The organism is Streptomyces sp. NPDC005151, assembly GCF_053599875.1.
The window spans coordinates 1-57,671 of the sequence record NZ_JBSFYR010000007.1 but is presented as its reverse complement, the minus strand read 5'-3'; the positions used below and the strand labels follow the sequence as shown (position 1 = coordinate 57,671).

General features: G+C 70.0%; 44 protein-coding genes, 6 pseudogenes and 1 riboswitch (1 of these 51 running past the window's edge). Of the genes and pseudogenes, 28 read left to right on the top strand and 22 right to left on the bottom strand.

The genetic code is table 11. From position 1 onward, the window contains the following. A protein-coding gene (locus ACWD6R_RS06175) for an alpha/beta fold hydrolase (protein ID WP_451817636.1) crosses the window boundary here: on the top strand, positions 1-30 show its 3' portion. The gene continues 879 nt to the left of window position 1, outside the view; only the last 30 of its 909 coding nucleotides appear in the window; the start codon falls outside the window, past its left edge; its stop codon occupies positions 28-30. 71 nt (positions 31-101) lie between these two features. Here ACWD6R_RS06175 and ACWD6R_RS06170 read toward each other — a convergent pair whose 3' ends face one another. The 3 genes and pseudogenes from ACWD6R_RS06170 to ACWD6R_RS06160 form a co-directional block, all read right to left on the bottom strand. After that, a complete protein-coding gene (locus tag ACWD6R_RS06170) occupies positions 102-2,078 on the bottom strand; it encodes a helix-turn-helix domain-containing protein (protein ID WP_451817635.1) in 1,977 nt (658 codons plus the stop codon). Positions 2,079-2,107: 29 nt separating this feature from the next. Continuing rightward, on the bottom strand, positions 2,108-2,950 hold the full coding sequence (locus tag ACWD6R_RS06165; protein ID WP_451817634.1) for a 3-hydroxybutyrate dehydrogenase: 843 nt from the start codon (positions 2,948-2,950) through the stop codon (positions 2,108-2,110). A 155-nt stretch (positions 2,951-3,105) separates the two neighbouring features. Continuing rightward, positions 3,106-3,207: pseudogene (locus tag ACWD6R_RS06160) on the bottom strand (aldo/keto reductase); the annotation flags it as partial. 271 nt (positions 3,208-3,478) lie between these two features. Between ACWD6R_RS06160 and ACWD6R_RS06155 the strand changes: the two are divergent. Continuing rightward, complete coding sequence (locus ACWD6R_RS06155) at positions 3,479-4,030, top strand: hypothetical protein (RefSeq protein ID WP_451817633.1); 552 nt, start codon at positions 3,479-3,481, stop codon at positions 4,028-4,030. 123 nt (positions 4,031-4,153) lie between these two features. Here the strand turns inward: ACWD6R_RS06155 and ACWD6R_RS06150 are convergent, their stop codons facing one another. The 3 genes from ACWD6R_RS06150 to tnpA form a co-directional block, all read right to left on the bottom strand. Further along, on the bottom strand, positions 4,154-4,387 hold the full coding sequence (locus ACWD6R_RS06150) for a ferredoxin (RefSeq protein WP_451817632.1): 234 nt from the start codon (positions 4,385-4,387) through the stop codon (positions 4,154-4,156). Next, on the bottom strand, positions 4,387-5,847 hold the full coding sequence (locus tag ACWD6R_RS06145; protein ID WP_451817631.1) for an aldehyde dehydrogenase: 1,461 nt from the start codon (positions 5,845-5,847) through the stop codon (positions 4,387-4,389). The genes ACWD6R_RS06150 and ACWD6R_RS06145 overlap by 1 nt, the downstream gene beginning before the upstream one ends. 483 nt (positions 5,848-6,330) lie before the next feature. Further along, positions 6,331-6,759, bottom strand: coding sequence for an IS200/IS605 family transposase (gene tnpA, locus ACWD6R_RS06140; RefSeq protein ID WP_451817630.1), 429 nt, complete (start codon positions 6,757-6,759; stop codon positions 6,331-6,333). 53 nt (positions 6,760-6,812) lie between these two features. Here tnpA and ACWD6R_RS06135 point away from each other — a divergent pair, with 53 nt between their 5' ends. The 8 genes and pseudogenes from ACWD6R_RS06135 to ACWD6R_RS06100 form a co-directional block, all read left to right on the top strand. Further along, on the top strand, positions 6,813-8,012 hold the full coding sequence (locus ACWD6R_RS06135) for an RNA-guided endonuclease InsQ/TnpB family protein (RefSeq protein ID WP_451817629.1): 1,200 nt from the start codon (positions 6,813-6,815) through the stop codon (positions 8,010-8,012). Continuing rightward, complete coding sequence (locus tag ACWD6R_RS06130) at positions 8,009-9,046, top strand: MBL fold metallo-hydrolase (RefSeq protein ID WP_451817714.1); 1,038 nt, start codon at positions 8,009-8,011, stop codon at positions 9,044-9,046. The genes ACWD6R_RS06135 and ACWD6R_RS06130 overlap by 4 nt, the downstream gene beginning before the upstream one ends. A gap of 71 nt (positions 9,047-9,117) precedes the next feature. Next, a riboswitch (cobalamin riboswitch) is annotated at positions 9,118-9,190 on the top strand. A 129-nt stretch (positions 9,191-9,319) separates the two neighbouring features. Then, positions 9,320-10,588, top strand: coding sequence for a prenyltransferase/squalene oxidase repeat-containing protein (locus tag ACWD6R_RS06125; protein ID WP_451817628.1), 1,269 nt, complete (start codon positions 9,320-9,322; stop codon positions 10,586-10,588). Continuing rightward, positions 10,585-11,271, top strand: a complete 687-nt coding sequence (locus tag ACWD6R_RS06120) for an SCO2322 family protein (RefSeq protein WP_451817627.1) — start codon at positions 10,585-10,587, stop codon at positions 11,269-11,271. Before ACWD6R_RS06125 ends, ACWD6R_RS06120 begins: the two co-directional genes overlap by 4 nt. Then, positions 11,268-12,437: an energy-coupling factor transporter transmembrane component T gene (locus ACWD6R_RS06115; RefSeq protein WP_451817626.1), complete on the top strand. Its 1,170-nt coding sequence runs from the start codon at positions 11,268-11,270 to the stop codon at positions 12,435-12,437. Before ACWD6R_RS06120 ends, ACWD6R_RS06115 begins: the two co-directional genes overlap by 4 nt. Beyond that, positions 12,437-14,146, top strand: a complete 1,710-nt coding sequence (locus tag ACWD6R_RS06110) for an ABC transporter ATP-binding protein (protein WP_451817625.1) — start codon at positions 12,437-12,439, stop codon at positions 14,144-14,146. The genes ACWD6R_RS06115 and ACWD6R_RS06110 overlap by 1 nt, the downstream gene beginning before the upstream one ends. Next, on the top strand, positions 14,143-15,015 hold the full coding sequence (locus tag ACWD6R_RS06105) for an ECF transporter S component (RefSeq protein ID WP_451817624.1): 873 nt from the start codon (positions 14,143-14,145) through the stop codon (positions 15,013-15,015). The genes ACWD6R_RS06110 and ACWD6R_RS06105 overlap by 4 nt, the downstream gene beginning before the upstream one ends. Beyond that, positions 15,016-15,144: pseudogene (locus ACWD6R_RS06100) on the top strand (aggregation-promoting factor C-terminal-like domain-containing protein); the annotation flags it as partial. A gap of 234 nt (positions 15,145-15,378) precedes the next feature. On the opposite strand, the pseudogene ACWD6R_RS06095 reads toward ACWD6R_RS06100, so the two are convergent. After that, a pseudogene (locus ACWD6R_RS06095) lies at positions 15,379-15,739 on the bottom strand (alpha/beta hydrolase); the annotation flags it as partial. Between the two features lie 65 nt (positions 15,740-15,804). Beyond that, positions 15,805-16,983 (bottom strand): steroid 3-ketoacyl-CoA thiolase, encoded by a 1,179-nt coding sequence (locus tag ACWD6R_RS06090; RefSeq protein ID WP_451817623.1) that lies wholly within the window; start codon positions 16,981-16,983, stop codon positions 15,805-15,807. A 292-nt stretch (positions 16,984-17,275) separates the two neighbouring features. Here ACWD6R_RS06090 and ACWD6R_RS06085 point away from each other — a divergent pair, with 292 nt between their 5' ends. Both ACWD6R_RS06085 and ACWD6R_RS06080 read left to right on the top strand, forming a co-directional pair. Continuing rightward, the gene (locus tag ACWD6R_RS06085; protein WP_451817622.1) at positions 17,276-18,526 is read left to right on the top strand and encodes a cytochrome P450; all 1,251 of its coding nucleotides are present in this window, start codon (positions 17,276-17,278) and stop codon (positions 18,524-18,526) included. A gap of 128 nt (positions 18,527-18,654) precedes the next feature. After that, a complete protein-coding gene (locus ACWD6R_RS06080) occupies positions 18,655-19,623 on the top strand; it encodes an AEC family transporter (protein ID WP_451817621.1) in 969 nt (322 codons plus the stop codon). A gap of 269 nt (positions 19,624-19,892) precedes the next feature. Here ACWD6R_RS06080 and ACWD6R_RS06075 read toward each other — a convergent pair whose 3' ends face one another. Beyond that, positions 19,893-21,863, bottom strand: a complete 1,971-nt coding sequence (locus ACWD6R_RS06075) for a bifunctional glycosyltransferase 87/phosphatase PAP2 family protein (RefSeq protein WP_451817713.1) — start codon at positions 21,861-21,863, stop codon at positions 19,893-19,895. 376 nt (positions 21,864-22,239) lie between these two features. On the opposite strand from ACWD6R_RS06075, the gene ACWD6R_RS06070 reads away from it, so the two are divergent. Then, on the top strand, positions 22,240-22,716 hold the full coding sequence (locus ACWD6R_RS06070; protein ID WP_451817620.1) for a GNAT family N-acetyltransferase: 477 nt from the start codon (positions 22,240-22,242) through the stop codon (positions 22,714-22,716). A gap of 66 nt (positions 22,717-22,782) precedes the next feature. On the opposite strand, the gene ACWD6R_RS06065 is transcribed toward ACWD6R_RS06070, so the two are convergent. Continuing rightward, a complete protein-coding gene (locus tag ACWD6R_RS06065) occupies positions 22,783-24,825 on the bottom strand; it encodes an MFS transporter (RefSeq protein WP_451817619.1) in 2,043 nt (680 codons plus the stop codon). 117 nt (positions 24,826-24,942) lie between these two features. Here ACWD6R_RS06065 and ACWD6R_RS06060 point away from each other — a divergent pair, with 117 nt between their 5' ends. Both ACWD6R_RS06060 and ACWD6R_RS06055 read left to right on the top strand, forming a co-directional pair. Beyond that, positions 24,943-25,995, top strand: coding sequence for a peptidoglycan-binding domain-containing protein (locus ACWD6R_RS06060; protein WP_451817618.1), 1,053 nt, complete (start codon positions 24,943-24,945; stop codon positions 25,993-25,995). A 188-nt stretch (positions 25,996-26,183) separates the two neighbouring features. Then, positions 26,184-26,846 carry an HAD-IA family hydrolase gene (locus tag ACWD6R_RS06055; protein ID WP_451817617.1) on the top strand — a complete coding sequence of 221 codons (663 nt, stop codon included), beginning with the start codon at positions 26,184-26,186 and terminating at the stop codon, positions 26,844-26,846. A gap of 22 nt (positions 26,847-26,868) precedes the next feature. Here the strand turns inward: ACWD6R_RS06055 and ACWD6R_RS06050 are convergent, their stop codons facing one another. Then, positions 26,869-27,603 (bottom strand): ABC transporter permease, encoded by a 735-nt coding sequence (locus tag ACWD6R_RS06050; protein ID WP_451817616.1) that lies wholly within the window; start codon positions 27,601-27,603, stop codon positions 26,869-26,871. Between the two features lie 303 nt (positions 27,604-27,906). Between ACWD6R_RS06050 and ACWD6R_RS06045 the strand changes: the two genes are divergently transcribed. Beyond that, positions 27,907-28,551, top strand: coding sequence for an HNH endonuclease family protein (locus ACWD6R_RS06045; protein WP_451817615.1), 645 nt, complete (start codon positions 27,907-27,909; stop codon positions 28,549-28,551). A 6-nt stretch (positions 28,552-28,557) separates the two neighbouring features. On the opposite strand, the pseudogene ACWD6R_RS06040 reads toward ACWD6R_RS06045, so the two are convergent. Further along, positions 28,558-30,224 (bottom strand): annotated as a pseudogene (locus ACWD6R_RS06040) (IS200/IS605 family accessory protein TnpB-related protein). A 311-nt stretch (positions 30,225-30,535) separates the two neighbouring features. Between ACWD6R_RS06040 and ACWD6R_RS06035 the strand changes: the two are divergent. Together ACWD6R_RS06035 and ACWD6R_RS06030 are read left to right on the top strand one after the other, a co-directional pair. Beyond that, positions 30,536-32,224, top strand: a complete 1,689-nt coding sequence (locus ACWD6R_RS06035) for an alkaline phosphatase D family protein (RefSeq protein ID WP_451817614.1) — start codon at positions 30,536-30,538, stop codon at positions 32,222-32,224. Between the two features lie 174 nt (positions 32,225-32,398). Further along, positions 32,399-33,076, top strand: coding sequence for a DedA family protein (locus tag ACWD6R_RS06030; protein ID WP_451817613.1), 678 nt, complete (start codon positions 32,399-32,401; stop codon positions 33,074-33,076). Here ACWD6R_RS06030 and ACWD6R_RS06025 read toward each other — a convergent pair. The 6 genes from ACWD6R_RS06025 to ACWD6R_RS06000 all read right to left on the bottom strand — a co-directional run bounded on the left by ACWD6R_RS06025 (position 33,063) and on the right by ACWD6R_RS06000 (position 38,412). Continuing rightward, positions 33,063-33,290 (bottom strand): DUF2277 domain-containing protein, encoded by a 228-nt coding sequence (locus tag ACWD6R_RS06025; protein ID WP_266986097.1) that lies wholly within the window; start codon positions 33,288-33,290, stop codon positions 33,063-33,065. The two genes, ACWD6R_RS06030 and ACWD6R_RS06025, sit on opposite strands and share 14 nt — an antisense overlap. 47 nt (positions 33,291-33,337) lie before the next feature. Next, on the bottom strand, positions 33,338-34,687 hold the full coding sequence (locus ACWD6R_RS06020) for a DUF1254 domain-containing protein (protein WP_451817612.1): 1,350 nt from the start codon (positions 34,685-34,687) through the stop codon (positions 33,338-33,340). Positions 34,688-34,823: 136 nt separating this feature from the next. Beyond that, a complete protein-coding gene (locus tag ACWD6R_RS06015; RefSeq protein ID WP_451817611.1) occupies positions 34,824-35,258 on the bottom strand; it encodes a DUF7144 family membrane protein in 435 nt (144 codons plus the stop codon). 222 nt (positions 35,259-35,480) lie between these two features. Then, entirely contained in the window at positions 35,481-35,927 is a 447-nt protein-coding gene (locus tag ACWD6R_RS06010; RefSeq protein WP_451817610.1) for a hypothetical protein, read from the bottom strand. 432 nt (positions 35,928-36,359) lie between these two features. Continuing rightward, on the bottom strand, positions 36,360-36,803 hold the full coding sequence (locus ACWD6R_RS06005; protein ID WP_451817609.1) for a hypothetical protein: 444 nt from the start codon (positions 36,801-36,803) through the stop codon (positions 36,360-36,362). A 1,012-nt stretch (positions 36,804-37,815) separates the two neighbouring features. After that, positions 37,816-38,412 (bottom strand): hypothetical protein, encoded by a 597-nt coding sequence (locus tag ACWD6R_RS06000; protein ID WP_451817608.1) that lies wholly within the window; start codon positions 38,410-38,412, stop codon positions 37,816-37,818. Between the two features lie 206 nt (positions 38,413-38,618). On the opposite strand from ACWD6R_RS06000, the pseudogene ACWD6R_RS05995 reads away from it, so the two are divergent. From ACWD6R_RS05995 to ACWD6R_RS05975, 5 genes and pseudogenes are all read left to right on the top strand, one after another. Beyond that, a pseudogene (locus ACWD6R_RS05995) lies at positions 38,619-41,447 on the top strand (Tn3 family transposase); the annotation flags it as partial. A gap of 275 nt (positions 41,448-41,722) precedes the next feature. Next, a complete protein-coding gene (locus ACWD6R_RS05990; protein ID WP_451817607.1) occupies positions 41,723-42,853 on the top strand; it encodes a tyrosine-type recombinase/integrase in 1,131 nt (376 codons plus the stop codon). Then, complete coding sequence (locus ACWD6R_RS05985; RefSeq protein WP_451817606.1) at positions 42,850-45,291, top strand: tyrosine-type recombinase/integrase; 2,442 nt, start codon at positions 42,850-42,852, stop codon at positions 45,289-45,291. The genes ACWD6R_RS05990 and ACWD6R_RS05985 overlap by 4 nt, the downstream gene beginning before the upstream one ends. A 16-nt stretch (positions 45,292-45,307) precedes the next feature. Next, positions 45,308-45,793 carry a hypothetical protein gene (locus tag ACWD6R_RS05980; RefSeq protein WP_451817605.1) on the top strand — a complete coding sequence of 162 codons (486 nt, stop codon included), beginning with the start codon at positions 45,308-45,310 and terminating at the stop codon, positions 45,791-45,793. Between the two features lie 135 nt (positions 45,794-45,928). Further along, a pseudogene (locus ACWD6R_RS05975) lies at positions 45,929-46,168 on the top strand (Tn3 family transposase); the annotation flags it as partial. A 57-nt stretch (positions 46,169-46,225) separates the two neighbouring features. Here ACWD6R_RS05975 and ACWD6R_RS05970 read toward each other — a convergent pair. Both ACWD6R_RS05970 and ACWD6R_RS05965 read right to left on the bottom strand, forming a co-directional pair. After that, a complete protein-coding gene (locus ACWD6R_RS05970) occupies positions 46,226-47,023 on the bottom strand; it encodes a class I SAM-dependent methyltransferase (protein WP_451817604.1) in 798 nt (265 codons plus the stop codon). 73 nt (positions 47,024-47,096) lie between these two features. Beyond that, on the bottom strand, positions 47,097-48,071 hold the full coding sequence (locus tag ACWD6R_RS05965) for a tyrosine-type recombinase/integrase (protein ID WP_451817603.1): 975 nt from the start codon (positions 48,069-48,071) through the stop codon (positions 47,097-47,099). A gap of 102 nt (positions 48,072-48,173) precedes the next feature. Here ACWD6R_RS05965 and ACWD6R_RS05960 point away from each other — a divergent pair, with 102 nt between their 5' ends. Both ACWD6R_RS05960 and ACWD6R_RS05955 read left to right on the top strand, forming a co-directional pair. Continuing rightward, entirely contained in the window at positions 48,174-48,434 is a 261-nt protein-coding gene (locus tag ACWD6R_RS05960; RefSeq protein ID WP_451817602.1) for a hypothetical protein, read from the top strand. Positions 48,435-48,934: 500 nt separating this feature from the next. Next, positions 48,935-49,228 (top strand): hypothetical protein, encoded by a 294-nt coding sequence (locus ACWD6R_RS05955; RefSeq protein WP_451817601.1) that lies wholly within the window; start codon positions 48,935-48,937, stop codon positions 49,226-49,228. Positions 49,229-49,497: 269 nt separating this feature from the next. On the opposite strand, the gene ACWD6R_RS05950 is transcribed toward ACWD6R_RS05955, so the two are convergent. Continuing rightward, entirely contained in the window at positions 49,498-50,472 is a 975-nt protein-coding gene (locus ACWD6R_RS05950; protein ID WP_451817600.1) for a helix-turn-helix transcriptional regulator, read from the bottom strand. A gap of 79 nt (positions 50,473-50,551) precedes the next feature. On the opposite strand from ACWD6R_RS05950, the gene ACWD6R_RS05945 reads away from it, so the two are divergent. Both ACWD6R_RS05945 and ACWD6R_RS05940 read left to right on the top strand, forming a co-directional pair. Continuing rightward, entirely contained in the window at positions 50,552-51,286 is a 735-nt protein-coding gene (locus ACWD6R_RS05945) for an alpha/beta fold hydrolase (RefSeq protein WP_451817599.1), read from the top strand. After that, positions 51,196-52,389 (top strand): winged helix DNA-binding domain-containing protein, encoded by a 1,194-nt coding sequence (locus tag ACWD6R_RS05940; protein ID WP_451817598.1) that lies wholly within the window; start codon positions 51,196-51,198, stop codon positions 52,387-52,389. The genes ACWD6R_RS05945 and ACWD6R_RS05940 overlap by 91 nt, the downstream gene beginning before the upstream one ends. A 55-nt stretch (positions 52,390-52,444) precedes the next feature. Here the strand turns inward: ACWD6R_RS05940 and ACWD6R_RS05935 are convergent, their stop codons facing one another. Further along, positions 52,445-55,666: a Tn3 family transposase gene (locus tag ACWD6R_RS05935; protein ID WP_451817597.1), complete on the bottom strand. Its 3,222-nt coding sequence runs from the start codon at positions 55,664-55,666 to the stop codon at positions 52,445-52,447. Positions 55,667-56,782: 1,116 nt separating this feature from the next. Here ACWD6R_RS05935 and ACWD6R_RS05930 point away from each other — a divergent pair. Then, complete coding sequence (locus ACWD6R_RS05930) at positions 56,783-56,935, top strand: hypothetical protein (protein ID WP_451817596.1); 153 nt, start codon at positions 56,783-56,785, stop codon at positions 56,933-56,935. Positions 56,936-57,671: the final 736 nt, after the last annotated feature.

Here is a 57,671-nt window from a genome sequence, read left to right as displayed (position 1 = left end):
TCCGGCGCCTCCGGCCTGTCCGGCGCTTGAGGACATCTCTTCAGCCGTCCGGCGCTTGAGGACACGGACAGCGGAACCCGCCCCAAGCGGCCGGACGGCCACTACCGCTCCCGCCCACCCGTCAACGCATTCAACCGCAGAGCGAGTTGCAGCTCCAGCGCCCGCCCGGGCTCGTTCCAGTCCCGCCCCAGCAGCACCTGCACCCGGTCCAGCCGCTGCACCACCGTGTTGACGTGCACGTGGAGTTCGTCCTTGGCGCGGATGAGGCTGCCCCCGGACCCGAAATAGGCGCCGAGCGTCCGCACGAGATGGGTGCCGCGCTGCGCGTCGTACTCCAGCAAGGGCCCCAGCGTCGCCGAGACGAAGCCGTCGACGTCCTGGGCGTTGCCCAACACAACGCCCAGGAAACCGAGTTCCTCGACGCACGCGCCTTCCCCCGTACGCCCCAGGACCCGCATGGCGCGCAGGCAGCGGGCGGCCTCCCCGTATGCGGAGGCCAGCTCCCGGGCGCCGCGGGCCGGTCCGGTGGCGGCGACGGTGACGGGGGCCTGGATCAGCTGCCCGAGCTGTGCCGCCGCCGCGCGCGCCGCGTCACCGGCGGCCGGGCCGCGGTCACCGGTATCGATCAACAGCACCACGTTCCCGGCGTGTTCGGCGCTCACCCCGTGGATGTCACCGCCGAACAGATAGCGCATCGCGGCAGGGGCCAGCCGCTCCCGGGTGCCGCTCTCGGCCACCAGCAGCAGATGCGGGCGGTCGAGGTCGATGCCGAGGCGCCGGCCGCGTTCGGCGAGCCCGGCCGGGTCGCGGTCCGCGTCGGTGAGCAGGTCGCTGATCAGCTCCCCGCGGATCCGGTTCTCGGTCTCCGCGACCGTGCGCCGCAACAGCAGCAGGAGACCCGTGACCACCGAGGCACGCTCGAACAGCCGCCGGTCGGAGTCGTCGAGCGGTGCGCGGCGGTGCAGGACCAGGCCGGCCAAGAGTTCCTGCCCGGCGAGGACGGCGCAGATCACCCGCCCGTCGCGGTGCACGGCGCGGGCTCCCGTACGGGACTCCTCGGCGGTCTCGGCCAGCCACCCGGCGTCCATGCTGTCGGCGGCGAAGTCCGCACCGTCGGGCCGGACGGCCGCCAGGGGCCGCCCGCCGGGGTCGTGGATGGTGAGCGGGGAGTCCAGCAGCCCCGCGACCGCCGCGGCGACGTCCTTGACGTCGCGGCCGCGCAGCACCAGGTCGGTCAGCCGGTCGTGGGACTCCTCGGCCCGTCGCATGGCCGCCGAGTGGGCCCGTACGGCCGCGTTGGCCTCGGCCAGCTCGGCGTTCGTCTCGGCGAGTTCGTCCAGGGCGGACCGGGTGTCGGCGAGTGCGCGGGCGGTGTCGATGGCGATCGCGGCGTGTGCGGCGAGCGAGCAGAGCAGGGCGACCTCGTCGGGGCTGAAGACGCGGGGCGCGCGGTCGGCGGCGAAGAGGACGCCGATGACCTTTCCCGTACCGCCGCGGCTGGAGCCCAGGAGCAGGGGCACGCCCAGGATGGCGACGAGCCCCTCGTCGAGTACCCCGGCGTTGATGTTGCGGGTGTGGTGGAAGCGCTCGTCGGTGCGGTAGTCGGGGGTGGCGTACGGGCTCGCGGTCTGCGCGACCAGGCCGCCGAGCCCTTCGCCGAGTTCCAGCCGCAGCCGCTGGAAGAGGAGCGACACCGACCCGTCGGTCACCCGCATGTAGGTGTCCCCCGCCTCCTCGTCGGGGAGCGTGAGATACGCCGTGTCCGTGCCGAGCAGCATCCTGGCCCGCCGGACGATCGCCTTCAGTACGTCGTCCAAATCCCGGGAGGCGGCCAGATCGCCCGCGGTGTCGAAGAGCGCGGTGAGCTGGAGCTCGCGGCGCCGGTGCTGGCGCAGGGCGCCCCTGATCCGCAGGGCGGTGGCGGTGGCCGCCTCCACCTCGGCGAGTTCGCCCTCGGGGACACCGGCCGCCCGCGCCTGGGAGGAGACGGCTCCCAGCGCCTCGGCGGGGGCGTCCTCGGCCAGCAGGTCGAGGAGGAGGCGCAGGTGGGGCGCGGCGGAGGCGGACGGTTCAGACATGGGCGACCGGCGTTCGTAGGGGAAGGGGATCAGTTGGCGGTCCAGCCGCCGTCCATGGAGAGGGAGGTTCCGGTGATGTGCCGGGTACGCGGCCCGCAGAGCCACAGCACGGCCTCGGCGACCTCGTCGGGTTCGATCAGGCGCTTGATCGCGCTGCGTTCCAGCATGATCCGGCCCACGACCTCCTCCTCGGAGATGCCGTGCGCACGGGCCTGGTCCGCGATCTGGTTCTCGACCAGGGGCGTGCGTACGTACCCGGGGTTGACGCAGTTGCTCGTCACCCCGTGCTCCGCCGCTTCGAGCGCGACCACCTTGCTGAGTCCCTCCAGTGCGTGCTTGGCCGTCACATAGGCCGATTTGTAGGGGCTGGCCCGCAGACCGTGGACGGACGAGATGTTGACCACGCGCCCCCAGCCGCGTTCGTACATGCCCGGCAGGGTCCGGCGCAAGATGCGGAACGGGGCTTCCACCATGACCCGCTGGATCAGCGCGAAGCGGTCCGGCGGAAACGCGTGCACGGGGGCGACGTGCTGGAGCCCGGCGTTGTTGACCACGATGTCCGCGTCGGCGGGCAGCGTGTCGACCGCGTCGGGGACGGAGAGATCGAGGACCCACGCCGTCCCGCCGATCGCCCGGGCCAGATCCTCTGCGGCGTCGGCGGCCTTGTCCACCACGTGGACGTGGGCTCCCGCGGCGGCCAGGGCCTGTGCGCAGGCCCGCCCGATCCCGCTCGCCGCCCCCGTGACCAGGGCGGTGCGTCCGGCGAGGAGCCGGTCCGTGGGCGACGGCGAGGGACCGGCGGCGAACGGCGGGACGGTGGCCGGGGCGGCGTGCGGGGCGGGCCCGTGATCCGGGCTCTGAGGAGTCTCCATGGTCGTCACCGTAAGGAGGCCGGAGCCCGCGTCACACGGGGTCGGTGCACACACTGTCGTACGTCGGCATGGTGGCGGCGTACATGGTGCGGGCCCCCGCCGGGGGCCGCCGGCGGGCCGCGTCCAGGGCAATCGGGGCGCCGTGTCCGGGGCTGTCAGTGGGCCGCGTCGAGCGCCGCCCGCTGCTCGGTGGTCAGCTCCAGGTCCACCGCGGCCAGGCTCTCGTCGAGCTGCGCGACCGGGGAGGCGCCGACCAGCTTCTCGCTCTCCCCGCCCCGGGCCCCGACCAGTGCGGGAGCACGGCGGCGTACTTCCTGAACACCATCTTCGTCACACACACGCTGCGGGAGTCACCGGCGGGGTATTTCGTGGTCGCGGACAACGGGTGCGCGGCCTGAGAGTCTGTCTCTCTCCGGTCATCAGGCTCTGGGAGCACACCAGTTGGCCCTCACAGGCCATGTGATAGAACAGCAGACCCTGAGCGAGGTGGGGGAAGCAGTGACGGAGCGTAAAAGATCTCTTGTATGGGTGAGCGCGCTCCTGCTGGCGGCAACTGTGGTCACCGGCTGCGCGGTCAGGCCCGCCACCGACGTGAAGGCCGAGGCCTCGAAGCCCCCCGAGATTCACACTGACACCGAGCCGCTGGTCAAGCGCCTGCCGAAGCTCGGTCGGGTCGTCTCGGCCCACTGGCAGCAGAAGGCTCCCGGCGCGGACAGCCGAGCGCCCGGCCCCACGGACTACTACATCAGCGCCCTCATGAAGCTCGACCCCGGCTCGGTGGCCGTCCTGACGGCGTCCACGCAGATGCAGCCGGCGGTCGTCGGGGCCGAGCCCGAAGGCATCTCCATTCCCGCCGAACTCGCCGAGTTCGCACCGGCGGGGGCGCAGTGGGTCCACAGCAGAGTGCTCGACGAGAGCTTGGTGCGCGCCGACTCCGCACAGCTCTACTTCGACCCGGCCTCGGACACCGTCTACCTCTCCGCCGCCAACGTGCACCTGCCGAACGCCGTCACGGTCCACGTCGGCCCGGACGGCAACCAGGTGACCATCACGCCCACGCCGCCGGCACCCACGCCATGAACGACCTCCAGAGCCAGGCCACGCCTCTCTCCGGGGGCTTCCCGCGGAGACGCTGTCGCCCCGTTCTCAGCGTCGGACACGGACCGACTTCCGACCCGTCGCCGCCCCCGTCTGCTTCTCCGCCTACTCCTCCGGCGGGAAAACAGCCTCCCCCGAGCCGATCAGCATGATCGTGATCGCCTCGACCGGGCACCCCTCGGCCGCGGCGAGGATCGTCTCGCTGGCGTCGGTCTCCGGGGCCGACGGGTGGGACTGCCGGGCGGAGTCCAGCGTGAATCCGCCCGGCGCCTGGTTCACGCACATCCCGGAGCCGATGCAGACCCCGCGGTCGACCCCGACGGACCAGCGGTCCCCCATCACGCCCCCTCGTATCCGGCCGGCAGGTGGATCATCTTGTGCTCGAAGTACTCGGCGTACCCCTCGGGGCCGAACTCCCGTCCCAGGCCGGAGTTCTTGTAGCCGCCGAACGGCCCGAGCATGTCGAGACTGAACGTGTTCACGCTGTACGTGCCCGTCCTCACCCGGCGGGCGATGTCGATGCCGCGCTCGGTGTCGGCGGTCCAGACGCTGCCGCTGAGCCCGTAGTCGGAGTCGTTGGCGATCCGTACGGCCTCGTCCTCGTCGCTGTACGGCAGCAGGCAGATGACGGGGCCGAAGATCTCCTCGCGGGCGATGCGCATGGAGTTGTCAACGTCGCCGAAGAGAGTCGGCTCGACGTACCAGCCCCGCTCCTGGGACGCCGGACGGCCGCCGCCGGTAAGGATCTTGGCGCCCTCGTCCTGGCCGATCCGGATGTAGTCGAGGGAGCGCTGCTGCTGGCGCCGCGCGACCAGGGGACCGAGTTCGGTGGCGGGGTCGAGCGGGTCGCCGACCTTCAGCGCACCCGCCGCGGCGGCGAACGCCTCGGCCGACTCGTCGTAGCGGGAGCGCGGGACGAGGATGCGGGTCTGGGCGACGCACGCCTGGCCGTTGATCATCCAGGCGAACGGGACGATGCCCGCGACGGCCACGTCCAGGTCGGCGTCCGGGAGGATCACGGCGGCGGACTTGCCGCCCAGTTCCAGCGTGACGCGGGTGAGGTTGCGGGAGGCGACCTCCATCACCCGGCGCCCCGCGGCCACGGACCCGGTGAACGACACCTTGTCGACGCCGGGATGCCCGACCAGGTACTCGCTGACCTCGCGGTCGGCCGGCAGGATCGACAGCACCCCCTCCGGCAGTCCCGCCTCGGCGGCGATCTCGGCCAGGATGTAGGCGTCCAGGGGGGATTCGGGCGAGACCTTGAGCACGGCGGAGCAGCCGGCCAGCAGGGCGGGCGCGAGTTTGGCGGCGGCGGTGAACTGTGGGACGTTCCACGGCACGACGGCCGCGACCACCCCGACCGGCTCCCGGCGCACGAGCAGCGGCCCGAGCGCCCCGTCCCGGCGCTCCTCGTGCGAGAAACCGCGGGCGACGGTGATCGCCGCATCCCACACCATCATCGCGGCGAGGGCCTGCACCATGACGCTGGAGGTGTACGGGGTGCCGTTCTCCGAGCTGATGACCCGGGCGATCTCCTCGTACCGCGCGGCGAACGCGTCCTTGATCCGGGTGATCACCGCGATCCGCTCGTCCACGGTCATCCGCGGCCAGGGCCCCTCGTCGAACGCCCGGCGGGCGGCGGCGACGGCCCGGTCCACGTCCCCCTCGCAGGCATGCGGCACCCGGCCGATGACCTGTTCGGTGTGCGGGGAGACGACCTCGATGATGTCCCGGCCCAGCGGATCGACCAACTCCCCGCCGATGAACAGTTTTCCGTGTTCCACAAGCTCGGTCATGGCTGTTGCCTCCCGCGACCCGGCACGTACCGACTCCGCACCTGACTCCACACCTGACTTCGTGTCAGAACTGATACCAGTTCCAGTTCCAGGAGTCCACGCATCGGACATCCCCACGAGACCGGCAGATCCGAGAGGCACCGGCGCCCCGCCCTGGCGATCGCTCTGCGGCAGGGCCCGTGACACGTCTTTCCCTTCGATCCGCACGACCGGGGGAACTGCGGCCCTTCGCAGACCCGTTGACCTGAAGCCGATAGTCGTCCTGGGCTACTACTGGAACGAGTTCTCGTTACAGTGGGCGCAGCGCAGCCGCGGGCCGAGACGGGAGAAGGGAAGCCCCATGACACAGGTGACCGAGCACGGCGGCGGCGTGTGGTCCATCCCTCTCTTCGGAGGGAATCCCCGCCTTCAGGCGGGGAGGGAATCCGATCCTGAACCCTGCGGCGCGGAGCGCCGCAGGGTCGCTCCGGAATGCTGCCCTGCTCAGGCGGGGTGCTTCTGGTTGTCGATGTAGTCCTTGACCGCTTGGAGTGGTGCGCCGTCACTTGATCCGGCGTAGTAGGAGCCGGACCAGAAGCGTCCGTGCATGGTGGCCCGGTTCACGCGGTCGGTGAACTCGGCGCGCAGGTAGCGCGAGGAGACGCCCTTGAGACTGTTCACCAGGTTCGACAGGGCGACTTTCGGCGGATAGTGCACCAGCAGATGGACGTGGCCCTCTTCGCCGTTGAACTCGATCAGGTCCGCACCGAATTCGGTGCAGACGTTCCGCATGATCTCTTCGCAGCGCGTCAGCATGTCGTCGTTGAAGACGTTCCGCCGGTATTGAGTAACGAACACCAAGTGAGCGTGAAGATTGTAGATTACGTGACGGCCTCGTCGTACATCGGGATCTGGTTCCCAGCGCGGTGACATGAACCAAGAGTAATGTGGTTCTGTCGGCTCGGATCGAAGAGGGGGTGGGCCGGGTGATTCGTGCGTACAAGTTCCTCATGCGGCCCACCGTGGGCCAGCAGGTCGCGCTCGGTGAGATGCTGCGTGATCACTGCTCGCTCTACAACGGGGCGTTGCAGGAGCGCCGCGACGCCTGGCACCACACGTCGAAGACCGCCGTCCGGTACGGGCAACAGTCAGCGCAGCTCAAGGAGATCCGGGCGTTCGACCCGGAGCGTCAGGGCCGCTGGTCGTTCTCCTCCCAGCAGGCGACGCTGCGGCGTCTGGACAAGGCGTTCGCCGCGTTCTTCCGCCGGGTCAAGGCCGGTGAGAAGCCGGGCTATCCGCGTTTTCGCACAGTGGGCCGGTTCGACACGGTGGACTTCCCCAAGGACGGAGACGGCTGCCGCTGGGACTCCACCCCGCACGACCCCGTCACGCGCGTGCGCCTTCAAGGGGTCGGGCACGTCAAGGTGCACCAGCACCGGCCGGTGGCCGGCAGGGTCAAGACGGTCTCGGTCAAGCGCGAGGGCCGTAAGTGGTTCGTCGTGCTGACCGCCGAGCAGCCCCAGCCCGATCCGCTGCCCGCGACCGGCAGCGTGGTCGGTATCGACCTGGGCATAGCCAACTTCCTCGCGGACTCGGGCGGCGGGTTCGTCGAGAACCCGCGTCACGGGCGGAAGGCCGCGGGGAAGCTCGAAGGGGCTCAGCGGGCGCTGTCCCGGTGCAAGCGCGGCTCCAAGCGCCGACGCAAGGCCGTGGAGAAAGTCGCCGCCCTGCATCGCAAGGTCCGCCGCCAACGGCTCGACCACGCACACAAAACAGCGCTCGACCTCGTACGCGAACACGACTTCATCGCGCACGAAGACCTCAAGATCCGCAACATGAGTCGGGCCCCCGCACCGAAGCCCGACCCTGATCAGCCTGGCAGCTTCCTGCCCAACAGGGCCGCGGGCAAAGCCGGGCTGAACCGATCGATCAACGATGCCGGTTGGGGGGTGTTCCTGACGATCCTGAACGCCAAGGCTGAAAGCGCCGGACGGGAAGTGATGGCCGTGGACCCCCGCAACACCTCCCGGCGGTGCCCCGCATGCGGCCACACCGCCAAGGAGAACCGGCCCACCCAGGAGAAGTTCCACTGCACCGTGTGCGGCCACAACGCGCACGCCGACACAGTGGGAGCAATCAACGTTCTACGGGCCGGGCTGGTCCGTCGCGAAGCCCAACCGGCATAGCGAGAAGCCACCCCCCTTCAGGGGGTGGAGGAGTCACCAAGGTCCCGATCCCGGACAACCCGCTCGGCCACACCCTGGTACATGTCCTCGACACCGACCGCGGGCCGGTCCTCGTCGACACCGGCTGGGACGACCCCGACGCCTGGGACACCCTGGTCGCCGGAGTCGCCGCCGTCGGCGTGGACATCGCCGGCATCCACGGCGTGGTCATCACCCACCACCATCCCGACCACCACGGACTCTCCGGACAGGTCCGCGAGGCATCGGGGGCGTGGATCGCGATGCACGCCGCGGACACCGCGATCGTGCGCCGCACCCGTGAGTCCGAACCGGGCACCTGGCTGGCCTATCTCGCGGCGAAGCTCGCCGCGTCCGGCGCACCGGAGGAGCACCTCGCCCCACTGCGCGCCGCCCGCACGGGCGGCCGGATGCGCACGCTCCCCGGACTGCGCGCCGCCCTCCCGGACCGCGAGATCGTCCCCGGCGAGCTGCTCGACCTCGCGGGCCGGCGGCTCCGGGCGATCTGGACGCCGGGCCATACCCCCGGCCATGTCTGCCTGCACCTGGAGGAGGACCATCCGGCCGATCTGCCCGGCCGCGGCCGTCTCTTCTCCGGCGATCATCTGCTGCCCGGGATCAGCCCCCACATCGGGCTGTACGAGGACCCGGACGACGCGACGGTCACCGACCCCCTGGGCGACTACCTGGACTCGCTGGAGCACATCGGCCGGCTCGGGGTCGCCGAGGTGCTGCCCGCCCACCAGTACGCGTTCACGGACGCGACGGGGCGCGTACGGGAACTTCTCGACCATCACGAGGAGCGGCTGACCGGACTGCTCGCCCTGCTCGCCACCCCGTTGACACCGTGGCAACTGGCCGAGCGGATGGAGTGGAACCGGCCCTGGGAACAGATCCCGTACGGCTCGCGGAACATTGCCGTCTCCGAGGCGGAGGCTCATGTGCGCCGCCTGGTGAAGCTGGGGCGCGCGGAGGCGGTGCCGGGCAGCGGGCCGGTGACGTACGTCGCTGTGTGAGGCAGCCCTCCGCCCGGGGCGGGCGGGCTACGTCCCGGTAGAGTGTGCGAGTCGTCATCATGCCCGTTCAGGGGGAAGCCGGTGCAAATCCGGCACTGACCACGCAACCGTGAGCCGCTGACACAGCGGTGAGTCGGGCTGCCCTGTCCGCGGTCGTGACCGGCTCGCGTCACCGGAACCCCGGTGGCCGGCACCGTCGAGGAATACGGGGCCGGAGCCTGGTGCCTGAGTGTGCCTGTGCCCGGTTCCCCACCAGGAGAGGCTCAGCCCGCCATGACCGTACGCCGCAGCGCAGCAGCGCTCGCCGCCACCGCCACCGTGCTCTGTGCGGCCGCCGCCCCGGCCGCGGTCGCGGCGCCGTCCCCCTCCCCCACCCCGTCCGTCGCGCTGCCCTCCGGGCTGTACGGCACCAAGGACCCGACGTACGACGGGGTCTGGCGGCAGTCGCTGGCCTTCCTCGCCCAGCGCGTCGAGGGGGTCGTGCCCGCGACGAAGTCCGTGGACTGGCTGATCGCCCAGCAGTGCGCGAGCGGCGCCTACGCCTCGTACCGCGCCGATGTCTCCAAGCCGTGCGACGCCAAGACCATGCTGGACACCAATGCGACCGCCGCCGCGGTGCAGGCGCTGGTGGAGGTCGGCGGGCACGGCGACATCGTCAACAACGGCGTCCGCTGGCTGAAGTCCATCCAGAACGAGGACGGCGGCTGGGGCTACAACGCGGGCTCCCCCAGCGACGCCAACTCCACCTCGATGGTGATCGGCGCGCTGGCCCGGCAGGGCCAGCGGATCGGCGACATGACGAATCCGGGCGGCAAAACCCCGTACGACGCGCTGCTCGCGCTCGCGATCCCGTGCGGCGGCACGGACGGCGGCGCGTTCGCGTACCAGCCCGACAAGGCCGGGAAGCTCGCCGCGAATGCGGACGCCACCGCGGCCGCCGTGCTCGGCTCGATGGGCAAGGGGCTGGCCGCCGGGGACAACGCCGCGGTCGAGGGCAAGCCGCCGGCCTGCCGGAAGGGCGACGTCGTCAAGCCGGAGCAGGCCGCCCGGAACGGTGCCTTCTACCTCGCGGGCGCCCTCGCGAAGAACGCCAACCACCTGAACCTGCCGCCGATGCCGGGCGCCGACGACACCACCCCGCAGCCCGACTTCGGCAACACCGCGGACGCGGTCGTCGCCCTGGCCTCCGCGGGCCACAAGAACAAGGCGGCCGGTGCGGTCGGCTGGCTGCAGAAGAACTCCAGGAGCTGGGCCGAGGAGAGCGGCCCCGCCGCCTACGCCCAGCTGGTCCTGGCCGCTCACGCGACCGGCGCCGACGCCCGCGACTTCGGCGGCGTCGACCTGGTCCGGGAGCTGAACGCGAGCGGTCCCGCGCCCGCCGCCGTCATCACGCCCAGTGCGACCCCGGACGACTTCTCGGCCGAGGACGGCACCAGCGACGACGCCGGTCTCGGGGTGTGGTGGCTGGTCGGTATCGGTCTCGCCGCCGGTGCGGGCATCGGCTTCCTGATCAGCAGCCGCCGGAAGACCCAGCAGCCGTGAACCGAGCGGGGAATCGTGCGGGGAATGCGTTCGGCGGACGGGTGGCCGTCGCGCTGCTGCTGGTGCTCGGCGCCGCTCTGACCGTGCTCGGCGCGGGCACCGCCCATGCGGCCGGCTACCGCTACTGGTCGTTCTGGGAGGGCAAGGGGTCCGGCTGGGCCTACGCCACCCAGGGCCCGTCGCTCGTCCGGCCCGACGACGGGGCGGTGCAGGGCTTCCGGTTCTCCGTGAGCGAGGACTCCCGGGACTCGGCGAAGCCGCGCCGCACCCCCGACTTCGCGACGGTCTGCGCGGACACCCCCGCCAAGGACGGCACCAAGCGCGTCGCGCTCGTCATCGACCCCGGCTCGGCGGCGGACGCCCCGGCCGGGGAGACGCCGCCCGCACTGCGCACCGCCTGCGCGCAGATCGCCCCCGGGGCGAGCGCCGCCGAGGCGCTCGCCTCGGTGGCCAAGCCGCTGCGCTACAGCAGCGACGCCCTGCTCTGCGCGATCTCCGGCTACCCCGCCTCGGGCTGCGGCGAGCAGGTCTCCGGCAGCGGGCACACGGCGTCCGTCTCTCCCTCGTCCTCTCACCCCGGGAACGGGCGCAGCGGTCCGTCCACCGGGGTGCTCGTCGGCCTCGGTGCCGTCCTGCTGCTCGGCATCGCCGCCGTCCTGCAGGCCCGCCGCCGGCGCGGATGACCGCCTCCCCCGGCGCGGTCCGGCTCAGCCATGCACTGCGGGCGCCTGCGGCGACCCGCAGCAATGCCCTGCCCGCCGGGGCCTGGTGGCTGTGGGCGCTCGGGCTGGCCACCGCGGCGTCCCGGACCAGCAATCCGCTGCTGCTCGGGCTGCTGGTGGGCGTGGCCGGATATGTCGTGGCGGCGCGCCGTACGGACGCGCCGTGGGCGCGTTCGTACGGGGCGTTCATCAAGATCGGGCTGTTCGTCGTCGCCGTGCGGCTGCTGTTCTCCGTCTTCCTCGGCTCGCCGATCCCCGGTACGCACCTGGTGCTCACCCTTCCCGAAGTCCCGCTGCCGGACTGGGCGCAGGGCGTCAGGATCGGCGGCCGGGTCACCGCCGAGCAGCTGCTCTTCGCGCTGTACGACGGGGCGAAGCTGGCCACGCTGCTGATCTGCATCGGCGCGGCGAACTCGCTCGCCAACCCGGCCCGGCTGCTGAAGTCGCTGCCGGGTGCGCTGTACGAGGCGGGGGTCGCCGTCGTCGTCGCGATGACGTTCGCGCCGAACATGGTCGCCGATGTGGTGCGCCTGCGCACCGCACGCCGGCTGCGGGGCCGCCCGACCGGGGGCATCAGGGCCGTTCTGCAGATCGGACTGCCGGTGCTGGAGGGTGCGCTGGAGCGGTCGGTGGCGGTGGCGGCGTCGATGGACGCGCGCGGGTACGGGCGTACGGCGCAGGTCCCGCCCGCCGTCCGGCACACCACGAACGTCCTCACCCTCGGCGGTCTGCTGGGGGTCTGCGCCGGTACGTACGGACTGCTGGCCTCGCAGGGCGCGGTCTACGGGCTGCCGCTGCTGCTCGCCGGGCTCGTCGCCGCGACGGCCGGGCTGCGGCTCGGTGGCGCCCGCTCGGTCCGTACCCGCTACCGGCCTGACCGGTGGGGTGTGCGGGCCTGGCTGGTGGCGGGGTCGGGTGCGGTGGTCGCGGCGGCGATGATCCTGGCGGCCGGCGTCGACCCGGAGGCGCTGCACCCCGGGGTCGTACCCCTGGTCGCGCCGGAGTTCCCGCTGTGGCCCGCGGCGGCGGTGCTGATCGGGCTGCTGCCCGCGGTGGTGGCGCCCGCGCCTCCCCCGGTGGGTGGTCCGGCCGACGCTCCCGTCGCGCACTCCGAGAAGGGACAGTGATGATCCGGTTCGAGCAGGTCTCGGTGCAGTTCGAGGGCGCGGCGCACCCCACGCTGTCCGGCGTCGATCTGACGGTCCCGGAGGGCGAGTTGGTGCTGCTCGTCGGTCCGTCGGGGGTCGGCAAGTCGACGCTGCTGGGGGCCGTCTCCGGTCTCGTGCCGCACTTCACGGGCGGCACGCTGCGCGGCCGGGTCACGGTCGACGGCCGCGACACCCGGACCCACAAACCGCGTGAACTCGCCGATCTGGTCGGCACGGTGGGCCAGGACCCGCTCTCCCATTTCGTCACCGACACCGTCGAGGACGAGCTGGCGTACGGCATGGAGTCGCTGGGGCTCGCCCCCGATGTCATGCGGCGGCGGGTCGAGGAGACCCTCGATCTGCTGGGCCTCGCCGGGCTGCGCGACCGGCCGATCGCGACGCTCTCCGGCGGCCAGCAGCAGCGGGTCGCGATCGGCTCGGTGCTGACCCCGCACCCCAAGGTGCTGGTCCTGGACGAGCCGACGTCCGCCCTGGACCCGGCGGCGGCCGAGGAGGTCCTCGCGGTGCTCCAGCGGCTGGTGCACGACCTGGGCACGACGGTCCTGATGGCGGAGCACCGGCTGGAACGCGTGGTCCAGTACGCTGACCAGGTCGTCCTGCTGCCGTCGCCGGGCGCCGCACCCGTGACGGGTGCGCCCGCCGACGTCATGGCCGTGTCCCCGGTCCACCCGCCGGTGGTCGCGCTGGGACGGCTGGCGGACTGGGAACCGCTGCCGCTCTCCGTGCGCGATGCGCGACGCCGGGCGACCGGGCTGCGGGAACGGCTGGCGTCGGCCGAGCCGCCGTCGGCCGTCCCGTCGGCGACGCCTGCCGCCCCGGCACCGCTGCCCGCCGCCCCGGTACGACGTGGGCTGTTCGGACGCCGTCGCGCACCCGAGCCGGAGCCCGCTCCGGGACCCGCGGGGGAAGCAATTGTCCGGGCCGAGGGTCTGGGGGTGCGGCGCGGTCGCGTCGAGGCGCTGCGCCGGGTGACGCTCTCCGTCACGCCCGGCGAGACCGTCGCCCTGATGGGCCGCAACGGCGCGGGCAAGTCCACGCTGCTCGCCACCCTCGTCGGCACGGTCGAGCCCACGGCCGGCACGGTCCACGTGGGCGGCCGGGCCCCGCACCGTACGCCGCCGCGCGACATGGTGCGCCGGGTCGGACTCGTACCGCAGGAACCGCGCGATCTGCTCTACGCGGACACGGTCGCCGCCGAGTGCGCGGCGGCCGACACGGACGCGGGCGCCGCGGCGGGCAGCTGCCGGGCCCTGGTCTCCGAGCTGCTGCCGGACGTACCGGACGACACCCACCCGCGCGACCTCTCCGAGGGGCAGCGCCTCGCCCTGGCACTGGCGATCGTGCTGACTGCGCGCCCCCCGCTGCTGCTGCTCGACGAGCCGACGCGTGGCCTGGACTACGCGGCGAAGGCCCGCCTGATACGCGTGCTGCGCGGTCTGGCGGCCGAGGGCCATGCGATCGTCCTGGCCACCCACGATGTGGAGCTCGCCGCCGAGCTGGCCCACCGGGTGGTGATTCTCGCCGACGGGGAGATCGTCGCGGACGGGCCGACCCGGCAGGTCGTGGTCTCGTCCCCGGCGTTCGCACCGCAGACCGCGAAGATCCTCGCCCCGCAGGAGTGGCTGACCGTGCCGCAGGTACGCGCGGCGCTGGAGGCGGGCGCATGACGCCCCGGGAACGGGCCGTACGGGCGGCCGGAACACCGAGGGACCGGCGCACGGGCGACCGGCAGGCGCGGGCGGTGCGGCTCGGGCCGCGTGCGATCGCCGCGCTGCTCCTGATCAGCGCGATCGGTGTCGTCGCCATCGGCTGGCCGCTGCTGGCCGGCGCGGACTCCGGCCTCGCGCACTCCCAGGACGCGCCCTGGCTGTTCGCCGCGCTGCTTCCGCTGCTGGTCGGGGTGGTCGTCGCGACGATCGCGGACTCCGGCCTGGACGCGAAGGCGGTGGCGATGCTGGGTGTGCTCGCCGCGGTCGGCGCCGCGCTGCGACCGCTCGGCGCGGGGACGGCGGGGCTGGAGCCGATGTTCTTCCTGATGGTGCTGAGCGGCCGGGTGCTCGGCCCGGGCTTCGGGTTCGTGCTCGGCTCGGTGACGATGTTCGCGTCCGCGCTGCTCACCGGCGGGGTGGGCCCGTGGATGCCGTTCCAGATGCTGTCGATGGGCTGGTTCACCATGGGCGCCGGGCTGCTGCCGGGCCCGGACCGGCTGCGCGGGCGGGCCGAACTGCTGATGCTCGCGGCCTACGGGGGTGTGGCGGCGTTCGCGTACGGCACGGTGATGAACCTGTACGGCTGGACGATCGTGCCGGGCCTCGGCTCGGGCATCTCCTTCCATCCCGGTGACCCGCTGCCCGAGAACCTGGTCCGCTTCCTCGCGTACTGCCTGGCCACTTCGCTGGGCTGGGACCTGGGACGGGCCGTGCTGACCATGGCGCTGACCCTCGTCGTCGGCGGAACGTTGCTGAAGGCGCTGCGCCGGGCCACGCGGCGTGCGGCCTTCGAGGCCCAGGCCACATTCGAGGTCCCCGAGGCGTGAGCCTCGGCCGGTGCCGACTGGAGGACCAACCCCCAGACCCGGATCAAGTGGGGTCCGGACTACATGAAGTCGCGCTGCGGCAGCCCGCGCGACGCCTGGGCGTTCCGGCAGAACAACAGCTGGTACTGAGCCGTCCACCGGCCCCGGGCACGGGGCCGGTACGAGGTCTCGGTTCGCGGTGTCCGGCCGCCGCCGGCCCTCCGTCGGCTCCAGGTCCGGCCCGGTCAGCGGTGACGCCGTCCCGCTGCGCCGATCGTGTCGAACCAGCGGACGATCTGCGGACCGGACTTCATCAAGGTCCCGTTGTGATCGGTCGACCCTTGGTCGATCACCGGAACCCGCGTACCGTACGCGGCGAAGTCGGCTGGCGGTGTCCATGTACGGGTGCGGGCCCGGCCCCTTGCCGAGGCCGAGGTAGTCGGGCGCGGCGACGGCGCGACCGGCCGAGGCGTGCAGCTACGGGGCGAACCGGCCGAAGTCCTCGCCGGCGGAGGGCGCGTAGTCGCGGTGGACCATCGTGCCGTGGGTGTCGGAGACCAGATCGAGGCGGTCGGCGCGCGCCACCCCTGGGGAGGACGAACAGACCGGTGGCGGTGGTGGGTTCGCCCTGCGGGGTGAGGGTGCGGTACGTGAGGCGGTAGGCGCGTACGCCGTAGCGGACGGTGCCCGTGTCCATGCCTCCCGAGGCGAGGAAGGCGCTGACGTCGGTGCGGTCGAGAGCGGCGCCGACAGCGGCATGGACCCCCGGCCGGGGTGCACCTACCACCACCCCCCGGCCGGGGGAAATCCTCACAGCCGCTGGATGATCGTGCCGGTGGCCAGCGCCCCGCCCGCACACATGGTGATGAGCGCGAACTCCTTGTCGCGGCGCTCCAGTTCGTGCAGCGCCGTGGTGATGAGCCGGGCCCCGGTGGCGCCCACCGGGTGGCCGAGCGCGATGGCGCCGCCGTTGACGTTGACCTTCGCGAGCCCGTCGAGGTCCCGCTCGAAGACCTGGGCCCAGCTCAGCACCACCGACGCGAACGCCTCGTTGATCTCGACGAGGTCGATGTCCTTGAGCGACATCCCGGCCTTGCCCAGCACCGCGCGGGTCGCGTCGATCGGCCCGTCGAGGTGGAAGTGCGGGTCGGAACCGACGAGCGCCTGGGCGACGATCCGGGCGCGCGGCTTGAGCTTCAGCGCCCGCGCCATCCGCTTGGACGCCCACATGATCGCGCAGGCTCCGTCGGATATCTGCGAGACGTTGCCCGCGGTGTGGATCGCGGTGGGCATGACCGGCTTGAGCCGGGCGAGCCCCTCCATGGTGGTGTCCCGCAGCCCCTCGTCCCGGTCGACGAGGCGCCACATGCCCTGACCGGCCGCCTGCTCCTCCTCGGTGGTCGGTACCTGGACCGCGTACGTCTCCCGTTTGAACCGCTCCTCGGCCCAGGCCACGGCCGCCCGCTCCTGCGAGATCAGCCCGAGCGAGTCGACGTTCTCCCGCGTGAGGCCCCGTTTGCGGGCGATGCGCTCGGCGGCCTCGAACTGGTTGGGCAGGTCGACGTTCCACTCGTCCGGCCAGGGCTTCCCCGGGCCGTGCTTGGAGCCGCTGCCCAGCGGCACGCGCGACATCGCCTCGACACCGCAGCTGATGCCGATGTCGATGACTCCGGCCGCGACCATGTTGGCGACCATGTGGGAGGCCTGCTGCGAGGAGCCGCACTGGCAGTCCACGGTGGTGGCGGCGGTCTCGTACGGAAGTCCCACGGTGAGCCAGGCGTTGCGCGCCGGGTTCATGGACTGTTCGCCGGCGTGGGTGACCGTACCGCCGACGATCTGTTCCACGCAGTCCGCATGGATGCCGGTGCGTCCGAGAAGTTCACGGTAGGTCTCGCCCAGCAGATAGGCGGGATGCAGATTGGCGAGCGCGCCTCCGCGCTTGCCGATGGGGGTGCGTACGGCTTCGACGATGACGGGTTCCGCGGCCATGAGCTCGTCCTCTCCTCGCGCTTCCGCAGGGGCGTCCCGGCGCCCGCGGAAGGAACTAGTACGCGTTCTAGTTCTGCAAGCAGTCTTATGAGGCTTACCCCCGGTACGCAAGAGCCGTGCACGCACCTTGCACGCACAACGGGCGCACCTCGAAGCCCGCACGCGCCCCCCTCGCGCAACAGATCGGGCCACAACTCTTGCCAGTTGTAGAACTCGTTACTACCTTGCGGCCAACTTCTGATGGGTCGTCAGACAATGTCCGGGCGCCCCTCGGACCGACCTGGAGTTGCCGATGCCCTGCCCCCATCTGCCCGAAGGGTTCGACTTCACCGATCCCGACCTGCTCCAAGCCCGCATCCCGCACCCGGAGTTCGCCCGGATGAGGGAGACCGCCCCGGTCTGGTGGTGCACCCAACCGGCCGGTATCTCCGGTTTCGACGACGAGGGCTACTGGGTGGTGACCCGGCATGCGGACGTCAAGTACGTCTCCACACACCCTGAACTGTTCTCCTCCCACACCAACACCGCGGTCATCCGCTTCAACGAGACGATCAGCCGCGATCAGATCGACGTCCAGAAGCTGATCATGCTGAACATGGACCCGCCCGAGCACACCCGGGTCCGCCAGATCGTCCAGCGCGGCTTCACCCCCCGCGCCATCCGTTCCCTGGAACAGGCGCTGCGCAGCCGCGCCCGGTCGATCGTCGAGACGGCCCTCGCCTCCGCCGCCGACGACGGCTCGTTCGACTTCGTCACCCATATCGCCGTCGAACTGCCGCTCCAGGCCATCGCCGAGCTCATCGGCGTACCGCAGGAGGACCGGTCCAAGATCTTCGACTGGTCCAACAAGATGGCGGCGTACGACGATCCCGAGTACGCGATCACCGAAGAGGTCGGCACCGAGGCGGCCATGGAGATCGTCTCGTACGCGATGAACCTGGCAGCGGCACGCAAGGAGTGCCCCGCCAAGGACATCGTCTCCCAGCTCGTCGCCGCGGAGGGCGAAGGCAACCTCTCCTCGGACGAGTTCGGTTTCTTCGTGATCCTCCTCGCCGTCGCCGGCAACGAGACCACCCGAAACGCCATCAGCCACGGCATGCACGCCTTCCTCACCCACCCCGAGGAGTGGGAGCTCTACAAGCGCGAGCGCCCGGAGACCGCCGCCGAGGAGATCGTGCGCTGGGCCACCCCCGTGGTCTCCTTCCAGCGGACCGCCACCCAGGACCTCGAACTGGGCGGAGAGCAGATCAGGAAGGGCGAACGGGTCGGGCTGTTCTACTCCTCCGCCAACAACGACCCCGAGGCCTTCGAGAGCCCGGAACTCTTCGACATCTCCCGGGACCCCAACCCCCATCTCGGATTCGGCGGCGGCGGACCGCACTTCTGCCTCGGCAAGTCCCTCGCCGTCATGGAGATCGACCTGATCTTCAACGCGATCGCGGACGTGCTGCCCGATCTGCGGCTGGTCGAGGACCCGCGGCGGCTGCGCTCCGCCTGGCTGAACGGAATCAAGCAGCTCCGGGTCCGTACCGCCGCCGGCTGACCGGCTCGCGGATTTCCCGGACGGCGGGGGCCGTCCCTCCCACGCCACGGCCCCTGCCGCCCGTCCGCGCCCCGTCCCCTCCTGTCCTCCGCCCCCCGGTACCGGCAGTGGACAGCTTTCTGAGGATCATGGCGTCCATGCATGCCCTGCTCTCCGCCTTCGCCCCGATCTGGATACTCACCGCGATCGGCTACGCGGTCGGCCGCAGCGGTCTGCTCGGCGAGCAGGCGGAAGCCGTGCTCGGCCGGTTCGTCTTCCATGTGGCCATGCCCGCGGCGCTGTTCACGATGGTCTCCGGTGCGCGACTGGACGCCTTCGCCAACTCCTCGATGGTGGCATTCGGGACGGGCACGGCGCTCGTGTCCGCCCTCGGCTTCGTGCTCGCCCGGCGCTTCTTCGGCCGCAAGACGGCCGACCAGGCGATCCGCAGCATGGCGTCCGGCTACGTCAACTCCGCCAATCTCGGTATCCCGGTGGCGGTCCAGGTGCTCGGTGACGCGTCGTTCGTCGCCCAGATCATCCTCTTCCAGGTGCTGCTGATCTCCCCCGTGATCCTGACGCTGCTGGACACGGGTACGGGGGCGGGCTCCGGAAAGGGCGTCGCGCTGCGGCGGATGGTGACCATGCCCGTACGCAATCCGATCATCATGGCCTCGATGCTCGGCGTCGTCGTCTCCGCGCTCGGGGTGCGGCTGCCGCACGCCCTCGAACACTCCTGCGATCTGCTCGGCGCGGCCGCCGTGCCCACCGCCCTGATCACCCTCGGTCTGTCCCTGCACGGCCGCCCGGATCCGGCAACGACCGCGACGACGGTGCCTGCAGGACGTACGGAAGTGGGCCTGGCGGTCGTGCTGAAGACGCTGGTCCAGCCCCTGATCGCGTTCCTGGTCGGCGGCCCGCTGCTGCACCTGCCGGACCACCAGCTGCTCGCCGTGGTCCTCTGCTCCGCGCTCCCGACGGCCCAGAACGCCTTCATCTACGCCCGCCAGTACGGCCTGGACACCAGCCTCGCCCGCAACTCCGTGGTGGCGTCAACGGTCGTGTCCATGGCCACGCTGTCGCTGGCCGCCTGGGCGCTAGTACCGCCCGCTCCCTGAGCCGTTCGAGTGGCGGGCCGCCCCGGACCGGCGGATGCTGAAAGACGCGGCGATCCACGCCGAAGGGGTGCCGGGACGATGCGGTTCGTCCCGGCACCCCTTCGGCACGGACGCAGGTGCGCGTGCGGGCACCGACTGCCTGGTCTTCGTCCAGTGGGGCCGCCGGATCGGCACCGGCGTCGTCATCAACGGCAGGCCCTGCCAAGGCCTCGGCCGGCAACCGCCCACCCGGCCCGGCCCCTGGCGGAGCAGGGCCGGGTGCGGCACGGTCAACGCTTGCTGCCCACCGCCTCGCCGATCTCCTCCGGCACGTGTTCCGCGGACGTCGTGCCGTCCGCCCCGTCCGGCGGCCCCGCCACGGGTTGCAGCCTCCTCGGCCCCGCCAGGACGTACGTCAGCAGGAATCCGGTCCCGACGACCAGCGACCCGCCCACCGCGTCGAGCACCCAGTGGTTGGCCGTGGCGACGATCGCGGAGACCGTGAACAGCGGGTGCAGCAGCCCGAGCGCCTTCATCCACACCTTCGGGGCCAGCATCACGATCATGATGCCGCACCAGAGCGACCAGCCGAAGTGCAGCGAGGGCATCGCCGCGTACTGGTTGGTCATCGAGGTCAGCGTCCCGTAGTCGGGCTTCGCGAAGTCCTGGACGCCGTGGACCGTGTCGATGAAGCCGAGCCCCGGCATCAGCCGCGGCGGGGCCAGCGGGTAGAGCCAGAAGCCGAGCAGTGCGACCAGGGTGGCGAAGCCGAGGGTGGAACGGGCCCAGCGGTAGTCCGCGGGGCGGCGTACGTACAGCACACCCAGGATCGTCAGCGGCACGATGAAGTGGAACGTCGAGTAGTAGTAGTCGAAGAAGTCCTGCAGCCAGCCGATGTGGACGACCGTGTGGTTGGCCCAGTGCTCGATGTCGATGTGCAGCCACTGTTCGAGCGAGTGGATCTGCCGTCCGTGCTCCTCGGCGGTGGCGCGGCCGGCCGTGGCCGCGAGCCTGACCTGTGCGTACGCGGAGTAGACGACCCGGATCAGCAGAAGTTCGAGCAGCAGATTGGGGCGGCTGAGCACCCGCCGCCAGAACGGCAGCAACGGTACGCGGCTCCAGCGGGCCGGGACCGGGGCGGCGTAGTCCGTGGGGACCGGGTGCTGCCAGTACGGTGAGGTGCGCGGCAGGAACGGTGCGGCGCAGGCCGCGCCGAGCGCCGCCAGCAGCAGCACGTTGTCCCGTACCGGGTGGGCGACCGGGAAGTCCGGCAGCAGTGTCTTCCCGGGCAGGGTGAGCACGAGCACCACGATGGCCGGCCACACCAGCCGGTCGGAGGCGCGGGTTCCGGCCCGGCCGACGACGGCGAGGAGCACCCACAGCAGCTGGTGCTGCCAGGCGGTCGGCGAGACGGCGACGGCGACGCAGCCGGTCACGGCGACAGCGAGGAGCAGCTGGCCGTCCCGCGCATAGCGTATGGCGCGGCGCAGCCCGACGTAGCAGACGGCGGCGGCCAGCAGCAGGAACAGCACGATCTCGAGCGGGCCCGCAAGGCCGAAGCGGAGCAGCGCGCCGTGCAGGGACTGGTTGGCGAGGCTGTCCGCACCGTCTCCGAGCCCGGCGCCGGCGACATGGTGCACCCAGTACGTGACCGAGTCGTGCGGCATCGCGGCCCAGGCCAGGGCGGTGCACGCGGCGAACGCGCCGCCGCCCGTCACGGCGGCCCGACGACGTCCGGTGAGCCACAGCAGGACAGCGAAGAGCAGCATGGTCGGCTGGAGCGCGGCGGCGATCCCGATCAGTACGCCGGACGCCCGTTCCCCGCGGACCACGAAGCAGCCCAGAAGCACCAGCAGGACCGGCAGAATGCTGGTCTGGCCGAGATAGAGGGCGTTACGGACCGGCAGGGACAGCATGAGCAGGCTGATCGCGACGGGGGCGGCCAGCAGCGAGGTGCGGCGGGAGACGGGTCCCGGCAGGGCGCGGGCCGCGACGATGCCGAGGACGGCGACCAGCAGCAGCGAACCGAAGGTCCAGGCGACGCCCAGGCTCTGTTCGGCTGTGCGGGTCAGTGGCTTCAGGACCAGTCCGGCGAAGGGGGTGCCGGTGAACCGGTCGCTGTCGTACAGCGACCCCGCCACATGCAGTACGCCGTTCTCGCCGATCCAGGTCTCCAGGTCGGCGAGCCGTTCACCGGGTGGCTGCCGCAGCACCACCGCCATCTGCCGTCCCGCCAGCACTGCGACGACCAGCCAGAGCACAGCCCGGGCAGCCCCGGCCCTCGCCCCCGTCACCGCGTTTCCGCGCACACTGTGCTCCGCATTCGCCACGCTGCGCCGACCCTCCCACTGTTCATCCGCCGTCCCTCGACCCGGGACGCGCCGTGAAACCTTCGCATTCCGCTATGAGGTAGACACAATCAACCCTCTCTTCGCCTGACTGTCCTCCCGCTTTTGTCCGAGAGAACACAAGAGAGCATGGTCGGACCCGGACACAGTGGCCGGAATCGGACCGTTCGCTCCGACGTCTGTCCCCCTGATCAACTGATCGGGCGGTCGCTCCCCTGCTCGTCCTGCACCGTCGCCCTCCCTCGAAATCGTTCGGCTCCCCGGTCATGCTCAGGTCACAATGGCGCACATGACGTGGACCGTGACCCCCGAACGCTTCGACTCTCCCGACGCGAGCACCCTGCGCCGTGACTACTACGACGAGGTCGCCAGCCGCTACTGGCAGCGGCCCGCGACCGCGGAGGAGATCGACGAGGGACTCTCCGGCGACGGCGCCGACCTGCTCACGGGGCCGACCGGCGCGTTCGTGGTCGGCAGATTCGACGGAAAGCCCGCGTCCTGTGCCGGGCTGCTCGTGGTGGACGCGGACACCGCGGAGCTCACCCGCGTGTTCGTGCGCCCCGAGTTCCGCGGCACGGGCGGCGGCGGGTTGCTGCTGGCGGCCGTCGAGAGTGCGGCGCGCGCCTTCGGCGTACGGCAGATCCGGCTGGACACCCGCAACGACCTGGTGGAGGCGCGCGGGCTGTACGCCAAGCACGGCTACCGGGAGGTGCCCGCGTTCCATCGGCGGCAGTTCGCGGAGCACTGGTTCGCCAAGGAGCTGTGACCCGGGCGCTGTGACCGGGAGCTGTCGCCGGGCCGGGGTCCGGCCGGGGGATCCACCGGGCCCGGGTCAGAGTGCGTGGTCCCGCCTCGGCTCCGGACAGCGCGGCTGTTCCCTGCTCGATCCGGTCGTCTCGGCGGTCAGCTCCGCGACAAGTCCGACCAGGTCGGTCGGCCGCTCCGGCCCCCACCAGTCGCCCAACAGCTCGGCCAGCAACTCCTCGCGCGCGTCCGCCAGCTTCACCACGGCCTCCGAACCGCGGTCGGTGAGCACCAGCTGCACCCCTTCGCGCCGGGCCAGACCGCGCTCCTCCAGCTGTCGCGCCGCATCGCTGATCACGCGCACCGGTACAGGGGTGGCGTCGGCGAGCAGCGCGGGTTCGACGGTGCCGTGCCGCTTGATGCGCAGCAGCATCCAGCCGGCCGCGGGCAGCAGGTCGTACCCCGCACGCTCGGTGATCCTCACATAGATGTCGCGGCGCCCCTCCCGGGTGGCGAGCACCGACAGGGCCCGTGCGCATTCGTCGTACGAGGAACGCTCGACCGGGTTCGAGGCCAGGGTCTCGGTGCTGTCGGGAGCCGTCACCGAGCCGCGCAGCCTGTCCTCCTTGAGGAACCAGGCGAAGACGAAGGCGACCAGGACGACGGGCGCTGCGTACAGGAAGACGTCGGTGATCGAGGTCGAGTACGCGTGGATCACCGGGGCCCGCAGCGCGGGCGGCAGTTGGGGGATGGCGCGCGGGTCGGCGGCCAGTCGCCCGGCATCGATGCCCGGTGGCAGCGTGACGCCCGAGAGGGCCGTGCCGAGTTTGCCGGTGAGCCGGTTGGTGAAGATCGTGCCGAAGACGGCGACACCGAACGAGGCACCGATGGAGCGGAAGAACGTGGCCCCGGAGGTCGCGACGCCGAGGTCCTCGTACGTGACGGCGTTCTGCACGACCAGCACGAGGACCTGCATCACCAGACCGAGCCCGGCACCGAAGACGAAGAAGTAGGCGCTCATCTGCCAGGTGCTGCTGTACTCCGTGAGCCGGTGCAGGAGCTGCAGGCCGATCGCGGTGATGCCGGTACCGAGGATCGGGAAGACCTTCCACCGGCCCGTACGGCTGACGATCTGACCGGACACGGTCGAGGTGAGGAGAAGACCGAGCACCATCGGCAGCATGTGCACACCGGACAGGGTCGGCGAGATGTTGTGCACGACCTGCAGGAACGTCGGCAGATACGTCATCGCTCCGAACATCGCGAATCCGATGACGAAGCTGATCACGGCGACGAGGCTGAAGGTCCGGATCCGGAACAGCTTCAGCGGCAGTACGGGTTCGGCGGCGCGCCGCTCGACGTACACGAAGGCGATCAGCAGCACCACGCTGACGACGGCGAGTCCGATGATCTGCGCCGAGCCCCAGGCCCAGGTCGATCCGCCCAGCGAGGCGACGAGAACCAGGCAGGTGGCGACGGAGGCGATGAGGAAGGTGCCCAGGTAGTCGATGGTGTGCTTGGCCTGACGGACCGGGATGTGCAGCACGGCGGCGATGACGAGCAGGGCCACGACGCCGATCGGCAGGTTGATGTAGAACACCCAGCGCCAGCTGAGGTGTTCGGTGAAGAGGCCGCCGAGCAGCGGTCCGAGAATGCTCGTCATACCGAAGACCGCGCCGAACAGCCCCTGGTACTTTCCGCGTTCGCGCGGGGCGACGATGTCACCGACGATCGCCATCGAGAGCACCATCAGGCCGCCGCCGCCGAGGCCCTGGAGACCACGGAAGGCGATCAGTTGCGGCATGTTCTGGGCCATGCCGCAGAGCGCGGAGCCGATGAGAAAGATGACGATGGCGATCTGGAAGAGCTTCTTGCGGCCGTACTGGTCGCCGAGCTTGCCCCAGAGCGGGGTCGCGGCGGTCGACGCGAGCAGATAGGCGGTGACCACCCAGGACAGATGCTCCAGGCCGCCGAGTTCGCTGACGATGGTCGGCAGGGCGGTGGAGACGATGGTCTGGTCGAGTGCGGCAAGCAGCATGCCGAGGAGCAGGGCGCCGATGGCGACCAGGACCGTCCGCTGGGAACGGCCCTCGCCAGGGGCCAGGGCCGGGGGGTTCAGCTGGTGGGCCATGAACATCTCCTCGGTTCCGCTACATCCCATCCTGGCCGTTGTGGACGGTTATGGCCTGTTGGGGCATAACCGCGGCGGACTGCATAATCGCAGGCAGTTCAAGGGGAGGGAGCCACAATGACCGGACATGTCTGCCCGGAATGCGGCACGGACGACAGAGCGACGGATGCATGGGACGGGGGACCGCACGGCAGACCCGCCGCGGGGCCCCGGTGCGGGTGCGCGGAGCGCGCGGCACGGCGTGCGGCCAAGCGGGCGGAGACCGCGGCGGCGGAGGACTTCGATCCCCTGCGGATCCGGCCGTACGTGACGCTGGGGGGCGACGAGGCGCCCGCGGACGCCGCCCCGGGGGACGCCGCCATGACGATGCCGCTCTTCCTCGACCGGGCGGCGCCGGTAGATCCGCCGCCTCCGCCGCCTCTGTCGCCTCTGTCGCCTCTGTCGCCTCTGTCGCCTCTGTCGCCTCTGTCGCAGGAGAGTGCCGGGGCGGATGATCCGCGTACGGACGCGATGGACGTGGACCTGGTGGGCCTGGTGGACCCGGTGCAGCCACGCCGCCGACGGCCCTTCGCGGTGCTCGCGGTCGGCGCGGCCGTGATCGGCGTGGTGGGCACCGCGGCGTTCGCCGGCGGTCTGTTCGGCGGGGACGGGAACGGGGACTCCGAGCACGACCGGGCGCTCCCGAGTGCCCGGGTGTCGAGCGTCCCCGATGCGCCCCTTTCACCGGACGCATCGCCGTCGGCGTCCGCGTCCGCCTCCGCGTCCTCCTCCCCGTCGGCTTCGGCATCGCCGTCCGCATCCGCCTCCGCGTCGGCGAGCACCTCGCTCTCCCCCTCCGCATCCGCTGCCTCTTCGCGCCCGCCCGTCCCGTCGGCATCGGCGACGGTCTCGCAGTCCGCCGGGACCTCGACGGCCCCGTCGCTCGGGAAACCGGACGGCGGCACGCTGCAGCGCGGCGACCACGGCCCCGCGGTGGCCGAGCTGCAACGGCGGCTGCAGGAGGTGTGGCTCTACCAGGGACCCGACAACGGCAACTACACGGACCGGGTCGAGAGCGCCGTACGCGTCTACCAGTCGTACAAGTCCATCGAGGGCGACCTGCCGGGCGTCTACGGCCCGAGCACCCGGAGCGCACTGGAGGCGGAGACGACGGGCCGCGGCCAGTCCTGAGGAGGCGGCCGGCTCCGGGGAGCCGGCCCTCTCCTCCCGTATTCGGAAAGGGATTCGCTTTCCCGGGCAGGTTTTTGTATCGTGATGGAACAAAGTGGTCCTCGCCCGCACCCCCTGACCGGCGGGCGGGACCGCTTGTTCTCCTCACCCCACGCTGCCCTCCTCCCCCCGCGCCCTGGAGCCCGCCGATGCCGGCCACCGTCCTCACCGCACGTGCCCTCCTGCTCGACATGGACGGCACACTCGTGAACTCCGACGCGGTGGTGGAGCGCTGCTGGCGGCGCTGGGCGCTGCGGGAAGGGCTGGACCCCGAGGCCGCACTCAAGGTGGTCCACGGGCGGCAGGGGTACGCCACCATGGCAGTGCTCCTGCCCGACCGGCCGATGGAGCAGAACTACGCCGACAACCGGGTCATGCTCGCCGAGGAGACCGCCGACACCGACGGCGTGGTCCCGATCGGCGGCGCCCCGGCCTTCATGGACGCGATCGCCACGCTCCCGCACGCCCTGGTGACCTCGGCCGACGAGGCGCTCGCCCAGGCCCGGATGACGGCGGCCGGACTGCGGATGCCGAGCACCCGCGTCACGGCGGAATGCGTCGGCGCCAGCAAGCCCGACCCCGAGGGCTTCCTCAAGGGTGCGGCCGAACTGGGCTTCGCCCCGGCCGACTGCATCGTCTTCGAGGACTCGGAGGCGGGTATCGCGGCAGGCCGGGCGGCCGGGATGCGCGTCGTGGGCGTGGGCCCGCGCGCCGCGGCACTGGCGCCGGATGCGCACGTCGGGGATCTGACGCAGATCCGGGTGGAGGCGTCGGCAGACGGCTCGATCCGTCTGCACATCCGCGCCCTCTGACCCGGGAAAACCTCCCCGGGGTTCAGTCGCGGTGCAACCGCCCCCGCGCCACCAGTTCCAGCACCGTGGCAACAGCCACCGCCTGTACGGCCATCAGCGCCACCAGTACGAACAGTTGCACGGCCCCCGCCTGAACCGGTGAGGCGCCGCCCAGCAGCATGCCCACGAACGCCCCGGGCAGCGTGACGAGCCCCACCGTCCGCGTCTGGTCCAGCCCCGGCAGCAGCGCGTCCGACGCTGCGGGCCGGGCGATCTCCAGCCGGGCATCACGGTCGAGCAGCCCGAGCGCCATTCCCGCCTCCACCTCCCCGCGCCGCGTGGTCAGTTCGTCCAGCGCCCGCCGTCCGCCGAGTACGGTCGCGGTGAGCGCACCCCCGATGAGAATGCCCGTCACCGGGATCAGCGCGATGCCCCGGACCGGCAGGAGCCCGGTGAGCAGCAGCAGGGCGACCACCGGTGCGACCCCCGCGGCGATCGGCACAGCCGCCCACCACCAGGTGCGGTTCCTGGTGATCCGACGTCCGGCGGTCCGTACCGCCACGGCGTACATCAGCGCCACGAAGCAGAGCAGCGGCGGCAGCGAGCGGACCACCCAGCCGATGAGCACGGAGACGGCGGCGAGTTGGACCGCGGCGCGCAGCCCTGCGAGGACGATCTCGCGCGACCGGCCGAGCGAGGCCCAGGCGGCGACGGCGGCGGCCGCCGCGAGCAGCACGGCGAGGACGATGCCGAGCGTGAGGTTGACCGGAAGCAGCACGCGGCAACCATAGGACCGACCGGGCTGCCCCGGCATTCACGACCTGTCGACATGTCGGCCCCGCATCCGCACATGCCTCGCGTACGGCTCAAACGCCCCATGGGCCGCGAACATCCGCGTACCCCCGCACATTTCCTCCCGTACGCCCTCGCACCGCAGACCGGTCCGCCCCAGCCCTTGATGTGACGTGCCCATGTCGCCACCCTGTTACCTGGCGCCCACCCCACAGAAACCTGGCGCCGTCACGATGGCCGGGCTCCACAGGTCGCCCGTCCAAGGTCCCCCCACATCAAGGGAGTTCGCATGTCAGCTATCTACGCGCGTCGCATAGGTGTGATCGTCGCATCCGCCGCACTTGCCGCAACCACGGGGCTGCTCACCGCACCCACCGCCCAGGCGGCCATGCCCACCCCGGTCAGCGCCTCCACCGCCCGCACCTATCTGAGCCAGCTGACGGTGTCGGCGGAAGGCTCGTCGACCGGCTACAGCCGGGACAAGTTCCCGCACTGGATCACCCAGTCGGGCACCTGCAACACCCGCGAGGTCGCGCTGAAGCGCGACGGCACGAACGTGACCCAGGACTCCGCCTGCGCTGCCGTCAGCGGCAGTTGGTACTCGGAGTACGACGGGGCCACCTGGACCGCGGCCTCCGACCTGGACATCGACCACATGGTCCCGCTCGCCGAGGCCTGGCGCTCCGGCGCGAGCAGCTGGACCACCGCCCAACGCCAGGCGTACGCAAACGATCTGACGCGTCCGCAGCTCATCGCGGTCACGGACAACGTCAACCAGTCCAAGGGCGACCAGGACCCGGCGGAGTGGCTGCCGTCGCGTACCGCGTACCGGTGCACCTACGTGCGCGCCTGGGTGCATGTGAAGCACTACTACAACCTGACCGTCGACTCCGCGGAGAAGAGTGCGCTCCAGTCGGTCCTGAACGGCTGCTGACCGTTCCTAGCCAGTGTGCGTGAGTGAGTCTTGGACCCACTGTTGCGTACTGGGCGCATCCCGAACGGTGTTGGATGCACTGGGTTCCCGCTTTCGCTTCCCACTCGGCGGCACGCCTCCGGGGGCGTGGTCCGTCGCGGGCGGGCGGGTTCCCTCACGCCCCCGGAGTCCGGTCCGGCCTGGACGGTCCGATGCCTCGCACGATCACTCCGGTCGTGCGGGGGCGGTGCCGTCCTTCCCCAAGCTCTCAACTCCGTTCGAGCAGGGGATACCCCATCCCGGACCGGGTGTCCGAGGGCGCGGCGTCCGATCGCGATGCCCGCGGCATCGTGACGGGACATTGTGCGGTGTGGGGTGGTCAGCGGTTTCTGCCAGTGCTGGGCACCCCACATGCTGGTGTAGGCGGGGTCGACCGCGACAATGCTCAGGCCGTGTTCGGCGGCCATCGACACCAGCCGGGCCTTGAGTTTCCCGGTCGGCATGCCGGAGATGAGCTGCCGGAACCGCTTCTGGCGGCCGTGCTTCTCGCGGGTCTTCTCGGCGGTGAAGTCGAGGTCTTCGATGCCGATCGCGGCGACCCCGACACGCCTGGCCCAGTTGATCAACCGGGTCAGGGCGTGGCGGATCTGTGCGTCGCGGTGATCGGCGGTTCCGGTCAGGTCGTAGGGGAAGTGGTGCGGGTCTCCGATGGGGTTGCCGTGCCGGTCGAGGTGGTAGGCGGCGAAGTGGTCGGCGTTGGTGTCGACGCCGATCATGCCCCGGGCACGGGCGGTCTCCAACGGGATGGTCCGGACGACGGGGCGCTGCCAGGAGGCGGTGAGATACCAGCGTCCGCGCCCCGTATCGAGGTGGATGCGGTAGGCGACGGCCCGGTTCGCTTCGATGCGGTCGGCCCACTCCGCACCCCGGTGCGCGAACGCGATACGGACGGTGAGGGTGTACCGGCCGTGCCTGGCGTTGGCCAGGTGCGCGAGCGGGGCAGGCAGTTTGATGCTGACCTCGCCGTCCGGGGTGACGCGGATCGTCTCGTTCCCGAACCGCTTCCCCGACTCACCATCAGCGGCAAGAAACCAGCGCCCCGCCTCCCACCGATCCCGCCACTGCTCTTCAGTGAGCCGGGCCTGGGTGAGGTGGTGACGGGTGTTGAGGAGACGCCTGCCGCCCCGCACCACCCGCACCTGTCCGGCCTGCCACTCGGAGACGGCAGCCGCGTGCCGCGCCTCCAGTGCCGCGAGGCGACGGGACTTGCGGAACCACTCGTTCTTCGACCGGTAGCCACCCGCGGCCCGCTTCGTTCCGGGCTCCCCGATCGGCAGGGACAAGCGGTGCCGCAGCGTCTTGATCCCGGCTTCCAGTTTCCGGATGTGCGCTGCCTGGCAACGGCGGGCGAGTGCCCACTGATCATGCGTGGCCTTCGTGATCGCACCCGCGATCCGCGACGACGACACCCCGGTCAGCTCCCGCTTGCGTGCCGCCCACGTATCGGCGCTGTGATCGTGTCCGTCCGCACAACGGGCCTTGAGATCACGGGAAGCAAGCGCACCCTGATGCTCACCAACCGCGCGCAGCACCCTCTCGTCCTCGGGAATGAGGTGCTTGAGACGATCCCGGACCGCCACCCCGCAAGGCCCCGGCACCACGAAGGATGCGGCCAACTTCCGCAAACCACCCACCACACCACCCCCACCCAGGCCGGACACCTGCCACCCAGCCCAACGAGCAACAGCCGCCAAGGTCATCCATTCGACCCCGGAACCCCCGTTCCCACCCTCACCAACCCACCAACAGAACTCACTCCCGCACACCACAACTCACTTCAATGCAGCAAACCGACAGCAGCTCACAACCCCGGAACCGCCCGACCCCTCCCCGTCGTTCCGTACGGTACGGAGCCGCCCGTACCGTACGGGCCCGCCCGTACGGTACGGGCCCGTCCGTACGTGACGAGCCGCGTCCGTGCGGGACGACGCGAGGAGGGCACCTCATGGCCGGGCTGCGCCTGGGACCACTGCTGCGATACGTCGACTGGGAGACGGGCTCCACCGCGACCGTCTGGGTGGAGGCCGACCGGCCCACCACGGCCGAAGTCCGGTGCGCGGACGGCGCGTCCGGCTCGTCCCGGACGTTCGCGATCGCCGGTCACCACTACGCGCTGGTGGTGGTGACCGGTCTGACCCCGGACTCGACCACCGCGTACGAGGTGTTGCTCGGCGGCCGCCGGGTCTGGCCGCTCGAGGACTCTGGCTTCCCCGCGAGCACGATCACCACGCCGCCGTCATCGGCCGATGACACCGGGGACCGGCCCGTCCGGATCTCCTTCGGGTCCTGCCGCTGGGCGGCTCCCCCCTCCGGCGAGCCCGACACCGCCGGCCCCGACGCCCTGGACGCCCTCGCCGCCCGGCTCGCCGCCGACCCCGGTGCCGTACGCCCCGACGTACTGCTCCTGCTCGGCGACCAGGTGTACGCCGACGAGACGTCGAAGGCGACCCGCCGCCGCCTCGCCGCACGCCGGGACCTGAACGAACCGCCGGGCGCCGAGGTCGCGGACTACGAGGAGTACACCTGCCTCTACGACGAGTCCTGGCGCGACCCCGAGGTGCGCTGGCTGCTCTCGACCGTCCCCAGCTGCATGATCTTCGACGATCACGACGTCGTGGACGACTGGAACACCAGCGCCGCCTGGCTCGCCGCTGCCCGGGCGACCCCCTGGTGGCACGAGCGGATCGTCAGCGGGCTGGCCTCGTACTGGGTCTACCAGCACCTCGGCAATCTCTCCCCCACCGCCCTGGCCGCGGACCCGCTCTATGCCGAGGTGCGTGCCGTCCCGGACGGCACGGAGCCACTGCGCCGCTTCGCCGCCGAGGCGAACGCCGAACCCGCCGGTACACGGTGGAGCTACCGGCGTGTTTTCGGCCGAGTACGGCTGCTGATGGTGGACACCCGCGCGGCTCGCGTTCTCGACGAGGAGCGGCGGTCGATGCTCGACGCCGAGGAGGCGCGCTGGGTGCGCGAGGAGGCGCTCGCCGACCCCGGCTCGTACGACCACCTCCTGATCGGTACGTCGTTGCCGTGGCTGCTTCCGCCGCTCGTCCATGACGCGGAGGAGTGGGACGCTGCGCTGTGCCGCGGCGAGCGCGGTGGGCCCGACGGGCGCTGGGCACGGTTCGGCGAGAATCTGCGCCGACGCTCCGACCTGGAACATTGGGCGGCGTTCCCCGCCTCGTTCCGCCGGCTGACCGATCTGATCCGGGAGGCGGGGAGCGGCCCGGACGCTCCGGCGACGGTGTGCGTGCTGTCGGGCGATGTGCACCACGCGTACATCGCGGAGCCCTCATGGCCGGCCGACGCGCCGGGAGGTGCGCCCGGGGCGCGCATCCTGCAGCTGACCTGCTCTCCCGTGCACAACTCGATACCCGGTGCACTCAAGGCGGGATTCCGTTTCGGCTGGAGCCGGGCGGGACGACAGCTGGGGCGAGCACTGGCGCGGCACGGACGGACGGGTCCGTCACCGATCCAGTGGCAAAAGACCGGCGGACCGTGGTTCGGCAATCAGTTGATGACCCTCACCCTGCGTGGCCGGAAAGCTGCGCTGACATTGGTTCAGGCCAAAGAGAACAGTGCTGGTGCGCAGCTGGAGACGGTACTGGACCAGAAACTGACCACCGACGCGTAGGCAAGGGCCGGGCACCACTCCCCCACGGTGCAGACGTGACGCGTGAGGTACACAACATCCTCCGCACATTGATGATGTTCAGGTAAACGGCAGGCGTACGCTGTACAGCCGGCCCTGCCGCTCCTGCCGCTCCCCTGCGACGTCGCGGCGTTGAAACGAATCGGGGAGTAGAAGGTGCTTGAGAGTGTGGGTGCGCTGACCGGCAGTCCATGGATCTATGCCGTGGTCGCCCTCTCGGTGCTCCTGGACGTCTTCCTGCCCGTCCTCCCCAGCGGGGTCCTGGTGATCACCGCTGCGACAGCCGCCGCCGCTGGCTCGACCACGGTCGTGGGCACGGCAGGCAGCCCCGGAGAGGTCCCCCAGGTGCCGTCGCTCCTCGCCCTGATCCTGAGCGCGGCCACCGCCTCGGTGCTCGGCGACCTCGTCGCGTACCGGCTGGCCTGGCGCGGCGGCGACCGCCTGGACCGGGCGATTGCCCGCTCCCGTCGCCTCACCACGGCGCAGGAAAGTCTCGGCGCGGCTCTGAGCCGCGGCGGCGGCATCCTCGTCGTCATCGCCCGCTTCGCCCCGGCCGGCCGCTCGGTCGTCTCCCTGGGCGCGGGCGCCGCGCACCGCAGGGTGAAGGAGTTCCTGCCCTGGTCGGCGCTGGCCGGTGTGGCCTGGGCGGGCTACAGCGTGGGCCTCGGCTACTTCGGCGGCCAGTGGCTGGGCACGACATGGCTGGGCACGGCGGTCTCGGTCCTGGCCCTGTTCGTGGCAGGCGCCCTCGCCGCGTACCTCATGCGCCGCCCCGGAGCGGTCGCCGCGACGGCTTCCGCTCCAGCACCCGCTTCGGCTTCTACGGCGTCCTGACAGCCGCCCCCCGCACCTCAAGACCGTCCATCAGTCTGGCGGTCGCTGCGGCAATCTCGTCCACGGCCCGGTCGAACACCTCCTGGTTGTGCGCGGCCGGAGCCCGGAAGCCGGACACCTTGCGCACGAACTGCAGGGCGGCCGCCCGGATGTCCTCCTCAGTGGCCTCCTCGGGGATGGCGGGCGGGCGAAGGGTCTTGATGCTGCGGCACATGACTCCAGTGTGGACCGCCCCACTGACAACGGGCCGGGACACCCGGGTCAGCTCAGTTCGATGGCGGGGAGCTCATAGCTGCCGTCGATGATCGCGCGCCCCGGCATGCAGAACCTGAGCACGGGCCGGAACTCCCCGTCGGGCGCGGGCAGCCAGTTCGCCGCTGCGGCAGGGTCCGTGGGCGGCTCCTTGCTGATGTGGACCGTCAGCGACCCGTCGGCCCCGCGCACCAGCCCGGGGCTGCGGTCCCCGAGCGAGTGCCGGCCCGCCGGGTGGGCGACGGGGTGGTGGTCCGGCGCGTCGTACATGGTCACGGTCCAGAACGCTTCCACCGGCGGCGGCTGGTCGAAGCGCATCACATAGGAGTGCGCACCGCTCAGCGGATTGCCGTCGGCGTCGTGGGAGGTGTGGGCGCACACCGCCTCGTACCCGTGGCTCCCCCACAGAGCCACGCGCGCCGCCACCGCTCTGACCAGGTAGGACGCCTCCCGGTTGGCGATCTTCCACTCCGGGGAGTCGATCGTCCCCACCCCGAAGTGGTCGAGGTTGTAGTCGAAGAGATGCGGATCCATCTCCCATCCCCCGCCCGTCACCGTGCTCGGCCGGGCGGCCGCCTCGACCCGCTCCCTGCCCTGCGCCATCCCCTCGGTGAGTGCGCGTACGAGCGCGGAACCGGCGCAGACGTACGGCGAGGGCCCCTCCTCCAGCAGCCCCAGCGGCTGGAACCGGTCCTGGTACGCACAGTCGTCGGCGGCCGGTGGAAAGTCGGCCATCCACACCCTGAGCTGCTCGAAGAACCGCAGCTCCGCCGGTACGTCGGGGTCGGGCGCCGGCAGCCCCGTCCGGTGCGTGCCGGGTTCGAGATACGTGAGCGTGTACTGCTCCTGGAGCGCCCGCACCCGCGTCATGTCGTCCGGACCGTCGCAGACATTGCGCCCGACGACAGAGACGACGGGGGTCGGCGCATCGATCACCCCGCGCAGCCCGCTGGGCTCCCTGCCCGACCAGCCCGGCGGCACGATGAGCCAGTCACCCGCGCCCGTGCCGGTGGCCCGACGCCCCACGTAGGCGAAGTTGTTGGTCCAGGCGTCCACGAACTGCAGCACGTAGTAAGCCCCGTCGGTGTCCGGGACATGCAGCCGGATCGGCCCTCCGGACAGGTCCAGCTGAGCGATCGAATGAGCGGTGTCGTTGTCGGCGGAGACGGCATGCACATCGGGGCCGGCCCATGGCCCCGCGTGCGCGAAGTGGTTGAACGGGGTCGGCGCCAGCGGGCCGAAGCCCTCCTGCATCGATCTCTCGACCGTCGACAGGTCGACGACCAGCGGATACCCGTACACGTACGCCTCGGCGGCAAGAGCGACCAGGTCTTCCCCCTGCCCGTTCGGTTCACCCATCACCTGCACGCCTTCCCTGCCACGGCCGCTCACGGTGAGCACCGCAGCAGCGGACAGCCCCGGATCCAGGCCTCCTCTGCCGCCGTCGCACGCGCCGCCCCCGCCGTCCCGGCCGTCCCCGCCGTCCCCGCCGCCACTAGATGACCGCCTTCGAAGGGGCGGTGCACAGGGCCCAGATCACGAACCCGTCGATCGCGATGGAGATGATCGCCCAGATCGGCTGGTAGGGCAGCCACATGAAGTTGGCGATCATGTTGAGCGCAGCCAGCACGACACCCGTCGCCCTGGCCCAGCCGGCACCCTTGAGAACGCTCCAGCCGACGAGCACGAGAATCACGCCGAGCACGAGGTGGATCCAGCCCCAGCCCGTCACATCGAACTTGAAGGTGTAATTGCTGATGCGCGCGTAGACATCGTCGGACGCGATACCGGAGATCCCCTTGATGATCCCCATGACGCCGTCCACCATCAGCAGAACACCGGCGAACATGACTCCCCCCGCCGCCCAGGGATTCTCCCCCAGAGGGTCGGAGGTGCGGCGGGAGCCGGGGGCGGGAACAGACTGTGCCATGGGAGTCTCCTTGACCGGAGCGGAACAACTGAACGAATCCGACCCTGCGTGGCACCCGCCCGCGCGACCACCCGGACGCGTCCGTACGAGTGACGGCGTCGACGTGGCGCCAGTCATGAAAACAGCCCCCCGATCGGTCACGACCGGGAGGCCGGAACAGGGTCTCACCTGCCCATAAAAAACTGTCGCGGCTCCGCCGGCACGACGAGGCGACCCGCGTCCTCACCCGCCCGACGGGTACCGCGTCACCTTTGTCACCTTGCACTTCGTACCCACGGGAGACTTGCCGAGCCCCTGCGCCTTCTGCTTGGCGCGCTGTCCCGAAGCGAGATCACCGGACACAGCGAGCCCGTCCGCGACGCGCGTACCGTCCCCGTCCACGAACACCACGTTCACGACATAGGTCGCCGCCTCCTCGGAACCGTTCACGATCTCCACATCCACGGACGGCCACGTCGTCAACGGATCCACCGTGCACCCGGAGAGCTTCACATCCGCCTCGGCATCCGTCTCCTCCGCGGCCGGCTCCTCCTTGGGATCAGTCTTCGCGGGCCCCCCGCTGGGCGACGCCTCCGTCACCGGCAGCGTCCGCGGCGGGGGCATATCGCTGAGCCCCACGGCCACTGCACCGATCCCGCCGATGATGACCAGCCCTGCGAGCACGGACAACGTGACGACCGGCACCGGGCCTGTGCGACTGACATTGATCGCTTACGCCTGGGTCGTCTTCTGCTTCAGTCGTTCGTAGGGGGTCTGGACTCCGACAAAGCCGCAGCGAAGTGTCCATCACTCGGTCGGGGACAGGCCCCGCGGTGCCGTCGCCGTGACCCCCCGCTGTTCCCCGCGACGTGCCCTCCCTACGGGCATGCGGCGGGCACGTACGGCACGTACACATGCCCTGCCCGTACCGCCAGCGTGAAGTGATTTCCCCGCGCGGGCACAGTCCCCCGGTCGACACCCGCCTTAGGAGTTCGTTCCTCGGCCGCTCACGAGGGCTGCGCATGGGCTCGTGCTCGTCACCGTTGGGCGCTCGGGTGCGCTGGCGTACGTCCTCGTTGATGTCACGTGTGGATGTCAGTCCTGGTGCGCTGAACTGATGATTCAGTCACCGGAGTGGCCCCAGAAGTGGATCTCTTGGGGCTTGCCCTCGTCGTCTTGCAGCACCGCACATCGTCCGACCCATCGCGACCGGGGGAAGACGTCGAAGTCCTTGACGTGGGCACGGGTCAGCTTCTCCGTCCCCAGCAACTCGCGTGCTTCCTCGGCCGTTACGGGTTCCACGGTGTTGTAGTCCGGGGTGTCGTCAGGCCCCAGCACACGGAAGATGTCGAGGATCGAGTGTGTGCCGGCCTCCTGCACCAACTCGTCCTCCCACAGTTCCTCCAGCGTCTGCGGTCGAGGTTCTCGCTCCTCCTCCGGTCGCCAGTCGCCACCGTTGACCCAGTAGTAGTCCCCTGTTTCGAAGACCTCACGCCGCAGCTGCTGAAGCGCAGCGTTCAGGTCTTCCTGGTACGGCACGTAGTAGTCCCACCCCGAAGCCCCCACCAGATCTCATCCCCTTCCGGTCTCCCTTGGACGGCGGAGGTTCGCACCTGGCTCTGACATCCAAGCCCTCAGCTTGGAATCACCGATCGTTCCGCCGCGATCTCTTACCTGACCCGCGCGAATGAGGGCTCCAGGCCGCTTCTGGGCTAGTAGCAGCCATGTCGGCGCGTGACCCGCTGAGGTCGGTGTAGCGGCTTTGGGCTGGAGCTGCCATGGGACGAGAGATCATGGCCCCTTGCTCTGGCCGCGAATCGGGCTGGCTCCTCGCCTGCCCGCAATAGCCCGATCTGGGGCCCGATCTTGGAGCGGTCCAGGCGTGGCCGCTGTCGAGTGTCCTCGGCCTACCGCTCGTGTGCCCTGAACCACCGGACCGCAGCTGCGGCGAGCCCCACAACGGCAATGATCACGACTGCTGTGGCGATCTTGGCCTCCAGCGGCATTGCTGCAAACACGTGCGTCTCCTTCGCTGACTGGTGGCAGTAGCCCCGCAGATACACGATCGTGTTCCCGCGTGGAGATGACCATGGCACGGCCTCCATGCTTGCGGAACCAAAAGCGGAACGTCTTGAGGACCATCTGAGCTTGGCTCTCGCTCACGGGGTGATATGCGTCGACTCCCCCAAAGAAATGCCGCTCTCTGCTGACGTTCCTCAGCCCACCACTCACCCCGGCTTTCATCCCGTCCGCCTTCGGCCCACACACTGTGGAGCGGGCGTGGTTCAGGGCATCAAGGTGGAGCGCGCCGCTGTACAACATCCTGCCCAGCGGCTCGCCGGCCGGCCCCCCTGAGGAAGCGCTGGACTGCGCCTGCGGCCTCTACCTCGGCAATCCCACCGCCTGATCGCTGTTCTGAGCACCGCAGTTGGCGATTTTCAGTGCTTCAGTTGGCGAATGGTACGCCCGCCACAGCACGGGCGTCATCACTACACCGGGCTACCGACGGAATTCCTTGACCTGCGAAAACGTGGCTCACGTTGCGTGTATTTCCCGCGCTGAGGTGTGAGGGTTCCCGTCAGAACTTGCCCATATGCTCCACAGTGCGGTGCCCCAGCTGCTGGCTGAACGTCGCGCAGAAGCTGGCGGAGAGTGGCGGCCAGCCCCAGAAGTCGAAGGCGAGGGCGCCCACCGCGAAATTGGACTCCCACTGCCACTCGGTGACCGAGGCCGAGGCACCGCAGGTGGGGCAGGGGGCACTCCCCTCACCCGTTTCCTTCCAGGTGGCGATACCGTCCTTGAAGGGCTGCCAGACCTCCTCGTCCGCCTCGAACTCCTCGGGATAGTTGATGATCACGGTCTTGGTTTCGCACTGCGGGCAGACGGCGTACTCCGCATCGTCCGCTCCCTGACCGCCGACGTGGTAGTCGCGCCCGACGATGACGGCCACCGGGCCCGGCAGCCAGTCCGGGTCCGATGAGTCGGCAACGGCCCGCGTCCAGTTGGGACCTGGCACATGGCCCTCGTCCACGGTCAAGCTGTACACCCCGTCGCTGGACAGCTCACGCGTGATCAGGCCCTCTGTGACCATCCAGGCGACCATCCGCTCCGCGAGCGGCCCGGCCTCCTCGCCGGTCACCTCAACGTCGACAATCCGCTCAAAGAAGTCACCCATCGTCTCCACCTCATATCGATCAGTCTCGGACACTGTGCCACCACCCTCCGACACCAGCCCCGGCAGCGGTGAGGGAATCGGGGGTTGAGGAACATCCATGTCAGATCGTGCGCTAAGCCCTCTTGGCGTGGATTGGCGCTTTGACCTGGGGTGATTACGTGCCGGAGCCTTCGCAGGTCGCTGTTGTCGATCTTCGGAGAGTTGTTGTGGCGATCGAGTTTCTGTCGGGTGAGCAGGCTGGGTACGGGGCGTTTGTCGGGGCGCCGTCCCGTTCGGAGTTGGAGCGGTACTTCTTCTTGGACGACGCGGACCGGGAGGCGGTGCAGGCCAAGCGCCGTGCGCACAACCGGCTCGGGTACGCGGTCCAGCTCACGAGCGTGCGCTACTTGGGCCGATTCCTGCCGGACCCGCGGCAGGTACCGGCGGAGGTGGCCGAGTACCTGGCCGAACAGCTGGAGATCGAGGACCCGTCGTGCCTGAAGGAGTACGGCGAGCGGGACGGGACGGCCCGCAGCCATGCCGGGGAGATCCAGGAGGCCGGGGGCTGGCGGGACTTCGCCGAGGTCGCGGCGGAGCTGGGTGAGTGGCTGGACGCGCGGGCCTGGACGACCGGGGACGGGCCGAAGGCGCTGTTCGACGCGGCGGCCGGGTGGCTGCGCGAGCGCAGGGTGCTTCTTCCTGGGGCGAGCCGACTGTCACGGCTGGTGGGCAATGTCCGGGAGGCGGCGAATCAGCGGCTGTGGGACACCCTGTACGGGCTGCTGAACACCGGGCAGCGGGCGGTGCTGGACTCGCTGCTGACGGTGTCTGCCGGTGCGCGGGTCTCGGAGCTGGACCGGCTGCGGCGCGGGCCGGTGCGGGTGTCGGGTCCGCAGATGAAATGGTCGTTGGCCCGGGCGGAGGAGATCACCGATCTGGGCATGGGGGAGCTCGACGTGTCGGGGATACCGCCGCGCCGGCTGGCGGAGCTGTCGCGGTACGGGGTGGACGGCAAGGCGACGCTGCTCAAGCGCCACAACGACGCGCGACGTCTGGCGACGCTGCTGGCCACCGCGGTGCACCTGACGACGCGGGCGGTCGATGACGCCCTGGACCTCCTGGAGGTGTTGATCGCCACGAAGCTGCTGGCCAAGGCCGAGCGGGAGACGGCCAAGGAGAAGATGAAGACCCTGCCGAGGGTCGAGCGGGCCGGGGCGAAGCTGGCGACCGCGTTCCAGGTCGTCTTCGACACCACCTCTGAGCAGGTCGACACCGATACCGGGGAGATCAAGGCGCCGAAGGTGGAGACGCTGGCGGCGATGTGGGAGCAGATCGAGGCGGTGGTGCCGCGCAGCGAGTTGGCCGCCGCGATCGCCTCGCTGTTCGAGCTGACGCCTCCGCTGGACTCCGATGCGGATCAGGCGTGGCGGGCGATGCTGGTCACCCGGTTCGGCACGGTGCGGCCGTTCCTGAAGCTCCTGGTGAAGGTCGTGGACTTCGATGCGACCCCGGAGGGCGCCCCGGTGCTGGCTGCGCTGAAGTCGCTGCCGGAGTTGATGGGCCGTAAGAAGGTCGGCCCGGCTGAGATCGACACCGAGCTGCTGGCCGGGTCGTGGCGGCGCCTTGTGCTGGCCGCGCCGAACCTGGAGCCGGGGACGGTGGACTGGAAGGGGTACGTGTTCTGCGTGCTGGAGCAGTTCCACCGCATGCTGCGGCGGCGGGAGATCTTCGCGAAGAACTCCTCCAAGTGGGGCGACCCTCGGGCGAAGTTGCTGGCTGGTGAGGCGTGGGAGCAGGCCAAGCCCACCGTGCTGGCGTCTCTGGGACTGCCCGCGGGGGCGGACGGGCACTTGGCGGCGCGGGCCGCGCTGCTGGACGGCACCTACCGGGAGGTGGCGGGCCGGCTGCCGGACAACGCGCAGATCTCCTTCGACGATGACGGCCGCCTGCACTTCGCCGCACTGGAGCCGGAGCCCGAACCGGCTTCCCTGCTGGACCTGCGGGCGGCAGTGAACGCGATGCTGCCCCGCGTCGATCTGCCGGAGGTGCTGCTGGAGGTGTTCTCCTGGACCGGCGCGGACCAGGCGTTCACCTCGGTCACCGGCGGCGAGGCCCGACTGAAAGACCTGCCGGTCACCGTCGCGGCGCTGCTGGTCGCGCACGGCTGCAACGTCGGCTACACCCCGGTGATCAGCGGCATCGACGCGCTGAAGTACGGGCGGCTGTCCCACGTCGACCAGACGTATCTGCGGCTGGCGACCTACCGGGCCGCCAATGCCACGCTGATCGCCACCCAGGCGGCCATCCCGCTCGCCAGTGCGTGGGGTGGCGGTCTGGTCGCCTCGGTCGACGGGATGCGGTTCGTGGTGCCGGTGCCGTCGGTCTACGCCCGCCCGAACCCGAAGTACTTCGGGCGCCGGGGCGGGGCCACTTGGTTGAACATGATCAACGACCAGGCGGCCGGGCTCGGCGGGAAGGTGGTAGCCGGCACTCCGCGCGACTCGCTGTACGTGCTGGACGTCCTGTACGACCGTGATGGCGGCAAACGCCCGGACGTGATCGTTACGGATACCGCCTCGTATTCCGACATTGTCTTTGGCCTGCTGACCTTGGCGGGGTTCACCTATGCGCCGCAGCTGGCCGACCTGCCGGACCAGAAGATGTGGCGCATCGACCGCACCGCCGGCTACGGCGCCTTCCAGGACGCGGCCCGCGGCCGGGTCGACCTGGTCCGGATAGAGCGGCACTGGGAGGACATCCTGCGGATCATCGGCTCCATCCACACCGGAGCCGTCCGGGCCTACGACGTGATCCGGATGCTCTCGCGCGACGGCCGGCCCACCCCGCTCGGTGACGCGATCGCCCACTACGGGCGGATCGCCAAGACCCTGCACATCCTGCGGCTGGCTGACGAACCCGCGTACCGGCGGAAGATCAAGGTGCAGGCCAACCTTCAAGAAGGCCGCCACGCGCTCGCCCGGAAGATCTTCCACGGTCGGGCCGGGCAGCTCTACCAGCGCTACCAGGACGGCATGGAGGACCTGTTGACCGAACTACCGGGGGGTGAGCCGACGAGCCTCCGGAGATCGACACACGGTGACGGGACCAAGCACCGGGCCGGTCAGCTTGCCTCGGAAGCCCTGCCACACCACCGTCCTGATGTGCTGTTATCACGAGCTGTTGGAGATCACAGCAGCTCGTGGAGGCTCAGGTGCAAGAGGGCATGCAGTTACGGGACGTCACGGCGCTCACGGTGCCGAGGGTCGGCCGGGTCGAGGAGACCGGCGATCCGTCGCTGCCGTACCGGCTGCTCGACCGGGACGGGATTGAGGTGGCGGCGGTCAGCGAGTTCCTGCTCGACATGCTCGCCGACGACGACAGCCCGGCCTCGCTCCGCTCGTACGCATACGAGCTGCTGGTCTGGTTCCGGTTCCTGTGGGCTGTCGACGTGTCGTGGGACCGGGCCGGCCGGGTGGAGGCCCGAGACTTCGCACTGTGGCTGAAGATGGTCAAGAAGCCGCCGCGGCCCCGGCGGCCGGACGCCCCGGCGCCCGGGTCGGTCAATCCGGTGACCGGCAAGCGGTACGCGGGCGAGAACTACGCGGCACGCACCCGGAGGCACGCGCGGGCGGTGGTCCGCAGTTTCTACGAGTACCACCGCGACATGCACGGACGGCCGCTGCTCAACCCGTTCCCGAAGACCAAGCGCGCCGAGGATGAGCACCTCAACGCCCACCACAACCCGATGCACGCCTTCAAGCACCCTGCCCGCCGGGCTCCCTACCAGCCGAAGGAACCCCGGCGAACCCCGCGCGGCATCCCCGACCAGGCATTTAACGAACTGTTCGCAGCCCTGCCCTCACACCGTGACCGCGCGCTGGTCGCCTTCTACATCTCGGCCGGCCCGCGCGCCTCGGAACTCCTCGGAGTCAGCCGGGACCGGGTCAGCCCCGGTGACCAGACGATCGGCGTCATCCGCAAGGGCTCCCGGGCCCTGCAGTGGATCCCCGCCTCCAGCGACGCGTTCGTATGGCTGCGGCTCTACCAGCAGCAGATCCGCCCGCAGGCCCTCGACGGGCCGGAGGAGCCACTGTGGTGGACCCTCCGGCGCCCGATCAGGCCGTTGAGCTACGACGCGGCACGCATGGTGTTCACCCGGGCCAACGAGACCCTGGGAGCGAACTGGACCCTGCATGACCTGCGGCACAGCGCGGCCAAACGGATGGTGCGCGACCCCAAGCTCTCGCTCACCGACGTCCAATGGGTCCTTGGCCATCTCCACATCAGCACCACGGAGCAGTACCTCGAACCCGCCGAGGACGAGGTCGTCGCGCACGTGCTGGCCCATCATGCCCGGCAGGCTGCGGAGCCCGTCAAACCGGTGATGCCTGCCCCGGGCTACCGTTCCGAGGTTCTCCAGACGCTGCTCGGCACGGCCGCCCTTGGTGGAGGCCCGGCATGACCACCGCGACCGTGGCTGTCCGGCCCTCCGCCCCCGTCCGCCACGCTCCCCTGCCTCCCGGTCAGGAGAAACGCGAAGCGCCGGCGGCCTGGTGGCAGACGGAGGAACCGCGCGAACAGGTGCTGGAGCGCACACTCGCGCTGCCGTTCACCGCGGACAGCGACGCCAACCTGCGCACACGGCACCGCGGTCTGATCAAGCTGCTGGACTGGCTGGAGGACCAGCCCGGCCGCACCTGGCAGGAGCGCTGGATGGCCAGCGGAGCCGAGGAAGCCGGCCGGGAGTGGACGCGGCTGCCGATGCAGTGGCTCGCCGAGCACCAGCGGGCACGCAAGTATGACCGCGCCGATCTGTGCTGCGGCATGATCCCGCTGCTGGGCGGCCAAGTCGTACGCCCCGCCTACCGGTGGCTACTGCGGCAGCGCCCTTCGCAACTGCTGGCGCACATCCGCAGCGTCACTGATCCCGACGGTTTCACGGCGCTCAAGGACCAGTACACGGCCACCGGCCACGCGGGATCCAACGACTGCAACAACGCGCTCAACCGCGTCACCTGGATCGTGGCCTCCAAGGGCGGGACCGTCCACGACGTCACCATCGGCGACTGCGTCGAGTTGCAGCACGCCATCGGCGAGCACCAGACCAACGGCTACCACGGCAAGCACCTCTTCTACGCGCTCCTCGCGGGCCTCGGCGTCTTCGGTCCCGACGCCCCCGCGCGACTGAAGACGGTGATGCTGCCGGGGCAGTTGACACCGGCAGCCCTGGTCGACCGGCAGGGCATCACCTGCACCGCGATACGCGACCTCCTGGTCGACTACCTCACCGAGCGCGCGGTGGACGTCGACTACACCACGCTGGAGGACATGGCCCGCACCCTGGCCGGGCTATTCTGGCGCGACCTGGAGAAACACCACCCCGGCATCGACTCGCTGCGGCTGGACGCCGACACCGTCACCGCCTGGCGCGAGCGCGTCCGCATGGTCCGTGACCGGCACGGCACCCCCATCCGGCCGCGGGTCAACACGCACACCGTGTTCAGCTGGGTCCGCACGTTCTACCAAGATCTCGCCCGCTGGGCCGCCGACGAGCCGACACGCTGGGGTCCGTGGGTGGCACCCTGCCCGGTCCGCGACAGCGACACCGACCACAGCAAGAACCGCGCCCGGCGCAAGGCGGCCATGGACCAGCGCACCCGCACCCTGCTTCCCGTACTCCCGGCCCTGGTCAAAGCCGTCGAGCGCCAGCTCAAGAACGCCCAGACCCGTCTCGCCGCCGGGCGGGGGACACCGGCCGGAGCCCCGTTCACCACCCCGGCGGGCGAGATCCTCCTCCGCCGCGCCGGGGTGTCCTCCCGCATCTACGCCGACGACCCCGCCACCGGTCGGCGCCGGGACCTGACCGTGGAAGAGGAACGCGCCTTCTGGGCCTGGGCCATCGTCGAGGTCCTTCGCCACACCGGCGTGCGGATCGAGGAAGCCCTCGAACTCACCCACCACAGCTTCGTCGCCTACCAGCTGCCCACCACTGGCGAGATCGTGCCCATGCTCCAGGTCGCCCCGTCCAAGCTCGACCAAGAGCGGCTGCTGCTGGTCTCGCCAGAGCTCGGCGAGGTGATGACAGCAATCATCCACCGTGTCCGGCGCGGGCAGCAGGCCATGCCCCTGGTCTCCGCCTACGACAGTCTGGAACGGCTCTGGAGTGCACCGATGCCGTTCCTCTTCCAGCGCCGCTGCGGCCCGGAGGACCGGGCCATCCCGCGCAACTACATCTACACCTGCCTCAACGACGCCCTTGCCGCGAGCGGGCTGACCGGGCCTGGCGATGAGCAGTTGCACTACACGCCGCACGACTTCCGGAGAATCTTCGTGACGGACGCCATCCGCTCCGGCCTGCCCCCACACATCGCCGCCCGCATCTGCGGCCACCGGAGGGTCGACACGACTCTCGGCTATGCCGCGATCTATCCCGAGGACGTCATCAACCACCACCGGTCCTTCATCGCCCGCCGCCGAACCCTGCGGCCCGGGGAGGAGTACCGCGAGCCCACCGCGCAGGAGTGGCAGGACTTTCTGGCCCACTTCGAACTGCGCAAAGTGGCGCTGGGCGTCTGCGCACGCGACTTCGGCACCCCGTGCGTCCATGAGCACGCTTGCATCAGATGCCCTGTCCTGCGGCCCGATCCCGAGCAAATGCCCCGCCTGGAGGAGATCCACGCGAACCTGCTCGACCGGCTCCAGGAAGCCAAGGAACAAGGCTGGCTCGGCGAAGTCGCCGCGATCGAGGCCAGCCTCGCCGCCGCCGAGCAGAAGCTCGCCGCCATGCGCGATCTCGCGGCCCGGCACACCACCGTCCACCTGGGCATGCCCGATCTCCGCGGCGTCGTCGCGCGCATCGACTCCGAGCAGCGAAACGAGGATGCGAAGGGGCAGTCCTGAGCACTACAACGAGGGGATGACCGTCTTCCTCTGTTCCAAGTGCGGCACCGAGATCACGCCGAAGCTGGCCGAGCTTGCCGCCGTCCCTGACGTCTCAGACGACGAGCGCGACCGGGACAAGGAGACACGCCGGGCACCTTCCACCGTTCCGCGGGGCCACTACGCGATCGATCCCGAACCCTGGGGACCTCCCTACGTCGTGCAGGACAGTCAGGAGAACCCGAAGCCGGCTCAGTCGCGCGGCCCCGTGGTCTGCCGTGAAGCAGGCTTCGTCATCTCGGCCGGCAGCCGAAACACGGTGCTGGTGCACCCCGATGACGCCGCCGACCTTCAGCCACTGCCCAACTGGGAGAACAGCAGCGGGTGCTGCGGACCAACAGGCGACGAGGGACTCAACCATGCCTGCCCCTGCGGCGCTCCGGTCGCGACCCTCGCGGCCGACTGTTTCGGGCCCTTCGAACTGCACCTCGACCCCGTCCGGACCTACGCGTTCTCCCAGTAAGACCGCGAAACGCGCGCGGACGACGTGCACGACACGCCCGACGGAACCCGTCCACCCAACTTCTTCACGACTACTTTCCGTGGTGACCGACGGCTCGCAGGCGGACCTGCCGCCGAGCTGGGCTAGTTCGGATAAGACCAGATCGGCGCGCTGGGACTCGTGCTCAACGCCCTGGTGCTGTTCAACACCCGCTACATGGACGCCGCCGTTACCCAGCTCCGCAACGATGGCTTCGATGTCCGCGACGAGGACGTGGCCCGCCTCTCGCCCTTCGTCCGCCACCACATCAACATGCTGGGCCGCTACTCCTTCTCCCTGCCGGACCTGCCCGGGGGCATGCGGCCGTTGCGAGACCCGGACGCCGTGGAGGAGTAGCAAGACTGGTGGCGGGCGTGACTGCACGAGCCCGCCACCAGGGCACCGGGGGCGCGGTCAGCTGTCCCGTTTCCGCGCCGTCAGTTGGAAGAGCCGAGCGGTGTGCATGTAGGGCGGGCGCGCGGTAGTGGCGAGTTCCAGTCGTTCGAGGTCGGCGTAGAACGCCGGGTCGTACTTTCGTGCGTCGTCGGTGATGTAGTCGCAGAAGCTGCGGATGCCGTAGTGCTGCACGTCCTGACAGCCAAGGCTGTGCAGGACAGGGATGATCTCCTCGGCCGTGTACAGGGTCAGCGCTGAGTCGAACATCTGCGTTCGGGCCTGGTCAGTGTCGAGTGCGGCCAGTGCGGCGGCTGGGGCCATCTCGCGAACGGTGATGTTCAGGGCCGCCGAATGCCGGTTGATCGCCATCGCCGAGAACAGGCCGCCGCGCTTCAGGGGTGCGAGGGCCGTGGCGAGAGTGCCGGGCACGTCGTCCACGTACTGAAGGAGGTTGTGGCACAGCACCACGTCGAACTGTCCGGCGGCGAGGTCAGCGGGCAGAGCGGTCACGTCGGCCTGCACGCAGGTGATCAGCTCCGTCAGACCGCCCGCCGAAGCTCGCTCGGTCGCGGCGGCGAGCATGGCCGGGGCGTAGTCGACGATGGTGACGTGGTGCCCGCGGGCCGCGAGACGCATGGCGTCGCCGCCGTCGCCGCCGGCGAGGTCGAGTATGCGCAACGGCCCGTCACCCAGGCCATCCAGATGGCGGACCAAGTTCGCCTCGGCGATCACGTAGCGCAGACGGCCCCAGGGAGCGTCCTGCCATTCCTGCCAAGTGGTCATTGCGGTGTCGAACTTCTCAGGAGCTTCAGGCATCTGGCGACGATAGCGGCCAGACCATGGCCGCGATCGAAGCGGGTGGGGCCAGGCACCGGCATGGCCACACAGGTCAGCGTCGGCTGTCGCCGGGAGCGAGCAGGCTGGTGACCTCGGCGATGGCCTCCGGGGACGGCTTGAAGTAGCGGCGCACGTTCTCCGGCTTTTTGTGCCGGGATTTCGCCATCAGCATCAACAGGCTCGCACCCGCCTCCCCAAGGTGTGTGAGCGAAGAGTGGCGATATTCGTGCAGGTCCCAGCCCGTGCCCACACCTCGTACGGCGGTGTGCTCATCCAGCAGCGCGCGGGCCTGCCCGTACGACAGCCGCGCGAAGCCGGTGTCCGGGCACACGTCGCGGGAGCTGACGACCTTGCCCGGCCCGGGACGGCGATGGGTGACGAAGACCGGCCCCTGGGTGCGGCCCTTCAGTAGACGGGGCAGCAGCCGGGCGGTGCCGGCGTCCCAGTAGACGGTCTCCAGAACGAAGTCCTCCCGCGCCTGGCCGCGCCGACGAGTCTTCGTCTTCGCACCCTTGGCCTTGACCTGGCAGCGGCGCCCGGCGAAGTCCAGCTCCTCAATGTTGACGCCCAGGATCTCGTCCGACCGCCCGGCAGTCTCGAAAAGCATCCGGTAGAGCGTCTTCTCCCGCAGGTGGACCTCGCGCCGCGCGATCAGCCGGTCGATCGCCATGCGCGAGCGGGCCGGAGTCTGGGAGTCCGGCACCGCCATCCGCTTCGCCCACACCGGGACGGCCGGTCCGTCGTGGCCGCGCTCGCGGCACCAGCTCAGCCAGGACAGCACCGATGCCCGGCGCGCGTTCCAGGTGTTCACCGCCGAGGTGCCCCACAGCAGTTCCAGGGCCTCGCCGATCTCATCGTCCGCCACCGTCGCCAGCGGACGGCCCTCGCCGAGCCGCTCGGCGGTCTTGCCCACCCCGGTCGCGTAGCTCCGGACCGTGTTCGGATTGCCGAGCGAGTCAAGGAACACGTCGGCCGCCATGCGGACCGTGAGCGCCTTGCCGGTCGGCAGCTGTGCGACGGTGGCCACCGCTTCCCCCTTGCCACAGATAACAGGTCCGCTTCGCGTAGCGGCTTGAGGACGTCGCCGCAGGTGACGCATCCCAGTCCCGCAGATAATAGGGCGATATCCGTGGCAGACCGTCACGGAGCGTACAGACGCCGGTTTTCGTTCCAATGTTCCTCGCCACCCGAACGCACCTTCACCGCCGAACGCGCCGCCCACGCCCGCGCCGTGGCCGAAGCCGCCGGCCGCCGCATCGGTCGACCTGTCGCCCACCCCACCGACAAGATCGAGTATGCGCGCCTACTCAAGGGCCAGGGCGCCAGCTACGGCGAGATCAGCGCCAAGACCGGCATCCCGAAAACCTCCCTGCACCGCTACCTGCAGTAGGGGCGAGGGCTGACTGACGGCTTTCGCAGGACCCCGGTCTCGTCACGCGCCCTGAGACCTCGGGGTGGCCGAGGCCGTGCCCGGCGTGCGTCGGGCCGGTCACCCATACGTGCGCTGGTTGATCGGCTAGCTCAGGTTTTGCTCAGAAAGGACGTGAAGGCTGATGGTTCGCCAGGGGCGCTGACATGATCTCGACAGCTGCCGGCCGGACAGCAAGCGCAGGGTCATCATCCACACGCCGCATCGCGTCGGCTGGGCTGTCTTGGAGAGCTGATATGTCTTGCCGAACCCGTGCGGTAGTGAGCATCGCGTGTGCTGCTGTACTTCTGTCCGTCGCCGCGTGCACGACGGATCATTCGGACGCCAGTCGGCCCACGCGGCCCCACGACTCCGCGACGCCGGGCCCGGCAGCGAACGGCAGCGTGCCCGGCACCACGCAGCCTTCCCTGTTGAAGCCGCCGGAGTTGGACCCTGGGGCATCACTCGCCGGCCGCCAGAAGGTGACCACAGGGAACGCCAGCTTCCCCTACAGCAAGGGCAAGAAAGGTGACGCCCTCACCATCGCGGCGAGCTGCCAGGGCGAGGGGAAGATCACGGTGACGGTGCGGCCCGTGCACGTCTCCTTCCCCCTGGAGTGTGGTGCTGACCAGGTCAGCACCGTCTCCAACGAGCTGGCGCTGTCAGGGGTGGAGCGCAGTGGAGACGTGTCCGTCGAGGCGTCCCCAGCCGTGCGTTGGGCGTTGACCGTAGGCCGTGGCACACCAACAGAAGCAGACCCGACGGGTGCTGGCTGAGTTTGGCCACCGCGCCTCGTAGAGCTCCCCGGAGAATCGGCCATCCTCCGAGCAGGGGCGGGGGCTGGAGACGGAACCCGCCGTCAGCGCGTGCAGCCGACTCCGGTCATCCGTGCAGCCGCCTCCGGGAGCTGACACCTGATGCGGCTTTACGCGTGGTCAGCACAGTGACGCCGCAGTAAATGCGTACATCTCGCCCTGGAAGCCGGAACGGTCCGCCGCAGGTCGCGACGATCACGGCCAGGGCTCCGTCGCAGTAAATCCGGTATTTACTGCGGTAGTTCTTCCGGTCTCCGCTGGGCGGCTGCGGTGAGCTGGGCGGCCAGATTCATGAGCGCCTGCCGTAGTTCGTCGGGATGGTGGATGGTGAAGGGCCACTCCAGGGAGGCGAGCATGTGGGCCATACCGTCCAGCCGTTCTGCCCGTGCGTGCATGAGAACGCCGGTGGGCTGGGCGGTGAGGGTCACCGCTGAGCGAGGTAGCCGGCGAGCGATCTCATCGAGGGGGCCATGGATCGTCACCTCGACCTGCCAGCGGTAGGGCCCCTGAGCGAGGGTCGAGGTCAGGTGGGCCACGGAGTCGAAGCCGTCGGGTGCGGTGAAGCTGTCGGCTCGGGCGGTGACGGAGGTGATGCGGTCGATGCGGAAGGTACGCAGGCTGTCGCGAAGGTGGTCGTGGCCGACGACGTACCAGCGGCCGGTATGGAAGACCACGCCGTAGGGGTCGATGTCGCGTTCGGTGTGTTCCCGGCACCAGGACTGGTGGTGGATGCCGACAGTCGTGTGGGCGCGGGAGGCCTGGGCCAGGGCCAGCAGGACGCCGGTTCCGGGTGCCTGACCGGTCACGGCGTTGGCGGTGAAGGACAGGGTTTCCCGCATGGCGGCGAGCGGTTCGCGCAGGGCGTGCGGAAGCACCCGCTCGATCTTGGCCAGAGCACCGGCACTGGCCGGCGCGGCAGTCCCCATGCCCAGACGCTCTGCCGCGAGCAGGCCAAGGACCACGGCGAGGGCCTCGTCGTTGGTGAGGACCAGAGGTGGCATCCGGTAGCCGCGGGCCAGTCGGTAGCCGCCGTAGCGGCCGCGTTCGGCCTCCACGGGGATGCCCAAGTCGCGTAGGTGGGCCGTGTAGCGGCGCACGGTGCGGACGTCGGTGTCCAGGCGGTCTGCCAGCTCCGCCCCGGTGAGCCGGGCGTTGGACTGGAGGAGTTCCAGCAGGGTCAGCACGCGGGTGAGGGGATGCGACATGGATCACTCGGCATTTCAGGGCGGATTCTGTCCTGTATCGACCTTACGCTCCCGGCAGCACCTACTTCTGGGAGATCACATGGCCACCTTCGTACTCGTTCCCGGCGCCTGGCTCGGGGCGTGGGCCTGGGAAGACACCGCTCGCGCTCTGCAGGAGCGTGGTCACACGGCGCTGCCGCTGACACTGACGGGCCTGTCCGAGCACGCAGACCAGGGCGGACCCGAGACAGATCTGGACACGCACATCGCGGACATCACTGGCTTCGTCGAGCGGAACGATCTGCGCGACGTCACGCTGGTCGCCCACAGCTACGCGGCTGCTCCGGTGACCGGGGCAGCTGGACGTCTCGGTGACCGGCTGGAGCGCGTGGTCTATGTGGACAGCGCCCCATTTGCCGCGGGCATGTGCATGCTCGACCTCATGCCACCGCAGGCAGCGGACCAGCTGCGCCAGCAGGTCGACGCGTCTGGCGACGGGTGGCGGCTGCCGATGCCGACGTTTGAGGTCCTGGGCTTGTCCAGCAGCCTCGACGGGCTCGATGAGGGCCAGCTGGACGCTCTGCGCACGGGTGCCACCCCTCAGCCGTTCGGTACCTTCACCCAGCGTCTCACCGGCCCGGCCGAGCCCGGTCCCGGTGCGGACCGTGTCCTGGTGGCGTGCCATGACTTCACGGGGCTGCTGGATGCCGGGGTGCCGATGCTGGCCTACCTGAACCAGTCGCCGTGGCGGCGCTTCGACCTGCCCACCGGGCACTGGCCGATGCTTTCCGCGCCCGCCGAACTCGCCGACATCCTCGACAATGCCGTCTCCTGACCGCGCCGGCCGAGAGGCACAGCCCGACGCTTGACCACGAGAGCATCCGCCGGCTGCGGGCCTGTGCGCAGGCCCTGGCCGGCGGAGCACGGGAGGACTCTGCCGAGGCGGTCGTCCGACGGGTATTCGCTATCCAGGCCCAGGACGCCACGGCCGCCGACCTGGGCATCCGGGTACGCGGCCGGGACATCACCGCCCAGGCCATCCGCACGACATACGAGAAAGAGCGGAGTATCGTCCGCGGCTGGTACATGCGCGGCACCCTGCACACCATTCCCAGCGACGACGCCCGCTGGGTGTTGCGGTTGCTGTCCCCGCGGATTCTTGCCGCAACCAGCCGCCGCTACCAGCAGCTGGGCCTGGACGATGATCTGCGCCAGCGCGCCGACTATCTCATCCGGCGCGTTCTCGCCGCGCACGGCCCGCTTACCCGGGCCGAGTTGACTGAGCACCTCACCACCCTCGGTATCTCGCCGGACGGGCAGGAGCCTTTCCACCTGATCCGCCACGCGGCACTCACTGGCGTCCTCTGTCACGGTCCGCAGCGCGCCGGTGAGGCAACGTATGTAATGCTTGACGACTGGCTGCCCACCACCGGGGGCGCCCGGTGGGAGGAAGGCGCTGCTCTCGCCGAGCTGGCCCGTCGCTACCTTGCCGCGTATGCCCCCGCCACCTTGGAGGACTTCGCCGCCTGGTCCGGGCTGCCGGTCACCTGGGCCCGTAGGGCCTGGAAACTGCTGGCGGAATCCGGCGTGATCACCGAGTACGGCGGCTTGACCATGCTCGTCGGACGGGTGGAGGAACTCCCGGGCCCGTCTGACACTCCAGACGTTCGCATGCTGCCCGCCTACGACAACTACCTGATCGGCTACCGCACTCGCGAGATGTCCGTCCCCGCTCTCCACCAGGCCCGCGTCTGGCCAGGAGGCGGCCTCATCCGGCCGACCGTCATCGCCGACGGCATGGCCATCGCCACCTGGAGCCGTGGCTACGGCGCGCGCTCCATCAAGGTGGATGCGTTCGAACCTGTCCCCCCTCAGATCCAGTGGGAAGTCGACATGGAGAAAGACGCCGTCGTCCGCTTCCTGCGGCCCACCACATAGCCGACCCGCATCCCGATCCAAAAAATAGGGCGGCCGCGAAGGCGAAAACGTTGGGTCAAGCAGCCTGACCGAGGCCGACGGCGATCAGACTCTGCTCACGGAGCGGGGTGAAGTCGACGTTAAGCTTCGGGTCGTACGCTTCCGGCTGGATACCGAGTTCGTGCGTGCTGTATTCGCCGAACCGGTTGACGTGCTCGGTCAGGTACGGCGAGATGTGGGCCAGGTCCTCGGGGTCGATCTCCCAGCCTTCTTCCAGCAGCTGGCGGATGATCTCGGCGATGTCCAGGGCATTGTGGAAGATCACCATGTTCGTGAGCAGGGCGTTGAATTTCATCGTCTTCTCCTGCTCGATGGGGTCGTTGTCGGCGATGACGCCGCGGTTGCCGAAGCCGATCCACTGGGAGAACCGGTTGAACGACTCGACCTTGTTGGTCGCCGCGGTCACCCGCCGGCGCAGTGGCGCGTCCGAGAGGTAGCGCAGGAGCTGGACGGTGCGGATCACGCGGCCGACCTCGCGGAAGGCGGCGTAGGTGGCGTTCTTCTTCGACCCGGAGCGCAGGCGCTTGAGCAGCGTGGAGGAGGAGATGGTGCCCTCGCGTACGGAGACGGCCACTCGCATCAGGTGGCGGAACTGGGACTCGATCAGGTCGAAGTCGATGACGTTCTTGCCCGGCTCGCCGAACAGGGCGTCGATGTGCACGTACTCCGTCTGCTTGGAGGGCCGGTAGAAGGTCAGTTCCTTCCAGTTCCTGATCCTGGGCATCAAGTCGAAGCCCAGGAGGTGAGCGAGCGCGAAGACGGGGAAGCTCTGGCCCTGGGTATCCGCGTGCACGGTGGTCGGCTGCACCTCACTGGTGTTCTTCAGCAGGCCCTCGATGATGTAGACGGCCTCCCACACGCCGCACGGGATGAAGTGCGTGAACAGCGCGATGTAGGTGTCCGAGACGTGGTGATAGGCGATCCCGCCCGGCTTGCCGTACCTGACGCTCGTCTCGGAGAGCAGGTTGTCGAGATAGGTGTCCATGTGGGTGCCGTCCGCCGCGACGGCGGTCCCGTCGCCCCATGCCTGCGAGATGTCCAGGCGGGCGTGCGCGTTCACCAGGTCGGAGATCGCCTCGTTCAGCAGCACGATGGAGAAGTGCTTGTTGGCGACGTACGACAGCTCGTGCCCGCTCACGCCGGGGATGTGTCGGGCGGCCTCGTACGGGCCCATGTTGGTGCCCTTGACGAACGTGACGATCACATAGCGGCCCAAGGGGTCGCTGAGCTTGGGCTCGTTGCCCGATGGGGGGCCGAAACGGCGCCACCACTCCACCCAGTACGCGGTCCGGGCCACGATCCCCATCAGGGAACGCTCCGGCATCCTCGCCTTGATCTCCTGCTCCAGCCGCTTGGCCGAGAGCCGCTGGCCGTCCGCCCTGAACGCCTTCAGCGAGGGGATGCCCGTTTCCAGATCGATGACCAGGCTGTCGTTCTCCGGGTACCCGGCGTCCGCTGCCGCGGCGGCGCCTCGCAGCTTGTCCTCCAGCTGCCGGCGGAAGAACATCGCGTCGAAATCGGCGCTCTCGCCCGCCTCGGCGAGGCCGACCTCCACCAGGTAGGACCCCAGCGTCTCCTGGACGACCTCCCAGGCCAGCAGCTGCTCGGACCAGTCGGCGTACTCCTCCGAGCCGACCACCGCGACGTCGCCGGTGCGCAGTTCCTCGGCGAGCGCGGTGAAGACCATCGCCTCGAAGTGCTTGCGCACGAACTGCCCAGTCCGGGTCTTGTCGACCACGGCCTTGCGCCAGTTCTGGGTGGCGAAGGAGATGTCGACCTCCTTGCCCTCCTCGTTGAAGGCGGTGATGTACTCGCCGCGGGCCGCCTGGTGCCGCTGGGCGTGCGCGAGGGCATCCAGTACCCGGCTGTCCTCGCTGGTCGCGGTGAACTTCAGCTTGTCGTTGTCGGCCAGGTCGAACATCACCGCCCGGTCCCGGCCGATCTGCCCGTACAGCAGCACTTCCCAGAAGTTGCCGTGATGGGCAGAGACCTTCTCGATCTGCTCGTACTGCTTCGCGAACCCACCGAAGCCCTCCACCGCGCGGGTGACCGCGCCGAATCCGCCGGCCTGCACCACCTGGGCCTTCACCAGAGCGAGGACCGCCGGGGAGACCCTGCCCTCCAGCCGCGTCGCGACCTCGTCCACCGACGCCCCCTCGTCCAGGCCCTCCAAGGCCTGGCGGGCCTCGGCGGTCATGGCCGCGGCCTTCGTGAGCGCATCCTGGGCCGGGCTGCCCTCGTCGATGTGCTTGAGCACCGTGCGGTAGTTCCCGATCAGAGCCTCGACGATCTCCCGCTCGGCGAGCCGGATCTCCTCCAGCTCCGCCTTGGCCTTCTTGATCTTCGTCGCCAAGCGCTTGCAGAACATCGTCGCCAGGTCGTCCCGCACCCGCATTCTCGCCTTGTGCGTCAGGGCTGCGACCAGCGCGATGCGTTTGACGGGGACGAAGTCCCGCAGCTCCGAGGCGTCCGCCGCGTCCGCCTCCCCGGCGAAATCGGTGATCTTCCCCGCGGCGACCCCGTCCATCCACACATCGGTGTCGCCGAGCTCGTCCAGCCATTCCAGACGCTTGGTCAGGTTCTTGAAGTGCGACCAGGTCGGGCCCTTGGCGGGCTTCTTCAGCCGGTTGAACAGCGTCGTCCCGTCGCTGTCGCGCTCCTCCAGCAGCCGCATGAGCCCGGCCCGCTGAGCGGCGCTCATGCGGTCGTGGATACCCGCGCAGATCGAGGCGTTCACCTCGGTGCGGATTTTCGAGGCCAACTTGTCGAAGGTGGAGAACTTCGGCAGCTCCAGCCCGGCCTCCACCACCTTCTCCAGCGCGATGTTGATGAGGTCCGCCGGACGGTTCTTCGCCGCGGCTTCCTTGCGGATCGACTGCTCGACGATCTGCCGGGCCTTGGCCTGGTCGTACGTCACGCCGGCCTGCTTGCGGACCAGGCCCCGGTGATGCTTGGCGGTCCGCTCCGCCCGGTACACCGGCAGCGTGCCCTCCGGCAGCTCCACCGCCCGCCGGACGAAGTCCACCACCATCTCCGGGACGTCCTTCAGCGCGGGGAAACACCCCATACGCCGGTACGACTTCAGCATCAGCAGCAGCGCCAGCAGATGCTCATCGCAGTCCGTGGCATCGGCCGCCCACTCCAGCTCATCGCGGCTCGGGGAGAAGAACAGATGCAGCTCATGCGCGGTGATCAGCCGCTTGAACCGCGGATACGCGGTCCGTTCAATCGATGTCACAACCCACCCCAGGCCCCAGACGACGCTCAACATCACCACCAACGACACTGAGCCGAATGGGTGACGGGCGACTGGCGCTCAGGGCTTCAAGATCATCCCGTTGCCCCTTTGACGCGTATCTCGGTCACACCCCTACGTGGGTTATGGGGCGGAGAGGCGCTGATGTGATGCTCTGGAGTGCAAGAACTTCTCGCTCGTGGGCGTCTGGGGGGGCATCAGACGCCTTCCCCGTAGCCACGATCGAGGCCTCGAAGTCTTCAAGTGTGTGGAACGCCCGGTACGCGGGCGGCGGCCTGTCTTGTAGGGGCGGGCTCCGGACCGGCGGCAGACGGCTCCTCCTCGGTCACCACCGAGCTGCTGCCCGAGTCGTAAACATCCGGCGCGGGCACTGCCTCCCGAACTGCCGTCAAAACGCTGCTTTGCGACGTGAACAGAGCCAGTCGCGGGCTGCACGGGACTTCCGGGACCGACCCATCGCGCGCGAGATACAGGATCACCGCGCTCGCGTCTCGGGCTCGCCGCCCTCGTGGGAGGAAGAAGCCACCCGCCCGCGCCGCCGTCCCCGGTGTCTCCCGTGGGAGACGGCTGTCCCCTGGTCGTGCTCCGCTCGGAATCAGGCAGATCGGGCACACGTCCCACGAGTCACCGGCGATCAGGCCGCCGACCTGCGGAAACCGCTGTGTGCCCCTGTGGGCCCCTTGGATCTCCCCGAACGTCCAATCACACGCGGGCAATAGAGAACAGCCGGGAGAGCGTCGACTGTGAGGCCGGTTACCGATCTTCGCCGCCGCATCCCTTCGTGGGACCTCTCTCCAATCAACTCTGGGGGCGGAAACGGTCGGGCGCACCGCCCCCTCAGGGGGAGGGTGTCCAGTGCCATCGAACTTTGACCGCGTGCCACCGAACCTTGGCGGACGAGAGCTTGCGTCATCGCCGTTTGATCGCGTTGGTCAGGGCTGGATGGGTAGTGCCCGTCGGCGTAACCGGGGCTGACGGAAGCGCCGGATTGTACTGCACGATCGGAATAATGCGAAATCGGCTGGGATTTCTGTCTAAATTCCAGTCGTTGTTTCCCTGTGACAGCGATGGCGGCGTAAACGCAGGGAGGCCTCACGGATGAATGGGCAGCTAGATCAGCGGGCGGTACTACTCATGCTTGTGGGCGGGAGCACCGTGTACGTGGCCTTCGAGCACCCCTCGTTCGGCACAGCTCTCGTTGTCGGCGTCGGTGTGGTGACACTGCTCCACCTCCTGATGCAGGGGCGCTGACCCGCATTCCGCTCGGCTCCTGCTCAAACTCGGAATCCGATCAGCCAGAGGGGGCGAAAATGGTCGTCTGCGTCTCCCCACTCCGGCCCATTGGCAGAAGTCGCGCAAACCAGGGCATTTTTGAACATCAATCCAATGCGGTCCGCTCCGGGCTTCCGCCTCCCGATTCTCGACCCCCGAGGTCCGGCGGCCGGCGCCTTCTTCACTCAGGCCGGGGACGGGGTCCACCGTGCGGGTCGCGCCGACGCCGGAAGTAGGAACACAGGAAGACGTCGAGCCGCGGGCGCCCGCCGGGCGTGACGTCGTGGCGGCACGACGCCATGACGTCACGATCTGGCCCGTTTCATAGGTGGTCACCTATGAAACAACCTCAGTGTCCGCGTTGTCGTCTCTTCGAGTCGGCGGACGTCCTCGCCACTGCCTACGACACCGGTTCGTGCCTGTGACGTACTGGCCGCTGCCCTCTGTGACAACCTCAGGTGAGTCGGGGAGAACCCGGAAACATCTGACTGGGCGGAGAGACGAGTAGTGCTGTACCGATGACCGTTGTGACCTCAGCCCGGCGGGCGGGGGATGCTGGAGAAGTGACTTCCCGCCCGGATCCCCAGGTCCCCGCCAAGGCCAAGCGCCGCAGCTTTACTGCGGACTTCAAGATGAAGGTCCTCGCCGAGTACGAGGCCGCCCCCGAGGGTGAGCGGGGGAAGGTGCTGCGCAGGTACGGGCTGCACTCGTCGCA

Coding starts and splice junctions, on each gene's coding strand:
- ACWD6R_RS06170 (WP_451817635.1), bottom strand. CDS start 2,078: ATGTCTGAACCGTCCGCCTCCGCCGCGCCCCACCTGCGCCTCCTCCTC.
- ACWD6R_RS06165 (WP_451817634.1), bottom strand. CDS start 2,950: ATGGAGACTCCTCAGAGCCCGGATCACGGGCCCGCCCCGCACGCCGCC.
- ACWD6R_RS06150 (WP_451817632.1), bottom strand. CDS start 4,387: ATGGGGGACCGCTGGTCCGTCGGGGTCGACCGCGGGGTCTGCATCGGC.
- ACWD6R_RS06145 (WP_451817631.1), bottom strand. CDS start 5,847: ATGACCGAGCTTGTGGAACACGGAAAACTGTTCATCGGCGGGGAGTTG.
- tnpA (WP_451817630.1), bottom strand. CDS start 6,759: ATGTCACCGCGCTGGGAACCAGATCCCGATGTACGACGAGGCCGTCAC.
- ACWD6R_RS06125 (WP_451817628.1), top strand. CDS start 9,320: ATGACCGTACGCCGCAGCGCAGCAGCGCTCGCCGCCACCGCCACCGTG.
- ACWD6R_RS06115 (WP_451817626.1), top strand. CDS start 11,268: ATGACCGCCTCCCCCGGCGCGGTCCGGCTCAGCCATGCACTGCGGGCG.
- ACWD6R_RS06110 (WP_451817625.1), top strand. CDS start 12,437: ATGATCCGGTTCGAGCAGGTCTCGGTGCAGTTCGAGGGCGCGGCGCAC.
- ACWD6R_RS06105 (WP_451817624.1), top strand. CDS start 14,143: ATGACGCCCCGGGAACGGGCCGTACGGGCGGCCGGAACACCGAGGGAC.
- ACWD6R_RS06090 (WP_451817623.1), bottom strand. CDS start 16,983: ATGGCCGCGGAACCCGTCATCGTCGAAGCCGTACGCACCCCCATCGGC.
- ACWD6R_RS06085 (WP_451817622.1), top strand. CDS start 17,276: ATGCCCTGCCCCCATCTGCCCGAAGGGTTCGACTTCACCGATCCCGAC.
- ACWD6R_RS06080 (WP_451817621.1), top strand. CDS start 18,655: ATGGCGTCCATGCATGCCCTGCTCTCCGCCTTCGCCCCGATCTGGATA.
- ACWD6R_RS06070 (WP_451817620.1), top strand. CDS start 22,240: ATGACGTGGACCGTGACCCCCGAACGCTTCGACTCTCCCGACGCGAGC.
- ACWD6R_RS06065 (WP_451817619.1), bottom strand. CDS start 24,825: ATGGCCCACCAGCTGAACCCCCCGGCCCTGGCCCCTGGCGAGGGCCGT.
- ACWD6R_RS06060 (WP_451817618.1), top strand. CDS start 24,943: ATGACCGGACATGTCTGCCCGGAATGCGGCACGGACGACAGAGCGACG.
- ACWD6R_RS06055 (WP_451817617.1), top strand. CDS start 26,184: ATGCCGGCCACCGTCCTCACCGCACGTGCCCTCCTGCTCGACATGGAC.
- ACWD6R_RS06045 (WP_451817615.1), top strand. CDS start 27,907: ATGTCAGCTATCTACGCGCGTCGCATAGGTGTGATCGTCGCATCCGCC.
- ACWD6R_RS06035 (WP_451817614.1), top strand. CDS start 30,536: ATGGCCGGGCTGCGCCTGGGACCACTGCTGCGATACGTCGACTGGGAG.
- ACWD6R_RS06025 (WP_266986097.1), bottom strand. CDS start 33,290: ATGTGCCGCAGCATCAAGACCCTTCGCCCGCCCGCCATCCCCGAGGAG.
- ACWD6R_RS06020 (WP_451817612.1), bottom strand. CDS start 34,687: ATGGGTGAACCGAACGGGCAGGGGGAAGACCTGGTCGCTCTTGCCGCC.
- ACWD6R_RS06015 (WP_451817611.1), bottom strand. CDS start 35,258: ATGGCACAGTCTGTTCCCGCCCCCGGCTCCCGCCGCACCTCCGACCCT.
- ACWD6R_RS06000 (WP_451817608.1), bottom strand. CDS start 38,412: ATGGGTGACTTCTTTGAGCGGATTGTCGACGTTGAGGTGACCGGCGAG.
- ACWD6R_RS05985 (WP_451817606.1), top strand. CDS start 42,850: ATGACCACCGCGACCGTGGCTGTCCGGCCCTCCGCCCCCGTCCGCCAC.
- ACWD6R_RS05980 (WP_451817605.1), top strand. CDS start 45,308: ATGACCGTCTTCCTCTGTTCCAAGTGCGGCACCGAGATCACGCCGAAG.
- ACWD6R_RS05970 (WP_451817604.1), bottom strand. CDS start 47,023: ATGCCTGAAGCTCCTGAGAAGTTCGACACCGCAATGACCACTTGGCAG.
- ACWD6R_RS05950 (WP_451817600.1), bottom strand. CDS start 50,472: ATGTCGCATCCCCTCACCCGCGTGCTGACCCTGCTGGAACTCCTCCAG.
- ACWD6R_RS05945 (WP_451817599.1), top strand. CDS start 50,552: ATGGCCACCTTCGTACTCGTTCCCGGCGCCTGGCTCGGGGCGTGGGCC.
- ACWD6R_RS05930 (WP_451817596.1), top strand. CDS start 56,783: ATGAATGGGCAGCTAGATCAGCGGGCGGTACTACTCATGCTTGTGGGC.